The organism is Streptomyces sp. NBC_00490, assembly GCF_036013645.1.
GTDB classification, from domain to species: domain Bacteria; phylum Actinomycetota; class Actinomycetes; order Streptomycetales; family Streptomycetaceae; genus Streptomyces; species Streptomyces canus_F.
Map to the genome: position 1 here is coordinate 1,644,659 of NZ_CP107869.1, position 57,671 is coordinate 1,702,329.

44 protein-coding genes and 1 pseudogene (2 of these 45 running past the window's edge) are annotated in these 57,671 nt (G+C 70.9%); 22 read left to right on the forward strand and 23 right to left on the reverse strand.

What is annotated here, in order from left to right:
• The 5 genes from OG381_RS07450 to OG381_RS07470 all read left to right on the forward strand — a co-directional run.
• A protein-coding gene (locus tag OG381_RS07450) for an LLM class flavin-dependent oxidoreductase (protein WP_327715315.1) crosses the window boundary here: on the forward strand, positions 1 to 304 show its final stretch. 800 nt of this gene lie to the left of the window's left edge; only the last 304 of its 1,104 coding nucleotides appear in the window; its start codon lies off the left edge, out of view; the stop codon is at positions 302 to 304.
• Positions 305 to 314: 10 nt separating this feature from the next.
• Positions 315 to 1,313: an ABC transporter substrate-binding protein gene (locus OG381_RS07455; protein WP_327715316.1), complete on the forward strand. Its 999-nt coding sequence runs from the start codon at positions 315 to 317 to the stop codon at positions 1,311 to 1,313.
• On the forward strand, positions 1,310 to 2,416 hold the full coding sequence (locus OG381_RS07460; RefSeq protein ID WP_327715317.1) for an acyl-CoA dehydrogenase family protein: 1,107 nt from the start codon (positions 1,310 to 1,312) through the stop codon (positions 2,414 to 2,416). The genes OG381_RS07455 and OG381_RS07460 overlap by 4 nt, the downstream gene beginning before the upstream one ends.
• Positions 2,413 to 3,789: an FAD-binding oxidoreductase gene (locus OG381_RS07465; RefSeq protein ID WP_327715318.1), complete on the forward strand. Its 1,377-nt coding sequence runs from the start codon at positions 2,413 to 2,415 to the stop codon at positions 3,787 to 3,789. Before OG381_RS07460 ends, OG381_RS07465 begins: the two co-directional genes overlap by 4 nt.
• 86 nt (positions 3,790 to 3,875) lie before the next feature.
• Positions 3,876 to 4,862, forward strand: coding sequence for an AraC family transcriptional regulator (locus tag OG381_RS07470; protein ID WP_327715319.1), 987 nt, complete (start codon positions 3,876 to 3,878; stop codon positions 4,860 to 4,862).
• Positions 4,863 to 5,028: 166 nt separating this feature from the next.
• Here the strand turns inward: OG381_RS07470 and OG381_RS07475 are convergent, their stop codons facing one another.
• The 9 genes from OG381_RS07475 to gndA form a co-directional block, all read right to left on the reverse strand.
• Positions 5,029 to 5,436, reverse strand: a complete 408-nt coding sequence (locus tag OG381_RS07475) for an SseB family protein (RefSeq protein WP_307034387.1) — start codon at positions 5,434 to 5,436, stop codon at positions 5,029 to 5,031.
• 144 nt (positions 5,437 to 5,580) lie between these two features.
• Complete coding sequence (locus OG381_RS07480; protein WP_327715320.1) at positions 5,581 to 6,243, reverse strand: hypothetical protein; 663 nt, start codon at positions 6,241 to 6,243, stop codon at positions 5,581 to 5,583.
• On the reverse strand, positions 6,240 to 6,797 hold the full coding sequence (locus tag OG381_RS07485) for a cysteine hydrolase family protein (protein ID WP_327715321.1): 558 nt from the start codon (positions 6,795 to 6,797) through the stop codon (positions 6,240 to 6,242). The genes OG381_RS07480 and OG381_RS07485 overlap by 4 nt, the downstream gene beginning before the upstream one ends.
• Positions 6,794 to 8,281, reverse strand: a complete 1,488-nt coding sequence (locus OG381_RS07490) for a purine-cytosine permease family protein (RefSeq protein WP_327715322.1) — start codon at positions 8,279 to 8,281, stop codon at positions 6,794 to 6,796. The genes OG381_RS07485 and OG381_RS07490 overlap by 4 nt, the downstream gene beginning before the upstream one ends.
• Before the next feature lie 79 nt (positions 8,282 to 8,360).
• A complete protein-coding gene (locus OG381_RS07495) occupies positions 8,361 to 8,834 on the reverse strand; it encodes a hypothetical protein (RefSeq protein WP_327715323.1) in 474 nt (157 codons plus the stop codon).
• A gap of 47 nt (positions 8,835 to 8,881) precedes the next feature.
• Entirely contained in the window at positions 8,882 to 9,334 is a 453-nt protein-coding gene (locus tag OG381_RS07500; protein ID WP_327715324.1) for a (2Fe-2S)-binding protein, read from the reverse strand.
• 10 nt (positions 9,335 to 9,344) lie between these two features.
• Positions 9,345 to 11,402 (reverse strand): xanthine dehydrogenase family protein molybdopterin-binding subunit, encoded by a 2,058-nt coding sequence (locus OG381_RS07505; RefSeq protein ID WP_327722410.1) that lies wholly within the window; start codon positions 11,400 to 11,402, stop codon positions 9,345 to 9,347.
• Positions 11,403 to 11,548: 146 nt separating this feature from the next.
• On the reverse strand, positions 11,549 to 12,055 hold the full coding sequence (locus OG381_RS07510; RefSeq protein ID WP_327715325.1) for a MarR family winged helix-turn-helix transcriptional regulator: 507 nt from the start codon (positions 12,053 to 12,055) through the stop codon (positions 11,549 to 11,551).
• Between the two features lie 101 nt (positions 12,056 to 12,156).
• A complete protein-coding gene (gene gndA, locus OG381_RS07515; protein ID WP_327715326.1) occupies positions 12,157 to 13,596 on the reverse strand; it encodes an NADP-dependent phosphogluconate dehydrogenase in 1,440 nt (479 codons plus the stop codon).
• Between the two features lie 234 nt (positions 13,597 to 13,830).
• Here gndA and OG381_RS07520 point away from each other — a divergent pair, with 234 nt between their 5' ends.
• Entirely contained in the window at positions 13,831 to 14,934 is a 1,104-nt protein-coding gene (locus OG381_RS07520; RefSeq protein WP_327715327.1) for a PP2C family protein-serine/threonine phosphatase, read from the forward strand.
• Positions 14,935 to 15,012: 78 nt separating this feature from the next.
• Positions 15,013 to 16,467, forward strand: coding sequence for a glyceraldehyde-3-phosphate dehydrogenase (locus tag OG381_RS07525; RefSeq protein ID WP_327715328.1), 1,455 nt, complete (start codon positions 15,013 to 15,015; stop codon positions 16,465 to 16,467).
• Between the two features lie 37 nt (positions 16,468 to 16,504).
• On the opposite strand, the pseudogene OG381_RS07530 reads toward OG381_RS07525, so the two are convergent.
• A pseudogene (locus OG381_RS07530) lies at positions 16,505 to 16,987 on the reverse strand (hypothetical protein); the annotation flags it as partial.
• A gap of 200 nt (positions 16,988 to 17,187) precedes the next feature.
• On the opposite strand from OG381_RS07530, the gene OG381_RS07535 reads away from it, so the two are divergent.
• Positions 17,188 to 18,567 (forward strand): Tat pathway signal sequence domain protein, encoded by a 1,380-nt coding sequence (locus OG381_RS07535; RefSeq protein ID WP_327715329.1) that lies wholly within the window; start codon positions 17,188 to 17,190, stop codon positions 18,565 to 18,567.
• On the opposite strand, the gene OG381_RS07540 is transcribed toward OG381_RS07535, so the two are convergent.
• Genes OG381_RS07540 through OG381_RS07550 form a run of 3 tightly spaced genes read right to left on the reverse strand, consistent with a single transcriptional unit; the run spans position 18,564 to position 21,408 of the window.
• A complete protein-coding gene (locus OG381_RS07540; RefSeq protein WP_327715330.1) occupies positions 18,564 to 19,163 on the reverse strand; it encodes a TetR/AcrR family transcriptional regulator in 600 nt (199 codons plus the stop codon). The two genes, OG381_RS07535 and OG381_RS07540, sit on opposite strands and share 4 nt — an antisense overlap.
• Positions 19,164 to 19,183: 20 nt before the next feature.
• A complete protein-coding gene (locus tag OG381_RS07545) occupies positions 19,184 to 21,238 on the reverse strand; it encodes a galactose-binding domain-containing protein (RefSeq protein ID WP_327715331.1) in 2,055 nt (684 codons plus the stop codon).
• A complete protein-coding gene (locus OG381_RS07550; protein WP_327715332.1) occupies positions 21,235 to 21,408 on the reverse strand; it encodes a hypothetical protein in 174 nt (57 codons plus the stop codon). The genes OG381_RS07545 and OG381_RS07550 overlap by 4 nt, the downstream gene beginning before the upstream one ends.
• A gap of 91 nt (positions 21,409 to 21,499) precedes the next feature.
• On the opposite strand from OG381_RS07550, the gene OG381_RS07555 reads away from it, so the two are divergent.
• Positions 21,500 to 24,673 carry an RICIN domain-containing protein gene (locus OG381_RS07555; protein ID WP_327715333.1) on the forward strand — a complete coding sequence of 1,058 codons (3,174 nt, stop codon included), beginning with the start codon at positions 21,500 to 21,502 and terminating at the stop codon, positions 24,671 to 24,673.
• On the opposite strand, the gene OG381_RS07560 is transcribed toward OG381_RS07555, so the two are convergent.
• The 4 genes from OG381_RS07560 to OG381_RS07575 are packed head-to-tail and all read right to left on the reverse strand — an operon-like array spanning position 24,662 to position 29,745.
• Complete coding sequence (locus OG381_RS07560) at positions 24,662 to 26,551, reverse strand: glycoside hydrolase family 127 protein (RefSeq protein ID WP_327715334.1); 1,890 nt, start codon at positions 26,549 to 26,551, stop codon at positions 24,662 to 24,664. The genes OG381_RS07555 and OG381_RS07560 overlap by 12 nt on opposite strands.
• Before the next feature lie 39 nt (positions 26,552 to 26,590).
• Positions 26,591 to 27,418: a carbohydrate ABC transporter permease gene (locus tag OG381_RS07565; RefSeq protein WP_327715335.1), complete on the reverse strand. Its 828-nt coding sequence runs from the start codon at positions 27,416 to 27,418 to the stop codon at positions 26,591 to 26,593.
• Between the two features lie 16 nt (positions 27,419 to 27,434).
• A complete protein-coding gene (locus tag OG381_RS07570) occupies positions 27,435 to 28,397 on the reverse strand; it encodes a carbohydrate ABC transporter permease (RefSeq protein WP_327715336.1) in 963 nt (320 codons plus the stop codon).
• 28 nt (positions 28,398 to 28,425) lie between these two features.
• Entirely contained in the window at positions 28,426 to 29,745 is a 1,320-nt protein-coding gene (locus OG381_RS07575) for an ABC transporter substrate-binding protein (protein ID WP_327715337.1), read from the reverse strand.
• Between the two features lie 170 nt (positions 29,746 to 29,915).
• On the opposite strand from OG381_RS07575, the gene OG381_RS07580 reads away from it, so the two are divergent.
• The 6 genes from OG381_RS07580 to OG381_RS07605 all read left to right on the forward strand — a co-directional run bounded on the left by OG381_RS07580 (position 29,916) and on the right by OG381_RS07605 (position 38,475).
• Positions 29,916 to 30,944: a LacI family DNA-binding transcriptional regulator gene (locus tag OG381_RS07580; protein WP_327715338.1), complete on the forward strand. Its 1,029-nt coding sequence runs from the start codon at positions 29,916 to 29,918 to the stop codon at positions 30,942 to 30,944.
• Positions 30,945 to 31,052: 108 nt separating this feature from the next.
• On the forward strand, positions 31,053 to 34,328 hold the full coding sequence (locus OG381_RS07585; RefSeq protein WP_327715339.1) for a discoidin domain-containing protein: 3,276 nt from the start codon (positions 31,053 to 31,055) through the stop codon (positions 34,326 to 34,328).
• Positions 34,325 to 35,818, forward strand: a complete 1,494-nt coding sequence (locus OG381_RS07590; protein WP_327715340.1) for a family 43 glycosylhydrolase — start codon at positions 34,325 to 34,327, stop codon at positions 35,816 to 35,818. Before OG381_RS07585 ends, OG381_RS07590 begins: the two co-directional genes overlap by 4 nt.
• Before the next feature lie 68 nt (positions 35,819 to 35,886).
• Complete coding sequence (locus OG381_RS07595) at positions 35,887 to 36,738, forward strand: SDR family oxidoreductase (RefSeq protein ID WP_327715341.1); 852 nt, start codon at positions 35,887 to 35,889, stop codon at positions 36,736 to 36,738.
• 48 nt (positions 36,739 to 36,786) lie between these two features.
• Positions 36,787 to 37,440 (forward strand): DNA alkylation repair protein, encoded by a 654-nt coding sequence (locus OG381_RS07600; RefSeq protein ID WP_327722411.1) that lies wholly within the window; start codon positions 36,787 to 36,789, stop codon positions 37,438 to 37,440.
• A gap of 174 nt (positions 37,441 to 37,614) precedes the next feature.
• Positions 37,615 to 38,475 (forward strand): SCO2400 family protein, encoded by an 861-nt coding sequence (locus OG381_RS07605; protein WP_327715342.1) that lies wholly within the window; start codon positions 37,615 to 37,617, stop codon positions 38,473 to 38,475.
• A 55-nt stretch (positions 38,476 to 38,530) separates the two neighbouring features.
• On the opposite strand, the gene OG381_RS07610 is transcribed toward OG381_RS07605, so the two are convergent.
• Complete coding sequence (locus OG381_RS07610; RefSeq protein ID WP_327715343.1) at positions 38,531 to 39,523, reverse strand: TrmB family transcriptional regulator; 993 nt, start codon at positions 39,521 to 39,523, stop codon at positions 38,531 to 38,533.
• A 137-nt stretch (positions 39,524 to 39,660) separates the two neighbouring features.
• Positions 39,661 to 43,392: a S8 family peptidase gene (locus OG381_RS07615; RefSeq protein WP_327715344.1), complete on the reverse strand. Its 3,732-nt coding sequence runs from the start codon at positions 43,390 to 43,392 to the stop codon at positions 39,661 to 39,663.
• A gap of 204 nt (positions 43,393 to 43,596) precedes the next feature.
• Between OG381_RS07615 and OG381_RS07620 the strand changes: the two genes are divergently transcribed.
• The 6 genes from OG381_RS07620 to OG381_RS07645 all read left to right on the forward strand — a co-directional run bounded on the left by OG381_RS07620 (position 43,597) and on the right by OG381_RS07645 (position 51,681).
• Complete coding sequence (locus OG381_RS07620; RefSeq protein ID WP_327715345.1) at positions 43,597 to 44,199, forward strand: TetR/AcrR family transcriptional regulator; 603 nt, start codon at positions 43,597 to 43,599, stop codon at positions 44,197 to 44,199.
• 117 nt (positions 44,200 to 44,316) lie between these two features.
• A complete protein-coding gene (locus OG381_RS07625; protein ID WP_327715346.1) occupies positions 44,317 to 45,240 on the forward strand; it encodes a TauD/TfdA dioxygenase family protein in 924 nt (307 codons plus the stop codon).
• Positions 45,241 to 45,291: 51 nt separating this feature from the next.
• Positions 45,292 to 46,647 carry an MFS transporter gene (locus OG381_RS07630; protein WP_327715347.1) on the forward strand — a complete coding sequence of 452 codons (1,356 nt, stop codon included), beginning with the start codon at positions 45,292 to 45,294 and terminating at the stop codon, positions 46,645 to 46,647.
• Positions 46,648 to 46,733: 86 nt separating this feature from the next.
• Positions 46,734 to 48,440: an aldehyde dehydrogenase family protein gene (locus OG381_RS07635; RefSeq protein WP_327715348.1), complete on the forward strand. Its 1,707-nt coding sequence runs from the start codon at positions 46,734 to 46,736 to the stop codon at positions 48,438 to 48,440.
• A 44-nt stretch (positions 48,441 to 48,484) separates the two neighbouring features.
• A complete protein-coding gene (locus OG381_RS07640) occupies positions 48,485 to 50,101 on the forward strand; it encodes a long-chain-fatty-acid--CoA ligase (protein WP_327715349.1) in 1,617 nt (538 codons plus the stop codon).
• A 194-nt stretch (positions 50,102 to 50,295) separates the two neighbouring features.
• Complete coding sequence (locus OG381_RS07645) at positions 50,296 to 51,681, forward strand: MFS transporter (protein WP_327715350.1); 1,386 nt, start codon at positions 50,296 to 50,298, stop codon at positions 51,679 to 51,681.
• Between the two features lie 64 nt (positions 51,682 to 51,745).
• On the opposite strand, the gene OG381_RS07650 is transcribed toward OG381_RS07645, so the two are convergent.
• From OG381_RS07650 to lnt, 4 genes are all read right to left on the reverse strand, one after another.
• Complete coding sequence (locus OG381_RS07650) at positions 51,746 to 53,671, reverse strand: helix-turn-helix domain-containing protein (protein WP_327715351.1); 1,926 nt, start codon at positions 53,669 to 53,671, stop codon at positions 51,746 to 51,748.
• Positions 53,672 to 53,737: 66 nt separating this feature from the next.
• Positions 53,738 to 54,538: a 3-hydroxybutyrate dehydrogenase gene (locus OG381_RS07655; RefSeq protein WP_327715352.1), complete on the reverse strand. Its 801-nt coding sequence runs from the start codon at positions 54,536 to 54,538 to the stop codon at positions 53,738 to 53,740.
• Positions 54,539 to 54,592: 54 nt separating this feature from the next.
• Positions 54,593 to 55,072: an NUDIX hydrolase gene (locus OG381_RS07660; protein WP_327715353.1), complete on the reverse strand. Its 480-nt coding sequence runs from the start codon at positions 55,070 to 55,072 to the stop codon at positions 54,593 to 54,595.
• Between the two features lie 10 nt (positions 55,073 to 55,082).
• Positions 55,083 to 56,693, reverse strand: a complete 1,611-nt coding sequence (gene lnt, locus OG381_RS07665) for an apolipoprotein N-acyltransferase (protein WP_327715354.1) — start codon at positions 56,691 to 56,693, stop codon at positions 55,083 to 55,085.
• A gap of 235 nt (positions 56,694 to 56,928) precedes the next feature.
• Here lnt and OG381_RS07670 point away from each other — a divergent pair, with 235 nt between their 5' ends.
• Positions 56,929 to 57,671, forward strand: the 5' portion of a protein-coding gene (locus tag OG381_RS07670; protein WP_327715355.1) for an O-antigen ligase family protein. 331 nt of this gene lie beyond the right edge of the window; only the first 743 of its 1,074 coding nucleotides appear in the window; its start codon is at positions 56,929 to 56,931; the stop codon falls past the right edge of the window.

The window sequence follows — 57,671 nt, forward strand, 5'->3', positions numbered from 1 at the left end:
CCGCCCGGCCAACGTCGGCTCCCAGCGGCTGCTCGACATCGCCGAGCGCGGCGAGGTCCACGACCGCTGCCTGTGGACCGCGCCCGCCGTCGCCACCAACGCCGCCGGCGCCTCGACCGCGCTGGTCGGCACCCCGGAGACGGTCGCGAAGGCGCTGCTCGACTACGTCGACATCGGCTGCGACCTGCTGTCGGTCCGCGGCTACGACCCGCTCAACGACGCCGTCGACTACGCCCGCCATGTCCTGCCGCTGGTCCGCCAGGAGCTCGCCCACCGCGCCACGACCACCACCCACGCCGCCTGATGGAGAGCCCGTGTTGTTCCGCCGTACCCTGCGCTCGTCCGCCGCCCTGCTCGCCCTCCTGCTCCCGTTCGCCGCGGCCTGCGGAGGCGACGCCGAGGCCGACTCACCCGCCGACGTCACCCTCAGAGTCGGTTCCACCGGCTGGAAGACCGAGGAGGCCGTACTCAAGTACGCCGGCCTCGACGACACCCCCTACCACGTGAAGTGGAGCCTCTTCCAGGGCGGTGACCAACAGCTCCAGGCGATCCGCGCCGGAGCCCTCGACCTCGCCTCCTCCAGCGAGATCCCCCCGGTCTTCGCCGCCGCCGACGGCACCCCCAACTTCAAGGTCGTCGCCGTGCAGCGCGGCGCCACCCTCAACCAGGAGGTCGTCGTCCCCAAGGGTTCGAAGGTGACCGGCATCGCCGGCCTCAAGGGCAAGAAGGTCGGCTACGTCCAGAACACCACCGCCCACTACTTCCTGTACGAGCTGCTGAAGCAGGCGGGCCTGAAGTGGTCCGACATCGACGCCAAGCCCCTGCTCCCCAACGACGGGCTGGCCGCCCTCAACGGCGGCGGCATCGACGCCTTCGCCTCCTACGGCACCTCGGTCATCACCGCCCACCAGCAGGGCGCCACGACCGTCGGCTCGGGCAAGGACATCCTGTCGGGCAACTTCCTCTGGTCGGCCCGCGACAGCGTCCTGAAGAACCCGCAGGAGAAGGCGGCGGCCGCCGATCTGATCGCCCGGATCACCAAGGCGTACGCCTACGTCCGTGACGGGCACCTGGACGGTTTCGCCGAGGTCACCGCCGACGCCACCCACCAGCCGCTCGCCCAGGCGAAAAAGGACCTCGCCGCCGCGCAGGCCCAGCGCCCGACCGAGGCCCGGACCGTCGGCGACGACGCCATCGCCTCGCAGCAGCAGGTGGCCGACGTGTTCACCGAACTCGGAGCGCTGAAGTCGAAGCTGGACGTCAAGTCGTTCTGGAGCACCGCTCTGAACGCCGAACTGAAGAAGGCCCTGTGACCGACCGTATCGCCGAACTCGCCGCCGGGTACGACCGGTCGGGGGCCTTTCCGACCGAGTCCCTGCGGCTCGCGCACGAGGCCGGGCTGCTCACCGCCACCATCGGGGAGCGCTACGGCGGCCGGGGCGCGGGCGTGCGGGAGACCGCGACGATCCTGCACCGGCTCGGGCAGAGCGATCCCTCCGTCGCCCTGATCGCGGCGATGACGCTCACCAACCACGCCCGCCAGGCCGTCCAGCCGCACTGGCCGGAGGAGCTGTACGCGCGCGTGGTCAAGGAGTCGTTCGCACGTCCCGTTCTCGTCAACCACGCGCGCGTGGAGCCCGAGCTGGGCTCCCCCGCGCGGGGCGGACTGCCCGCCACCCGGGCCCGGCGCACCACCGACGGCTGGGCGGTCAGCGGCACCAAGCGGTTCGTGACCGGCGCGGAGGGGCTGGACTGGTTCCTGGTCTGGGCGACGACCGACGAACCCGAGCCGCGCGTGGGCACGTTCCTGGTGCCCGGCGGATCGCCCGGCATCGAGATCGCCGGGAACTGGGACCCGTTGGGGCTGCGGGCCAGCGGCAGTCACGACGTGACGTTCCACGAGGTGGAGATCCCGTACGAGCATGTGATCGGGCTCGGTCCGCACGGCCGGGCCGCCGAGCAGGACAACCGGGCCGGCGCGGCGCTCCATCTCCCGCTGGCCGCGCTCTACTTGGGTGTCGCCCGGGCCGCGCAGGCGTTCTTCCACACGTTCGCCCACACGCGCGTGCCCGCCAACCTCGGTCATCCGGTGGCCCGTACGGAACGCTTCCGGCGGACCGCCGGGGAGATCGAGGTGCTGCTGGCCGCCGCCGAGCAGCTGGTGTTCGACGGTGCCGCCAAGCTCGACGCCGGCGACACGTCGTACACCCCGGAACAGGCCCTCGGCGCGCGCGTGCTGGCCGACCGGCACGGGGTACGGGCTGTCGAGCTGGCGGTGCGGCTGCTCGGGAACCCGGGGCTGGCCCGCGGCAACCCCCTGGAGCGGCACTTCCGCGACATCCAGTGCGCCCCGGTGCACGCGCCCCAGGCGGACATCTCCCTGCTCGCCATCGGAACGAAAGCACTCGACCTGTGACCGCAGCCCCGGAGACCACCGTCTCCGCCCAGCTCCTCGGCCTGCTCGCCCGCGATCTGCCGCCCGACCGGCTCACCACCGACCCGGCCGTGCTCGCCGCGCACGCCACCGACCGCTCCGGTGCGCGGCCGCACGGTGAGCCGCTCGCCGTCGTGCACGCCCGGCGGACGCAGGACGTGACCGTCACGCTCCGGCACGCGCACGCCCTGCGGGTGCCGGTGGTGCCGCGCGGCGCGGGCACCGGCCTGTCGGGCGGGGCGACGGCGGGCGAGGGCTCCCTGGTCCTGGACCTGTCCGGGATGAACCGCATCCTGGAGCTCTCGGCGGACGACCAGCTCGCCGTCGTCGAACCCGGCGTGATCACCGCCGAGCTGGACCGGGCGGCCGGTGCGCACGGACTGCGGTACGCACCCGATCCGGCGAGCGCGGCCCTGTCCACCCTCGGCGGCAACATCGCGACCAACGCGGGCGGACTGCGGTGCGCCAAGTACGGGGTGACCCGCGACAGCGTGCTCGGCCTGGAGGCGGTGCTGGCCGACGGGACGGTGGTGCGCACCGGCCGCCGTACGGTCAAGGGCGTCACCGGCTACGACCTGACCGCGCTGCTCACCGGCTCGGAGGGCACCCTCGCGGTCATCACCTCGGCCACCCTGCGGCTGCGGCCCGTTCCGGTGGCCACCGCCACGCTCGCCGCGTACTTCGCCTCCTTCGAGGCGGCCGCCGAGGCGTCGTACGCCATCGGCCGGGCCGGAGTCGAGCCGGCACTCGCCGAGCTGGTCGACGGGCCTGTGCTGGAGGCCGTCGATCCGGCGCTGCGGGATCGTGGGGCGGCGCTGCTGGTGGTGCAGTGCGACGGCGCGGGTGCCGCGGCCGAGGCGGCGACGGTCGCGCGGCTGCTCGCGCCGCTGGCCGTCACCGTCGAGACGACCGAGGACCCCGCCGAGGCCGAGGTGCTGCTGGCGGCCCGGCGCGGGGCCCTTCCGGCGCTGGAGCGGCTGGGCAGGCCGCTGATCGAGGACATCGCGGTCCCGCGCTCCCGGCTGGCCGAGGCCGTGCGGGAGATCCGGGCGATCTCCGCGCGCCATGACGTGCCGGTGTTCACCATCGCGCACGCGGCGGACGGCAATCTGCATCCGATCATCGTCGTGGACCCGTCCCTGGACCGGCTTCCGGAGGCGGCCTGGGAGGCGGCGGGTGAGATCTTCGCGCTGGCGCTGCGGCTCGGCGGGACGCTGACCGGCGAGCACGGGGTGGGAACACTGAAGCGGCAGTGGGTGGCCGACGAGTTGGGCCCCGCCGCGCACGCACTCCAGCGGCGGCTGAAGGAGGCGTTCGATCCTCGCGGAATTCTCAATCCTGGGAAGAGCCTGTGAGGAACCGGAAGAGACCGGTGCATGACCCCTCCCGCGCATGGCCATGCTGAAAGCGAGCACCCCGTGCAGGAGGGAGAGACCTCGCCGTGGCCGTTCAGCGGGACCGGACCGCAGAATTCAGCAGCTACGCGACACGATCCCTGGAGGCGACGCATGACGCGCTCGCGGCTCACTACTACGACATGCGCCTGAGCCTCGTGGGGCCCGCCGAGGACCTGTCGACCCGCCTGAGCGTGCTCGAACTCGGATCGCTCACCGTGGGCGAGGTCAGTTTCGGCACCGAGATACGCACCGGCTTCGCCGCGTCGGGCGCCTACCACGTGGCCGTGCCGCTGAGCGGCTGTTTCAGCGTCCAGCAGGGGCGCGGGGACGTCGTGTTCGCGACGACGGACAACGCCGTCTTCTTCGATCCCGCCCAGTACGTCCGTATCGACGCCTGGTCGCCCCAGTGCCGGGTCCTCGCCGTGAAGCTGGACAAGCGGGCCCTGCACCAGGCTCTGGAGAGCCTGCTCGACCGGCCGCTGTCCCGCCCGCCGGTCTTCGGACCGTCCGTCGACGTGCTGCGCGGGCCCGGCCGCAGTTGGGCGCAGCTCGCCATGTGGACTCTGCTGGAGAACGACACCTCGCTCGGGCTGCTGCGCCGCCCGCTCATCCGCGGCCGCATCGAGCAGACCCTGCTCGAAGCGCTGCTGCTGGCGACCGACCACAGCTTCCGCCGGGAACTGGAGGCCCCCGCGCCCCCCATGCGGCCCGCCGCGGTCAAGCGGGTCATGGACGTCATCCAGGAGCGGCCCGCCGAGACGTACGACGCCGCCCGGCTGGCCCGGATCGCCCAGGTGAGCCTGCGGACCCTGCAGGAGGCGTTCCGCAGCCACGTCGGCATGTCGCCGATGGCGTACGTGTACGACGTCCGCCTGCAGCGGGCGCACGACCAGCTGCGGGTCTCGGCGCCGGGGTCGACGACCGTGTCCGCGGTGGCGCACCGGTGGGGGTTCGTCCATCTGGGCCGGTTCGCGCGGCGCTACCGCGAGCGGTTCGGCGAGGCACCCTCGCACACGTTGCGCGGCGCGTGACGCCGTCCGCCCCGATCCGCCGCGTTTTGCGGACAGTCGCCGCGTATCGCGGAGCGACGGGGCGGCTGTGCGGTCCTATCGTCGGGGCACGTCGATCGTGGGCGTCAGGGGGAGGAACGGAGTCGGCGCCGCTCCTCCCCTCAGCGCCTGTACGAGCCCGCCCGAGTCAGCCGTAGGACCGGCCCAGCAGCGTCCGCACCCCCTCCGAGGTGAGGGTGAGCGGGTGCTCGGAGGCGGCGTCGATGGTGAGCGTCAGCTCGTCCGTCGGCCACTCCGAGGCAAGCGCGCCCAGCGGCACCAGCCGGTAGCGCGAGACGTAGGGCAGCAGCCCGGCGAGTTCGGACTCCGACGTGAACACGGGCACCACCGGCGCTCCGCCGGGCTGCTCGATCACGGGAAGCGCCACCGCCGTGGGATCGGCGGCGTCCTCGTCGCTGGCGTCGTCGGGCACGGGGACGAGGACATCGCTGCTCGCGAGCCTGTCCAGCGCCACCGTGTCCTCGGTGTTCTCGGCGAGCGCGTCCAGCGCCCGCCGGGCCGGTGTGGTGGAGTTGTCGTTCGCGGGTGTCTGCATGGCGAATCCCCTGGTAGCGGCAGTCTTGCGGTCGGCCCGGGGGCGTACTCGGCCCCTGGGGCGGCCCTGCTCGCGTACCCGATCCGGACGCGGGCATTCCCTTCGCAACCGACCCGGCGGAGGTCCAGTAGGTGGCGGCGGGGATCAGGAGGGCTGGAGTCGGCGTCCCTCGGGAGTGAAGGTGAAGCTGTCGCGGAACGGTCCGTCGCCGAAGCGCACGGCCCACAGCACCGGCTCCGGATACGCCCGGCGGCCCCCCATGGGGGCGTCCTCGTCCGTGCTTCCGTTCCAGAGGTGGAAGAAGACGATCGGCCGGCCGGGGTCCTCGCTGACGTAGCCGAGCGTCTTGCCGTAGCGCGGGTCGTCGTCGCCGAGCAGCACCGAGGGCGCACCGAACTCGGCGAGGACATCCGACCGCATCCGGTCGTCCCCGGCCCACTGGCGGGCCCTGTCCAGAAGGGCCTGGTGCGTGCGGGCGTCGAGGACCCGGTCCGTCTCGAGCCAGCCACGACGGTGGGCGAACTCCGCGTGCACCGAGGCCATGCCCGACGAGTCGTCACCCCGGATCAGTTCGCGATACGCGCCCCTGACCCCGATGGCGGTCCACGCACCTGTCTCCCGCAGCCGTTCCGAAGCCTCGCCCCAGAGGTCGGGCCGCCCTTCCGTGAACAGCAGGTGCCCGTACAGCAGCACCAGCCCCAACTCTCCCCCGTGCCCCTCGGGATACCGCAGGGCGCGGTTCAACTGCCCCACCAGATACGCGTGGATCTCATCGGCGGTCACGGCCGGCCCGGGAGCGGCAGTCATCCCCGTCCCACCACCCCTTCGAGGAGTTCCGCGACCGTGGTCACCCGGATCAGGGGCCGGTACAGGTCCATCACGTACAGCGCCTTGGTGTGCGAGTCGTCGTCGGCGCCCGCGCACGCGTCGGCGACGACCACGACCTCCGTTCCGGCATCGGCGGCGGCGAGTGCCGTGGACAGCACACAGCAGTCGGTGCTGACACCGGCGAGGACCAGACGGCCCTCCGGACCCACGAGGGAGGCGAGTTCGGGGGTCCATTTGCCGAAGGTCGGGGCGTCCAGAACGTGGTGCGCCCGGTCGGCGAACTCGTCCGTCAGCCGCCACAGCGCGGCGTCCGGGGGTCGCAGGGCGAAGGGCCACCGCTCGTAATAGGCGCGCCAGGCGCCGGTGGGTCCGTGCGGGGCCAGGAAGCGGGTGAAGGTGACGCGGTCCTCGAAGGCCGGCAGCAGACGTCGTACGCCTTCCGCGGCCTGCGCGAATCGCGGCGTGGCCCAGGGGCTGTCCGGGTCGGCGAAGACGTGCTGCATGTCGATGACGGTGAGACGGCCGGTTGTCATACGGCGGGAACCTCCGGGCTCGGCTCCCGCGCCTCCTGCTCCCTGACGTGGCCGCGGCGCAGGGCGAGGGTGCCGAGGAAGCCGAGTGCGAGAGCCACGAGGACGCCGAGGTTGGCGTAGGCCCAGGAACCGGACTTGCCGCCGAGGCCGAGCGGGTCGAGGAGGTAGCCCTGCCACTCCAGCCAGCTCGCGGCCGAGTTGGTGACCAGGCCCCAGCCGAGCGCGGTGGCGGCGAGGGTGAGGAGCAGCGGGGTGAGGGCGAGGTCGCCGTAGCGGCCGTGCGGGCGGTAGAGGTCGCCCTCGTCGTAGTCGCAGCGCCGCAGCAGCAGGTCGGCGAGCATGATGCCGCACCAGGCGGCGATCGGGACGCCGAGGGTGGTGAGGAAGCCCATGAACTGGCCGAGGAAGTCGTCGGCGAAGAAGACGATGTAGACGGCGCCCGCGATCATGAGGACGCCGTCGACGAGTGCGGCCAGATAGCGGGGGATCCTGACGCCCGCCGACAGCAGGGCGAGTCCGGAGGAGTAGATGTCGAGGACCGCGCCGCCGACCAGGCCGAGTACGGCGACGACGGCGAACGGGACGAGGAACCAGGTGGGCAGGATGGTGGTCAGCGCGCCGATGGGATCGGCGGCGACGGCCTCGTTGAGGGTGCTGGAGGACCCGGCGAGCAGCAGCCCGAAGACCAGCAGCAGGAGCGGGGCCACGGAGGCGCCGAATGTGGTCCAGCCGATCACACCGCGGCTCGACGAGGTGCGGGGCAGATAGCGGGAGTAGTCGGCGGCGGCGTTGACCCAGCCGAGGCCGAAGCCGGTCATCATGAAGACGAGCGCGCCGATGAACTCCTGTGCGGAGCCCGCCGGTACGGCGCTGACGGTGCTCCAGTGGATGTGGTCCGCGACCAGGGCGATGTAGACGATCGTGAGCACGCCCGTGATCACGGTGATCGCGGTCTGGAGCCGCATGATCAGGTCGAAGCCCATCACTCCGCCGACGACGGTGAGCCCGGCGACCACGATCAGCGCGACCACCTGTGTCCCGGTGCCACCGCCCCAGCCGAGCCGGCCGAAGACGGTCGCGGTGGCCATGGTGGCGAGGGCGCACAGCACGGTCTCCCAGCCGACGGTGAGCACCCAGGAGATCACCGAGGGGAGTCGGTTGCCGCGCACCCCGTAGGCGGCCCGGCTGAGGACCATCGTCGGTGCCGAGCCGCGTTTGCCGGCGACGGCGACGAAGCCGCACAGCAGGAAGGAGAAGACGATGCCGATGACCCCGGCGACCAGCGCCTGCCAGAAGGAGATGCCGAAGCCGAGCACGAAGGCGCCGTAACTCAGCCCCAGTACGGAGACGTTGGCGCCGAACCAGGGCCAGAACAGGGTCCGCGGGGTGCCCTTGCGTTCGGCGTCGCCGATCACGTCGAGGCCGTGTGTCTCCACCTGGAGCTGTGCGGCTCTGTTGTCGAGGGAGTCCTGGGCGTCCGTCATCGTCGTCCTCCCTGTCCGTACATGTCGGGGTGACGCTAAGTGGGTGGCACCGGGGCGTCAAGCACCCCGGTGCCCCGCGTCACCTCGCCCAGAAGGGCAGCGGCGGGCAGGTGTTGGCGCAGGTGTAGCCGCCGGGCATCAGCAGGCCCGCGTCGTCCTCGTTGTTCTCGCCGCCCGCGAACCAGACCTCGGGCACCCAGCCCCAGCGGCCGCTGTCCGCCAGGGTGCTGCCCCACCAGTGGTTCTCGGCGGCTCCGTCGCGGAAGGTGTCGCCGCGCATCTCGGTGACGAACCAGTTGGCGGCGCCGCCCTGTTCGAGGTGGCCGACGACGGCGGCGCCGGGCGAACGGCTCGCGTACACCGGCACATGGCCGCGGGTGAGGTTGCAGAACCTGACCTGTGTGCGGGGCCAGAGGCGGCCGCTCAGGGGGTCGGTCAGGTCCCTGGTGGTGGGGCTGTGGCAGGGGACGTTGTCGGTGGCGTGGGCGGCGGGGGCGACGAGGCCCGCGAGTCCGGCGAACACCAGGGCGGCCGTGGTGAGTCCGCGCTTCATGTGGATCATGCAACCGGAACGACCGCGTCCTGGTGTTGGTCACGAGGTCAGGCGTCGGCCGCCTTCTTGATCGCCTCACGGATGCGGGAGTACGTGCCGCAGCGGCAGACGTTCTCGATGCGGTCGATGTCGGCGTCGGTGGGCTGGGACGTCTTCTTCAGCAGAGCGGCGGCGGCCATGATCTGGCCGGGCTGGCAGAAGCCGCACTGGGAGACGTCGCACTCCAGCCAGGCCTGCTGGACGGGGTGCAGGGTGTCGCCGTCCGCGAGGCCCTCGATGGTGGTGACGTGCCGCTGCGCGCAGTCCGCGACGGGCACGACACAGGGCTGTATCTCCTCGCCGTCGAGGTGGCTGGTGCAGGCGCGGCAGACACCGACGCCACATCCGTACTTGGGGCCGGTGACGTGCAGCAGGTCGCGCAGTACCCACAGCAGGGGCATGTCGGCGGGGGCCTCGACGGTGACGGGCTCGCCGTTGAGGACGAAGGAGTGGGACGGCATCTGCACCTTCTCAGAAGTCGATCGGGAAGCGTCGGGGCTTGGTACCGGTCGCGCGGGCGTACGCGTTCGCGACGGCGCCGGCCGCCGCCGGGACGCCGAGTTCGCCCGCGCCGCCCGGCTCTCCGCCGGTGGGCAGGATGTGCGCCTCGAAGTGGAGCGGGGCGTGCCGCTGGCGGGCGTAGCGGAAGTCGGCGTAGCTGTCCTCGCGGACGGCGCCCTTGTCGATGTGGAGGCCGGCCCGCAGGACCGTGGAGATGCCGTCGATCGCCGTGCCCATGAGCTGGGCCTCCAGGCCGCGCGGGTTGACGGCCGTGCCGACATCGGCGGCCATGACCACCTTGGTCACCCGGGGGTTCTCGGGATCGGCGGCGTCGATCTCGACCAGGCAGGCCACACAGGAGCCGTACTCCTCGTGGACGGCCACCCCCTGGGCCTGCCCTTCGGGCATGGCGCGGCCCCAGTGTCCGGCGGTCGCGGCCTTGTCGAGCACGGCCTTGACGGCCTTGCTCCTGAGTGTCGTACGACGGAAGGCGACGGGGTCCTTGGCCAGGGCCCGGGCGATCTCGTCGACGACGATCTCCTCGGCGGTCCGCACGGTCCCGGAGTCGACGGAACGCCAGGCGCCGAGGGGTATCGCGGCCAGCTCGACCGAGCCCGAATCCCCGGACAGCTTGCCGAAGTTGTAGAGGCCGCTGTCGCTGGGCAGCGGGGCGGCCGCGCGGAAGGAAGCGGTGGTGATCCCGCTGTACGACTCGCTCACCGAGGCCGTCGCGTGGGCGAAGGCGACGACTCGGCCCTGAGCGTGGCTGGCCCGGATCCGGTGCTGGGAGGCCGGGCGCATCCGGCCGTGCCGGATGTCGTCGGCGCGGCTCCACATCAGCTTCACGGGGCGGCCCGCCGCCTTGGAGATGAGGGCCGCCTCGATCGCCGCGTCGTGGTTCAGCCGGCGTCCGAACGAGCCCCCGCCCCGCACCACATGGACCTTGACGGCGGATGCGGGCAGCCCGACCGCCTGGGCGATGCTGTCGCGCGCGTCCATGGGTGACTGGGAGGAGAACCAGATCTCGGCGCGGTGGGCCCGTACGTCGGCGACGGCGGTCAGCACCTCCATCGGGGCGTGGCCGACGAACGCGAACTCGAACCGGGCCTCGATCTGCGTCGATCCGCGCGGCGGACGGCCGAGCGCGGGGACGGCGGCCTTGAGGCGGGTGCGGATCTGGGCGTCGGACACCCCCGCGAGCGGCCCCGCCTTCCAGGTGATCTTCAGGGCATCCCGGGCCGTGAAGGCGTGGTGGAAGGAGTCCGCGACGACGGCGACTCCCCCGGCGACTCTGACGATGTCGAGGACTCCGGGCAGGGCACGGGCCGCGCGGTCGTCGACCGAGGCGATCTTCCCGCCGAGGGTGGGCGGCCGGGCCACCACGGTCGGCTTGGCCCCGGCGGCCGTCAGATCCCCGGTGTACTTCGCCCGGCCGGTGACGATGTCCCGTGCGTCGATCCGCGTGGTCGGCTTCCCGATCACGCGGTGCCGGGACGCCGGTTTGGGCTTGGTGGACACGCGCGGCCGGCGTATCCGTGCGGCGGTCTCGGTCAGCGATCCGAAGGTGGCCTCGCGTCCGTCCGGGGCGACGACCATGGTGTCCCGGGTCCGCAGCACCCGCGCGGGCAGGCGCCAGCGCTGGGCGGCCGCGGTGATCAGGCGGGCGCGTGCCGTGGCGGCGAGGTTGCGGGCGGGGTCGTAGAGCGAACTCACCGAGCTGGAGCCGCCGGTGAACTGGTTGCCCCGGCTGCGGGCGTCCGCGAGCGGGATGTCGACGTCGACGAGGCGGGCGTCCAGCTCCTCGGCGATCATCATGGCGACCGCGGTGGTGACACCCTGGCCGACCTCGACGCGCGGCAGCCGAACGACGACCCTGTTCTCCCGGGTGACCTCCAGGACGAGCATCTCGTCGTCGGTGCCGGTCACGACGGTGTCCGAGCGCGGGCGCGTGGCTCCTTCCGCCTGCGAGGCGTCACAGCCGAGGGGGGCGGCGACGGTGAGGGTGGACGCGGCGAGTGTGTAGACCATGAATCTGCGGCGGGACAGCTCTGCCAACGCGCACTCCTCAGTGGACGGCCTGTGTGCCTGGTAGGAGGGCGCGGAGAGGGGTGAGGTTGCGTGTGCCCGGCGGTCGGTGCCGGGCAAGTGGGCGGGGCGGCCCGTGGCTCGAGCGCCTACCGGCGGCGCCAGGGCAGCACCGTCGGGTCCGTCTCCGCGGCCTCCGCCCGGTGCAGCGCGTCGCTCACCGCTTCCCCGATCTCCGCGAGCTGACGCACCTGCTCAGGGGTGAGCGCGTCGAAGACGGCCCGGCGTACGGCCTCCACATGGCCGGGCGCGATCTCCTCCAGCAGGGCCAGTCCCGCGTCCGTCAGCACCGCGAGCTGTCCGCGTCCGTCGGCCGGATCCTCGCGCCGGTCCACGAGACCGGCCTCGCGCAGCCGGTTCACGGCATGGGTGAGCCGGCTGCGGGTGATCTTGAGGCGCTGGGCGAGTTCGGACATGCCGAGGACGTGGTCGGGCGCGGACGAGAGGTGGGCCAGCAGGCTGTAGTCGGCGTGCGTCATGCCGGCGTCCCGCCGCAGCTGGCGGTTCAGATGGTCGTTGAGCAGCGTGGAGAAGTCGATGTAGGCCAGCCAGGCCCGTTGTTCCTCGGCGTTGAGCCAACGTGGCGTCGTGGACATGGCCACACTTTACCCGGCTTTCGTTTGAACTTTAAAACGAAACGCGGGTACCGTCACGGCTGTGTGAGTCCCCCGGCCTGGATACGGCCGGGGGTTCTCCGTCACTCCGACGTCTCGGGCCTCCCCGCCGCCGCCCAGTGGGTGTGGAAGGTGCCGGGCCGGTCGGTGCGCCGGTAGGTGTGGGCGCCGAAGTAGTCGCGCTGGCCCTGGAGCAGCGCGGCGGGGAGACGGTCGGCACGCAGGGTGTCGTAGTGGGCGAGGGCGGCGGAGATCGCGGGCACGGGAATGCCGCGGCGGGCGGCGGAGGCCACCGTCTCGCGCCACGGCACCTGCGCGTCGGTGATCTCCATGGCGAACTCCATCTCGCCGAGCAGGCTCACCAGATCCTGGTCGGCGGCGTAGGCGGCGCGGATACGGTCGAGGAAGGAGGCGCGGATGATGCAGCCGCCGCGCCAGATCCGGGCGACCGAGCCGAGGTCGATCTTCCAGCCGTACTCGCCGGCCGCGTCCTGGATCATCGTCCAGCCCTGGTCGTAGGCGACGACCTTCGAGGCGTACAGCGCCTGCTCCACCTGTGAGGTGAAGCGCTCGGCCTCGGTGCGGCTGAGCGGGGGTGTGGTGCCGCCGGGCAGGCCCCGGTAGGCGGCGCGCAGTTCGCTCTGGCCGGAGGCGGCGCGGGCGAAGGTGGCCTGGGCGACGGCGGTGACCGGGGAGGCGAGGTCGAGGGCGGTCTGCACGGTCCAGCGGCCGGTGCCCTTCTGTCCGGCGGCGTCGGCGACGATGTCGACGAACGGCGCGCCGGTGGCGGGGTCGGTGTGGGCGAGGACCTCGGCGGTGATCTCGATGAGGTAGGAGCCGAGCCGGCCCTCGTTCCACCGGCGGAAGACACCCGCGATCTCGGCCGGGGTGTATCCGGCGACCTGGCGCAGCAGGTCGTACGCCTCGGCGATGAGCTGCATGTCGGCGTACTCGATGCCGTTGTGGACCATCTTCACGAAGTGCCCGGCGCCGTCGGTGCCGATATGGGCGGCGCACGGCTCGCCGTCGACCTTGGCGCTGATGGTCTCGAACAGCGGCCCGAGCAGGCTGTACGACTCCTCCGACCCGCCCACCATGATCGACGGACCGTGCAGCGCGCCCTCCTCGCCGCCGGAGATGCCGGTGCCGACGAAGTGGATGCCGCGTGCGCGCAGGGCGGCCTCGCGGCGCCGGGTGTCGGCGAAGTGGGCGTTGCCGCCGTCGACGATCATGTCGCCGGGCTCCAGGAGCGGGGCGAACTCCTCGACGACCGCGTCGGTGGCGGCGCCCGCCTGCACCATGATGATCAGCCGGCGCGGACGTTCGAGGGCGGCGACGAACTCCTCGGGCGACTCGGCCGGGACGAACGCGCCCTCGTGGCCGAACTCCTCGACGAGCGCGCGGGTGCGGCCCGCGGACCGGTTGTGGACGGCGACGGAGACCCCGTGGCGGGCGAAGTTCCGCGCCAGGTTGCGGCCCATCACGCCCAGTCCGGTGACGCCGATGGCTGCGCTTGCGTTCATGAGGTCCGTCCCTTGGATCGATGGCGTGGTCCCGGAGCACGCGGCCCCTTGCCCGCAGATACGCGGGAAAGGCCCGGTCTTCTCGATCCGGCGCGAGAGGCATCCGCCGCCGTGGACGGAAACGTAAGTTCCTGCTCACTTTGGAGCGTGTTGCGATCACTTCGCATGGGCCCGGCGGCGGGGGCGGAATAGTGGCTCCGTCCGTGGCCTGAAGGTCTTGATGGGGAGACGCGCATGACAACCACCCGCTCCGTGGGACGCCGGCCGCCGTCCCGCCGTACGGCGTTGTCACTGTTGCCGTCGCTGGGTGCCTGTCTGCTGGTCACGGCGGCGGACCTGCTGTTCGACACGGTCCACCATCTCGTCGCCCTGCTGCTGGTCGGACCGTTCCTGGCCAGTACGCGGCTCGGCACCCGCCCCACCGCTGTGGTCTGCGGCGTCGCTCTGCTCCTCGGCCTGATGCTCGGCGCGACGGAGGGCGGTCTCCTCGTTCCCGACTTCGCCGTACGGTGGGCCGGACTGCTCCTGGGCTGCGTACTCGCCGTGCAGGGCGCCCGGCGGCACACCGTTCTGCGCAGGACGCTGGACCGCTCCCGGGAGGTGGCCCGTGCCACCCAGGGCGCCCTTCTCCGTCCCGTCTCCGCGACCCTCGCCGGCACCCTGGTGTGCACCCGCTACCACTCCGCCACCCGCGAGTCCGACCTCAGCGGCGATGTGTACGACGTCGCCGTGACGCCGCACGGACTGCGTCTCCTGGTCGGCGACGTCCGCGGCCACGACCTGGACTCCCTGCGGCTCGCGGCGGCCACCCTCGCCGCCTTCCGCGACCTCGCCCCCCTCGCTCCGCATCTCCCCCGCCTCGCCGCCGACCTGGACGCGCGGCTCGCCCCCGAGCTCGGACCCGAGGACTTCGTCACCGTCGTGCTCGCCGAGTTCGCGCCCGGCGAGCTCCGGCTCGTCAACTGCGGCCACCCGGCCCCGCTACGGGTCGGAGCCGGGCTCGACCTGCTGGAACCCGTTGAGTCGGCGCCCCCGCTCGGTCTGGGTCCGAGGCCGTCCCAGTACCGTCACCGCCTGGACCACGGCGACCGGATCCTCTTCTACACCGACGGTCTCACCGAGGCCCGTGACCGCGACGGCACACCCTTCCGCCTGCTCGACGAGGCGGCCGGCGCCCTGCGTGACCCGCTCCCCGAGCGGGCCCTCGACGCCCTCCACGCCCGGCTGACCGCCCACGTCGGACGGCCCCCCGCCGACGATCTGACCCTGGTCCTGTGCCGGCCGGAACTCGCCGGGGCACCCCTGCCGGTCACCGACGGCCTGCTGCGCAACTCCTGACCCTGACCCCGTTCGAGGGGTCAAACGACCATGGGGTTAGCATATGAGCGCCACCTAGCTCGATCGAGAGATAGATCTGTGACTGTCAATGAGGACTCGTTCACCAATTGGAAGACCCGTGAGGAGATCGCGGAGTCGATGATCCCGATCATCGGGAAGCTGCACCGCGAGCGGGACGTCACCGTCCTGCTGCACAGCCGCTCCCTGGTGAACAAGTCGGTGGTCAGCATCCTCAAGACCCACCGCTTCGCCCGGCAGATCGCCGGCGAGGAGCTGTCGGTCGTCGAGACGCTGCCCTTCCTCCAGGCACTCACCACCCTCGACCTGGGCCCGTCCCAGATCGACATCGGCATGCTCGCCGCGACCTACCGCGCCGACGACCGCGGACTGTCGGTCGAGGCGTTCACCGCCGAGTCCGTCGCCGGTGCCACCGGCGCCAACAAGATCGAGCGCCGCGAGGGCCGTGACGTCGTCCTGTACGGCTTCGGCCGCATCGGCCGGCTCGTCGCCCGCCTCCTGATCGAGAAGTCCGGCTCCGGCAACGGACTGCGGCTGCGCGCCATCGTCGTCCGCGGCGGCGGCGGTCGGGCCTCCGAGGATCTCGTCAAGCGCGCCTCGCTGCTGCGCCGCGACTCGATCCACGGCCAGTTCCAGGGCACGATCACCGTCGACGAGGCCACCGACACGATCACCGCCAACGGCAACGCGATCAAGGTCATCTACGCGAACGACCCGTCCGAGGTCGACTACACGGCGCACGGCATCAAGAACGCCATCCTCATCGACAACACCGGCAAGTGGCGCGACCGCGAGGGCCTGTCCCAGCACCTGCGCCCCGGCATCGACAAGGTCGTCCTGACCGCGCCGGGCAAGGGCGACGTCCCGAACATCGTGCACGGCGTCAACCACGACAGCGTGAAGCCGGACGAGCAGATCCTGTCCTGCGCCTCCTGCACCACCAACGCGATCGTGCCGCCGCTGAAGGCCATGAACGACGAGTTCGGTGTGCTGCGCGGCCACGTGGAGACGGTGCACTCGTTCACCAACGACCAGAACCTGCTGGACAATTACCACAAGGCCGACCGTCGCGGCCGCTCGGCGCCGCTCAACATGGTGATCACCGAGACGGGTGCCGCCTCGGCCGTCGCCAAGGCGCTGCCCGACCTGAAGGCACCGATCAGCGGCAGCTCGATCCGGGTGCCCGTGCCGGACGTGTCGATCGCGATCCTCAGCCTGCGCCTGGGCCGTGAGACCAACCGCGAGGAAGTCCTCGAGTACCTCCGGGACGTCTCCCTCAACTCGCCGCTGAAGCGCCAGATCGACTTCACCACGGCCCCCGACGCCGTCTCCATGGACTTCGTCGGCTCGCGCCACGCCTCGATCGTCGACGCCGGCGCCACCAAGGTCGACGGCGACAACGCGATCCTCTACCTCTGGTACGACAACGAGTTCGGCTACTCCTGCCAGGTCATCCGGGTCGTCCAGCACGTCTCCGGGGTGGAGTACCCGACCTTCCCGGCAACGGCGGTCTGATCCCGGCACCCCCGTCGGCGACGCCCTCGCGGCGGGCACGGGCGGCCCCCTCGGGCCACACCACGTCGACGGGGACGCCCGCCGCCCGGGCCTCGAGCACCGTGTCGGCAGTGCCGCCTCCTCTGCCAGTGGGCGCGGTGCCGTCCCATACGGCCACGAGCCGGTCGGCGCGCTCGACGAGAACACTGTTCGCCGCCTCGTAGGCCTGCCGGCCGGCGGTCTCGATCGGCAGAACGACCACGTCCTCGGCGGCCTCGACCAGGCGGTCGAACACGGGGGCGTGGTCGGGCCGCACCCGGGCGCGGCGATAGTCCCGCGAGGGGATGACGACAGCCAGCCGTCCACCGACGGCGAGCACGGCCTCCGCGAACACACAGTCGGCGCCCCTGGCGAGACAGGAAACGCCGACCAGTTCGCCGTCGTCGGCGTAGGTCCGCAGAAGCTCCTCCAGGACCGCGCGCACCAGGACGGCCGTCTCCGCCGTGAGGTCGATGTGCCCGGTCACCGCGATGGTCGTCATGGAGCGCCCCTTTCAGCGGCCGGTGGGCTCCTGGAGCGTATAGCCGTGCCGGGGCCCTGGGTGCCGGGTGTCCGCGGAACTGACGCCCCAACTGCTCCACCCCTCCCAGCCGTTGACCCGGACCTGAGGCGACAGCAGAATGAGCGCGCACTCCTGAGAGCGCTCTCAAACGTGCTCGCCGCTTCGATTCGAGGAGACCCATGACCGGCAGCCAAGGCCGCCCCGCGTTCGATCGCCGCGCCCTCATCGGAACCGGGCTCGGTGCCGCGGTCCTCCTCGCCGCCGGTTCGGGCACCGCCCGCGCGGCAGACCGGGCTCAGGCCTCCGCCCGGAGCCGGGCCCAGGCCTTCCTCGCCGCCGCCATGGACGCCTACCCGGACCACGGCACGATCCGCCTCGCCCAGAGCTACACCGACCAGGCCGGCCTGTTCAGCACGGCGTTCACCTACGACAACGCCCTCGCGATCCTGGCAAACCTGGCCTGCGACACCAAGGCCGGCAGATCCCGCGCGGCAGCACTCGGCGACGCTCTTCTCTACGCCCAGGCCAACGACCCGGACCACGACGACGGCCGGCTCCGTCAGGCCTACAACGTGGGCCCGTACACCTTCTACGACGGCACTCCCCAGCCCGACGGGTTCGTGCGGGCGGACGGAAAGGCCAACGTGGGTTGGCAGTTCGGCTTCACCGGTACGGCGGTGGGCGACATGGCCTGGGCCGGCATCGCCCTCGCCACGCTGGCCCGGCGGACCGGGGAGCGCCGCTTCCTCGCCGGTGCCGTGCGGATCGGCGAGTGGATCGACCGCACCGGGCGCACCGACGAACCCCTCGGCGGTTTCAAGTTCGGGGTCGACGGGGCGAACAAGAAGCTCCCGTTCACCTCGACCGAGCACAACACCGACCTGATCGGCCTGTTCGGCCGACTCGCCCGGCTCAGCGGGGACCGGGTGTGGCGGGAACGGCGTGCGGTCGCCGGGGCGTTCGTCAAGAAGATGTGGGAGCCGGACGGGGGGTTCTTCTACACCGGCACCAACGACGGCGTGACGATCAACAAGTCGCCGATCCCCGAGGACACCCAGACCTGGACGCACCTCGCGCTCAACTCCCCGGTGTACGGCCGCTCGTTGGACTGGGCCGCCACCGAACTGGCCGTGCTGGACACGCCCGAGCGCCCCAACAGCACGGTCCCCGCGGGCCAGTCGTACGAGGGCGTCACCTTCAGCTCGGCGAGTCTGCTGGCCAACGAGGGCGCCCCGATCGCCGACGGCCAGCCCAGGCCGGACCGCAACGGAGTGTGGTTCGAGGGCACGGCCCATCTGGCGCTCGCTCTGCGCCACCGCCAGGACGCCGGTGACGAGAAGCGCGCCCGGCGCCTGATCGCCTCCATCGAACGGGCCCAGGACCTGCTGGGCGCGGGCCAGACCTTCGGCGGCAGGGCCGTGGCCGCCAGGTCCGGGGTGGTGTCGGCGAGCAGCCCGCTCGACACCGGTTTCGGGTTCGGCTACTACCCGTACCTGCACACCGGCGCCACCGCCTGGTACCTGCTGGCCGCCGCGAGGTCCAACCCGCTCACGGCCTAGTCCTGCGCCGTCACCAGCCCCGCGATGTGGGCGGTGACGGTGTCGAGGATGTCGGTCCAGGCACCCTCGTCGCCGAGTACCAGGTAGTTGAGGGTGAGCCCGTCGGTCATGGCGGCCAGATAGCGGGCCAGCGCGGAGACGGGCACCCGGAGCCGGACGTCGCTGTCCTGGCACAGTTGCTCGATGAGCTCGGTGTAGAGCTCGCCGTACAGTTCGTACTGCCGCCGCGCCAGCTGCTCGAACCCCGGCTCGCGCAGGGCGTACTGGGTGAGTTCGTAGGTCAGCATGTGCTCGTCGGGGTGGGCGCGCACATGGTCCCAGTACGCCTGGAAACCGGCCCGGACGGTCTCCTCGAGGGTCTCCCGGGGCTTGAGCGCCTCCTTCACGATGATCACGTAGTGGTCGGTGATGGTGGTGATGACGGACTCGATCAGTTCCTGCTTGGAGTCGAAGCAGTAGTGGAAGACGCTCAGGGAGACGCCCGCCTCGGCGGCGATGGACCGGGTCGTGGTCTTGGCCACGCCGTCCCGGGCCATCGCCCTGATCGCCGCTTCCGTCAGCTGCCGACGCCGTTCGGTCGACGGCATCCGTGCCATGTGCGGCTCCCCCGTGCTCGTCAGGCGCTGTTCACGCCGACCTCGTGGAGCGAGTATCCCCAGTCGGTGCCCCGGTCGAGGCCGTGGACACGAACATAACGGGCCGGTGTGCCGGTGAACTTGGCCGTGTCCAGACCGCCGTCGCCGGAGGTGGTGGACCAGGCGGTCTGCCAGTTGGTGCCGTCCGTGGAGAGTTCGATGCGATACGACTTCCCGTACGCGCGCTCCCAGTCGAGCGTCACGCGCGAGACCAGGTTGGTGGAGCCGAGGTCGACCTGCCACCACTGGTCGTCGCTCCAGTCACTGGCCCAGCGGCTGTCGCCGTCGCCGTCCACGGCCCGCCCCGGCTGGTAGCTGGTGAACGGGTTGGACTCGGACGAACTCGCGGTCGCGGTACGGCCCTTGGCCAGGTTGACGCCGGCCTGGTGCTGCTCGGAGGCACCCCAGGTGTCGAGGTAGGACTCGGCACCGCGGAACAGGTCGTCGACGACGTCCTGGCCGCCGACGTGCCGGATGTCCTCGATCCAGTCCGGGATCAGGCCGACGTTGGCGCCGCCGTCCGTGTTGAAGTCGAAGGTGCGTGAGCCGACGGTCTGCTTGTCGATGACGGAGCCGCCGTCGACGCTCTTGAAGGGGTACGTCACCTTGTTCGTGGCGCCTGCGCCACGCGGGGCGGGATGGTCGCCGATGCCGTTGAAGTCGGTGCCGTAGCCGTAGCCGACGTTGTACTTGGCGCGCAGCGCGTCGGTCCGCTTCGCCTCGGTGCTGAAGCCCTCGGAGCCGTGCATGTACTGGGCGACGAAACCGCCGAGGGAGTAGACCCGCTCGGTCCAGTTGAGGTCCATCCAGCTGTGCGAGGAGAGCACGCCGGGGTAGGAGGCGGCCTCGAACATGTCGAGGACCTGGCCGGTCGCCTTGACGCTCATGTGGTCGATCTCGAGCATCATCTTGCGTTTCATCATGCCCTGGACGGCGTACTCGCCGAGGTCGGTGAGCCCGCGGACGTTGCACTGGGCGTTCTCGTCGTACTCCGGCACTTCGGTGCCCGCCGGCAGGTCCGCCTCCGCGTCGGACGCGGCCGTTCCGATGGGGTTGTCGTGCTGGGGGCCCGTGCACTTCTCGGTCTTCCAGAAGGTGCCGGTCGACAGGAACTGGCCCACGTTGATGGCCGTTCCGAGGCCGCCCTCGTCGAAGCGGACACCGCACAGGGCGTTGTCGAGCTTGTGGCACAGGAACATGCTGCGCACACCGAGGTCGTAGAGCTCGTCGAGCCCCTTGTCGATGTCCGCCTTGCTGCACTGCGCGATGTCGAGGATCTGCTTGCAGCCGAACGGCTCGGAGGTCTCCACGCCCAGAACCACGGCGAGTTTGCCCTGCTGGATGACCTTGCGGGCCTGCGCGGTGTCGGTGACGATCCGGAACCAGCCCTTGCCCGCGCCGCCGTACATCGCGTCGACGTAGTCCTGGAGCTGGTAGGTCAGCTTGGCCTGCAGTCTGATCGAGGTCATCTCGTCACAACTGCGGTCCTTGAACGGGTAGACGGAGCAGATCACGCCGTTGGTGACGAGGTCGTTGACCAGCACCCGCTGCCCGCCGCGCCAGGCGCGCTCGATCCAGGCGTAGTAGTTGGCCTGATGGGTCATCGAGTCGTACGCCGGCCAGTCCTTGAAGGTCGGCCAGCCGACCGGGTCGTGCTTGCCGTCGCCGCCGTGGGTGATGTAGTCGAAGATCGCGAGGGTGCCGTCCGGGTAGTGCTCGGGGCAGTCCTTGAGCGCGTCGGCGACACCCGCGGTGGAGAACACCTTGCCGCAGATCAGCCGGCCGCCGAAGGCCTCGTTGGAGAACAGGTGGTTGTGCGCGTCGACGAACCCGCGTACCTCACCTGCGGAGTTGGTGCCGGTGAACGGCTCGCCGGTGACGTTGACCTGTGAGTCCGGCGTGGGTCGCGCGGTCGGGTTCCACCAGTCGCTCGCGGCCGCCGAACTCGGCGTGGGGCCGAGGGCGATGGCCAGGACGAAGAGGAGCAGCGACACGACGGTCACGTCTTTGCGCCTGCGATACGAACATCGAGTCATGGTCGATACCACGCCCCTCGGTCGGCGCCCCATGAGTTTGTCATGACCGGCGCAATCTGTTCGACGAGAATGGCTACTGGCGAGTTGCGAGTCAATAGTCCGGGACGCTTGACCTGATGAGTGCCCGGCGTGCGCGATGTCTTGACGTGTTCATTTTCGTCGATGAGCATGCCTTGAGCCTGATCGCTTCTGGTTGATTCTGTTCCTCTTCGTGCTCGCGCCTTCGTGCTTGTGCCTCTCCGCGCTCCGGAAGGGAGCTCCGTGTCCAGCCGACGCCGCATCGTCCGGGTCTTGACGCCGGCCATCCCCCTCACGCTCGCCGCAGGACTCGTCACCGCCACCCCCGCCCCCGCCCCGGCCGCGGACACGGCGGCACCCCTCAGCTCGGTGACGGTACGGGTCGATCCGTCGTACCAGCAGCAGGAGTTCGAGGGCTGGGGGACGAGTCTCGTCTGGTTCGCCAATGCCACGGGCGGCTATCCGGAGCCGATCCGACGACAGCTCGTCGACATGCTGTTCGGCGAGGACGGGCTGGCCCTGAACATCGCGCGCTACAACATCGGTGGCGGCAACGCCCCGGACGTCCGCAAGGACTACATGAAGGCCGGCGCGACCATGGACGGCTTCTGGAAGGCGCCCGAGGGCACCACCCGGACGGACACGGACTGGTGGGACCCGGACAACGCCAACCACTGGGACTGGAACGCCGACGCGAACCAGCGGTGGTGGGTGGACCAGGTCAAGGACAAGGTCACCAAGTGGGAGGCGTTCAGCAACTCGCCGCCCTGGTTCCAGACGGTCAGCGGGTACGTCTCCGGCGGCTTCGACGCCGGCGCCGACCAGATCCGCGCCGACCGCGTCGACGACTTCGCCGCCTACCTCGTCCGCGTGAGCGAGGAGATGGAGAAGCGGCACGGCATCACCTTCGACACCATCGACCCGCTCAACGAACCCAACACCTCCTACTGGGGAACCCAGTTGGGCGCCGACGGGCAGCCCACGGGCGGCCGGCAGGAAGGCGCGCACGCCGGGCCCGCCCTCCAGCAGAAGGTGGTCCTCGCCCTGGACAAGGCCCTGGAGGGCGCGACGACCAAGGCCGAGGTCTCCGCGATGGACGAGACCAACCCCGGCATCTTCACGACGAACTGGAACGCCTACACCGCCGAGGCCCGGGCCGCCGTCGACCAGCTCAACGTGCACACCTACGGCACCGGCCAGCGCACCAGCGCCCGCGACATCGCCAAGGGCGCGGACAAGAAGCTGTGGATGAGCGAGGTCGAGGGCACCTGGGGCACCGGCACCGATTTCACCAGCATGGAGCCGGGCCTCGGCATCGCCACCCGCATGGTCGACGACATGCGTGAACTGGAGCCCTCCGCTTGGGTGTTCTGGCAGCCCGTCGAGGACTCCGTCCCGCAGGCCGCCGCCGGCAAGAACTGGGGCAGCATCCACGTCCCGTTCAACTGCACCGCCGAGGACACCCTGGAGAGCTGCCCGATCCGGGCCAACTCGAAGTTCCACACCATCCGGAACTTCACCCACTACATCCGCCCTGGCGACCGCTTCGTGAAGGTCGACGACACCTCCAGCGTCGCCGCCGTCGGCAAGTCCGGCCGCTCCGCGACCGTGGTGCACGTCAACGGCGGCACCACCGCCCGATCCGTCACCCTCGACCTGTCCCGCTTCGGCAAGGTCACCCCAGGTGCCACCGTCACCCCCGTGGTGACCAGCACGGACGGCGCCCTCGTCCGGGGCACCCCGGTCCGCCTCACCGACCGGTCGGCCACCCTCACCGTCCCCGCGAAGTCCGTCACCAGCTTCCTCGTCAAGGGCGTCAGCGGCGTCGCGAAGGACGCCGCGCTCGTCCAGCCCGGCCATGTCTACCGGCTCAAGGGCACGCAGAGCGGCAAGTCGCTCACCCCGTCGGACGACGGCACCGGTGTCGTCATCCGCACGAACGACGCGAGCAGCGCCCGACAGCTGTGGTCTGTACGCCAGTTGACGCCCGGCACCGACCATCGCGAGCGCTACGCCCTCACCAGCGCCACCAGCGGCAAGCAGCTCGCCGTACGCGAGAACCAGGCCGTTCTGGAGGATCCGTCGGACAGCGCCGCCGCGCAGTGGATCCTGTCGACGACCGGCGACGACACGTGGACCTTCGTCAACGCCGCCACGGGCCGGCTGCTGGACGTCGGCGGGCAGTCGTCGGCGGACGGCGCCAAGGTGTCGACGTACACCCCGACCTCGACGGCGAACCAGCGCTGGACGGTGAGCGACGAGACCGTACTGCGCACCGAGAAGGCCGAGGTGTTCACCGTGCCCGGTCGGACACCGGCGCTTCCGGAGACGGTGACGCCGGTCTACCGGGACGGTGCCCGTGGCGCGCTGCCGGTCGTCTGGGACCCGCCGTCGGACGACGCGTGGGCCGATCCGGGCACGGTGAGGGTCAAGGGCACCGCGACCGATCCGCTCGGCCGGAGGATCCGCGCCAAGGCGGTCGTCACCGTCGACACCGTCGCCTCGACGGGTCCCGGCCGCGCCAAGACCTACGTCGGCGGCAGCCCCGCCCTGCCGGACACGGTCGTCGGCGTCGGCGCGCACGGTGGCCGCACCGACCTTCCGGTGACCTGGGACACGGCCCCCGAGGGCGCGTACGCCGAGACCGGCGTGGTGACCCTGCACGGTGCCGCACGGGTGGTGGACGGCAGCACGGTCGACGCGTCTGTCCGCGTACAGGTCACCGAGCCGACGCAGACCGACATCGCCTCGGACGCCGGCGTCGCGGTCGCGGCCACGTACACCGAGAGCGGCTACTCCGCCGAGCGCCTGCGCAACGGCGACACCTCCGACAAGGGCTGGTCCAACTGGCGGTCCGGCACCAAGAACCCGTCCGACACGATCACCTTCACCCTCCCGACGGCACGCGACCTCGACCGGGTCGTGGCGCACTTCTACCGGGACGGCGGCAACGCCTCCTTCCCGGCGAGCCTCAAGGCGCAGGTGCGCGGCGCGGCGGACGGCGCCTGGGTCGACGCGAGCGAGGAGATCACGGTCGGGACCGAGGGCACGCCCGTGGTCGACGTACCGATCGAGGCGGGCCCGGCGACCGCGGTGCGCCTCGTCATGACCGCCCGGTCCGGCGGCTACATCACGATGAGCGAGGTCGAGGTGTACGCCAAGGCTCCCGGCGAATCCTCGGACGCGGTCGCCGCGTCTATCGAGGTGGCCGGCGTGCCGGTCGCGGACTTCGCCCCCGGCACGACCGACTACCGGGTCCGGACCGCCGATCCGCACCACGCGGTGGTCACGGCGACGGCCCGCGACCCCTACGCGACGGTCGACGTCGAGCGGAGCCGTGGGCGTGCCGTGGTCACCGTGACCAGTGAGGACGGGTCACGGACGACGACGTACCGCCTCACGCTCCTACGGCGCTGAGTCCACGGTCGGCAGCCACACGCGCATCGTCGAGGGTCCCCGGTTCGCCCAGGAGTGGTAGGGGACCAGGACGATGTCCGTGCGGTCGCCGGCCGTCGGCGGGGCGTCGTACGGCGGGTACGGCCACGGCCGGTCCTCCGGGGCGCTGATCTCGCCCGCGACCACGACGGATCCGTCCGCCCTCCCCTCCGGCCGGGCGGACGGATCCACGCGGACCGCGTCGACCTCGTGGCCGTGCGGGAGGTCCACGGACTCGGCGCAGTACACCAGCGGTCCGCGCTGGACGGCGGCGGTGCCGCGTATCGCGTCGACGCGTGGGTCGGCCCCGAGCCAGCGGGGTCGTACGGGCAGTTCGAGGACCGTCTCGTCGCCGGGGCGGAAGACGCGGGTGACCTCGGCCGTGCCCGGGGTCACCTCACGGCGGCCTCCATCCGGGTCGACGAGCCATGCGGTGGCGCCCGCCGCCCATGCGGGGACGCGCAGCGACAGCGTCCACGGGTGGTCCGGCGACCGGGCGACGCGTACGGTCACGCGTCCGTCCGAGGGGTAGTCGGTACGGATCCGCAGCGCGATGCCGCCCGTGGTGATCTCGGCGTCGGCGTACTGGTGGAGCTGGAGGCCGTGGTCGTCGGTCGTCGCCAGGTACCCGGGCAGCAGGGCCAGGGTCCGTGCCACGTTGGTCGGGCAGCAGGACACCGCGAACCAGGGCGCGCGCAGGCTCGACTCGGCGCGCGGCATCTGGGCGTCGACCGCGGGCACGGTGCCGCGGCGGCGCCGGTGCAGGGTGTTGGAGTAGAAGAAGGACCGCCCGTCCTCGGCCGGGGAGGTCGCGATCACGTTGAACAGGGTCCGCTCGGCCAGGTCGGCGAAGCGGGGTTCGCCGGTGGCGAGGAGGAGGCGCCAGCTGAGCATGACGGAGGCGACGCCGGCGCAGGTCTCGGAGTAGGCGCGGTCGGGCGGGAGGACGAAGTCGTCGCCGAAGGACTCGTCGCGGTGGTGCGAGCCCATGCCGCCGGTGAGATAGGTGCGTCGGGCGACCGTGGTCTCCCACTGCCGTACGACGGCGGCGAGCAGGTCCTCGTCCCCGGTCTCCACGGCCACGTCGACGGCACCGGCGGCGAGGTAGAGGGCGCGGACGGCGTGGCCGCGCAGGACGGTCGCCTTCCGTACGGGCAGGTCGTCCTGGTGGTAGGCGCGGCCGAACTCGCCGTCACCGAGGGTTCCTCGACCCCTGCGGTCGATGAACAGCGCGGCCTGGTCGAGGTAGCGCTGTTCGCCGGTGAGCCGGGCCAGCTCGACCAGGGCCGTCTCGATCTCCGGATGTCCGCAGACACCCTGGTTGCCTCTGGTGTCGAAGAGGGCGCACACATGGTCGGCGGCGCGGCGGGCGATCTTCGTCAGCTCGCCCTCGCCGCGCGCCCGGGCCTGGGCCACGCCCGCCTGGATCAAGTGCCCGTAGCAGTACAGCTCGTGGCCCCATGCGAGGTCGCTGTAGCGAGGCTGCTGGCCGGGCCGTCCGAACGCGGTGTTGAGATAGCCGTCCGGTTCCTGGGCGGCGGCGATGGCCTCGGTGAGAGCAGGGTCGACGTCGTAGCCGGTCTCCCAGGACATGGCCTCCAGGAGCTTGTAGACGTCCGAGTCGGCGAACTCCCGTCCACGGCGGTCGTGTTGAATGCGGCCCTCGACCGCGGCGCGGAAGTTGCCGGTCCAGCCGACGCGTTCCATCCAGTCGCGGCAGTGGTCGAGGCTGACGGTCGCGTTGACGTGCCGGCGTGCGGCCCAGAAACCGCCGGTGATCCTGACCTCGTCGAGTCCTAGCGGGCGTAACCGTCCCCGGGTGGGTGCCACGGGCAGGACAGTGGACAGCTCCTTGTTCATGCCTTCGTTTCGTCCTTTCAGCCCTTGAGGACGCCGGACTCAGCCCTTGAGGGCGCCCGACATGAAGCCCCGCACGTAATGGCGTTGCAGCAGCAGGAACACGAGGAGACAGGGCACGGCGAGGACCACGACCCCCGCCTCGGTGGCGCCGTAGTCGACCGCGCCCATGCTCTGCTGCCGCAGATTGGCCACGGCCAGCGGCAGGGGCGCCTTCTCGCTGTCGGAGATGAGGATCAGGGGGGCGATGAAGTCGTTCCAGGCGGCGAGGAAGGCGAACAGCCCCACGGTGATCAGCCCCGGCCGGACCGCCGGGAGCAGGACCCGGCGCAGTGCGCCCGCCGTGCCGCAGCCGTCGACGAGGGCCGACTCCTCCAGCTCGCGGGGTACCGCCTCGAAGGAGATCCGCATCATGAAGGTGGCGAACGGCAGCTGGAACATGGCCAGTACCAGGCTCAGCCCGATCAGCGAGTTCTGCAGATGCAGCCTGCCGAGCAGCACGTAGAGCGGGATGAGGAGGGTGGCGTACGGGACCATGAGGATGGCCAGGGTCAGCAGGAACAGCAGGTTCTTGCCCGGGAACCGGAAGCGGGCGAAGGCGTAGCCGCCGAGCAGGGACACCCCGAGGGTCAGGGTCACGGTGAGCGCCGAGACGAGGGTGCTGTTGAGGAGGTACTGCCACAGGCCGGCGTCGTAGTCGAGCAGGGTGCGGTAGTTGCCGAGGCCGTAGCCGGAGTCCTGTGCGGTGCCGGGCTGTTCACTGACCGAGGCCCAGCCGTTCCACATCAGGGGGAACAGGAAGATGACGGCCAGCCCTCCGGCGACGACGTAGTACGGCGTCCTGCCGAGGACTTGGGATCGGTCGAGCATGGCGCATGCCCCCTTTCTACGACTCGTCGGCGCGGTGCAGGCCGCGGAACTGCAGGACGTTGAGCAGCACCAGTGCTCCCAGCACGATGATCGACAGCGCCGCCGCGGTGCCGAGGTCGAGCCGCTGGAACGCCTCGCGGTAGATCAACTGCACGATGGTGACGGTGCTGTTGTCCGGGCCGCCCTTGGTGAGGACGAAGAACTGGTCGAAGGCGAGCAGCGATCCGGTGACACAGAGGAGGAGGGACAGGGCGAGCGACGGGCGCAGCAGCGGCAGGGTGATGCGGCGGAAGATCTGGCCGCGGCCGGCGCCGTCCATGCGGGCCGCCTCGTACAGCTCGTGGGGGATGCGTTGCAGACCCACGAGCAGGATCAGCATGTAGAACCCGGCGAACTTCCAGACCACCAGGAACACCGTCGACAGCAGGGCGTTGGTCGAGGTGCCGAGGAAGGACACCGGTTCGTCGACCAGGCCGAGGTGTTCGAGGGTGTTGCTGATCGGCCCGGTGGTCGGGCTGTACAGGCCCCAGAACAGCAGGGAGGCGGAGGCCAGTCCGAGGGCGCCCGGCAGGAAGTAGACGGTGCGGAAGAAGCCGGCGCCGGGGCGGGACTCCTGGACCAGCAGGGCCAGCAGGAGCGCGAGTCCGAGGAGGACGACCGTGACGATCACCGTGTAGAGAAGGGTGAAGCGGACGGCGGGCCAGAACAGGGGGCTGTCGGTGATGTCGGTGTAGTTCTCGGGGGCGTTGCCGCCCTGGTCGCCCGCGAGGAGCGGCCAGTCGTTCAGGGACATCCGGCCGACCAGGAGCAGGGGCCACACGAAGAAGACGGCGACGAACACGGCTGTGGGTGCCGCGTATCCGAGTCCCTGGGCCGTGCGGGAGCGCCACAGGGACGTGGCTGTACGGGGTCGGCGGGCCGGACGCGGCGGCCGCACCCAGGGATCGACCGGCGCTCGGTCGGGCGCCTTCACCTGCATGGCTCTCCTGTCGGTCGGCTCGGTGGGCTCAGTCCGCCAGCGAGGCGCTCACCTCGTCGTTGTCCTTGTCGACGGAGTCCCCGTCGCCGAAGACGGCGTTGCGCATCATGGTCAGCCAGGGCCCGTTGGGGTCGTTGAAGGTCTGGCCGAACTTCAGCGCGTACGGGGTGTGGCCGTCCGCCACGAGCTCGTTGATGGTGACCAGGCGCGGGTCCGCGTCCGAGTACTTGTTGGACGCGAGGTCGGTGCGCGCCACCACGTCCTTGTGCGCGGCGACCACGTCGACCTGTGCCTTGTCGCCCACGGACCAGGCGAGGAAGTTCCAGGCCTGGTCGGCGGACTTGCTGGTGGCGGAGATGCCGATGGCGTCACCGCCGACGAAGGTGGCCCTGCCGCCGTCGGGACCGGGGATGGGCGCGACCCCGAGGTCGAGGTTCTTCGGCATCAGACCGAGGGTGGTCGACGGCATCGGCATCACGCCGATCCGTCCCTTCGGGAACAGCCCGGTCCAGGTGGCGCCCGTCTCGTCGCGGGCGCCGGGGGCCACGATGTCGTCGTCGACCCAGCCGCGGTAGGTGTCGTAGACCTTCTTCGCGGTGGCGGAGTCGAGCGTCGCCGCGGTGCCGTCCGCGTTCATCACCTCGTCCCCGGCGGCCCAGATGGACGGCCACCAGGTGAAGACCCCGCAGCCGCCGCAATTGCCGCCGAAGAACGTGCCGTTGACGCCACCACCGAGCTTGTCGACGGCGCGGGCCTGCTCGTCCCACTCCGCCAGGGTGGTGGGCGGCTTGTCGGGGTCGAGCTTCGCCTTGCGGTAGAGGTCCTTGTTGTAGAAGAGGACCGACAGGTCGAGGGTGTGCGGCACGACGTACTTCTTGTCCTCGTACGTCCCGGCCTTGATGTGCGACTGGGCCAGGTCGTCGGCGAAGGGCAGGGCGTCGATGCGGTCGGTGATGTCGGCGAAGAGCCGGCTGCTGGTGTAGTTGGGCACGAACACGACGTCCGAGGCGAACAGGTCCGGCAGGTCGCGGGAGCCGGCGGCGGCACCGACCTTGGCCTGGTAGTCGTCGGTGGGGATGACGGTGAGTTTGATCCGGTTCTTGTGGCCGGCGTTGTACGCCTTGACGAGGGCCTCGCTCTGCGGCCGGGTCGCCGCTCGTGTCCACATCGTCAGCTCGGCGCCGTCGTCGATTCCGGTGGCGTTCGCCGCGTCCCCTCCCCCGCCGCCTTGGTCGTCCGGATCGCCGTCGCCCGACCCGCAGGCCGTGGCCAGTCCCAGGCTGGTGAGAAGGACCACAGCCGTGACGAGGCGGCGGACACGTCCGTGCGATCCGGTGGGGCTCCCCATGACGATCTCCCTCCGTGACGAACACCGGGAAGAAACGGGCCGAAAAGGCTTTCGTCAAGCTAGAGCCGAGCTGAGGGCCCGTCAATCCCTCGCGTACGAACGCAGTTTCAGGTGCATGCCGAAAGTTCTCGCGTACGGTTTACGGACGTGATGCGAGACAGGAGACACGCATGACACCAGCCCCCGGCCCCGCTCGTTCGCACACCGCCACCCTCAGCGACGTCGCCCGGCTGGCGGGGGTGTCGGTCGCCACCGCCTCGAAGGCACTCAACGGGCGCAGCCAGGTGCGCGCCGAGACCCGGCAGCGGGTGATCGAGGCCGCCGAGCGCCTGTCGTTCCGCCCCAACCAGCTGGCCCGCGGTCTGCTCGCCGGGCGGACCGGGACGGTGGGTCTGCTCACCAGTGATCTGGAGGGCCGGTTCAGCATCCCGATACTGATGGGCGCCGAGGACGCCTTCGGGGCGGGCGAGGTGGCGGTGTTCCTGTGCGACGCCCGGGGGGACGCGATCCGTGAGCAGCACCATGTCCGCGCGCTGCTCGGGCGTCGGGTGGACGGCCTCATCGTGGTGGGCAGCCGGACCGATCCCCGGCCCTCACTCGGCCGTGACCTGGCCGTTCCCGTGGTCTACGCGTATGCGCCGTCGGACGATCCGGCGGACCTGTCCATCGTCCCGGACAACGTGGACGCGGGCCGGATCGCGGTGCAGCACCTGCTGGCCTGCGGTCGCACCAGGATCGCCCATATCACCGGGGATCCCGGCTACGCCGCCGCGCACGACCGGGCCGCGGGCGCGCGGGCCGCGCTCGCCGACGCCGGGGTCGTCCCGGTCGGCGAGCCGCGGTTCGGTGCCTGGTCGGAGGGGTGGGGGCGGGCGGCCACGGCGCTGCTGCTGGACCGGCATCCGGATGTGGACGCCGTGCTGTGCGGCAGCGATCAGATCGCGCGGGGCGTCATGGACGTGCTGCGCGAGCGCGGCCACCGGGTGCCGGACGACGTGGCGGTCATGGGCTTCGACAACTGGCAGGTCCTGACGTCCGGTTCGCGCCCGCTGCTCACCAGCGTCGACATGAACCTGGAGCAGGTCGGCCGGGCGGCGGCGCAGGCGCTGTTCGGCGCGATCGGCGGTGCGACGGACTCCGGCGTCGAGGCGCTCCCCTGCCGGGTGGTGATCCGAGGCTCCACAGCCCCACTGTCCTGAACCGCGCGGTCCGCCAACACGGGCCTCTCCGAGCTCCCTTGACACTCCATCAGCTCGCTCCTACGTTGCGAAAACCTTTTAGGTCTTTTCCGCCAAGAGGAGCATCCGATGCGAAGACGAACCGAGCCCGTCTTACAGCGCCTCCTGATCGTCCTGGCGCTCCTCGTCTGTTCCGTCCTCACCGCCACCCCCGCTCGTGCCGCCCAGACCATCGGTTTCCCCACCTTCAGCGGCCCCGCGATCCCGGCCCCGCCCGTCGCCCACACGCCCGGCGACATGATGAAGGCGATCTACGACGCCGAGAGTTCGGGCACCGACTTCTGGATGGACCGCCTGCTGGCCCGCTCCGGCGACGACCCGTCCGGCCCCTGGCTGATGAGCCGGGGGCGTGCCCTGTTCATGAAGACCCACAACCCCGCGATCCTCGGCTTCGGCGGCAACGTGGCGTACTGGGAGAGCGTCAACGACCAGAACGCCTACAGCGTCGCGATCAGCCCAGGCACCTTCACCGAACAGGTCTCCCAGCGCCGGCAGGCGCCGAGCCACTGGAGGAGCGTGCACTCCAGCGGGTCGATCGCGGTCACCCAGACGAAGTTCATCACCGACAACAACGTGGCCGTGACGAACCTGTCGATCAAGAACAACGGCAGCGGCTCCACCACCCTCCAACTGCGGGCGACGTCGCCGTACGCCACCACGGGCAGCGGCAGCGAGCTGACCGGGCAGGTCAACGCGTACAACAACCTGACCACGCTGCGCCCCCGGCTCACCGGCGACGGTTTCAGCGTCTCCGGTGGCGGCCTCAACCGCTCGGTGACCATCGCGGCCGGAGCCACGGCGACCGCGAAGGTCGTGATGGGCTTCGTCACCGACGAGATCCCGGCCTCGCTCACGGAGTACACCGCCTACGCCGGATACTCCAACGCCACCGCCTTCGCGACCCATGTCCGGACCTACAACCAGTGGTGGGCGCAGAACGTGCCCTACATCGACGTGCCCGAACCGGCGATCAAGAAGAACATCTACTACCGCTGGTGGCTGATGCGCTTCAACCACCTCGACGCCGACGTCCCGGGGCAGACCTTCCAGTTCCCGACCTCCACGGAGGGCGTCCTCGGCTACAACAACGCGATCGCGCTGACCCAGCCGATGCACATCGACGACCTCAAGTACCTGCGGGACCCGTCCTACGCGTACGGGGACTGGCTGAGCGTCGGCCAGACCTCCAAGGGCGGCCGGTTCCTCGACAACCCGGGCGATCCGGAGAACTGGTCCAACAGCTACACCCAGTACATCGCCGAGGCGGCCTGGAAGAGCTACCAGATCCACGGCGGCCAGCCCGGCATCGCCGCCAACCTGGCGCACTACGCCGAGGGCGACGTCAAAGGCCAACTCGCCTACTACGACCACGACAACAACAAGCTGATCGAGTACGACTGGGGCGCCCTGACCGGCAACGACGCCGACGCCGTCTCCTTCCACTGGAAGCCCGGAAACATGGACCGCGCCGAGTCCGCCTACCAGTACAGCGGCGCACTCGCCGCCGCCCAGGCCTACGAGGCGGTCGGCAACACGGCGAAGGCCACCGAGATGCGGACGCTCGCGACCCAGATCAAGGACGCGATCGTCAATGTGCTGTGGAACCCCAACCGGCAGCTGTTCGAGCACCGGTTGAAGTCGACGAACGAGTGGGTGCCCTGGAAGGAGATCAACAACTACTACCCGTTCTCGGTCGGCGCGGTGCCCAACACGGCCGCGTACAAGCAGGCGTTGCGCCTGTACGACGACCCGGCCCAGTACCCGATCTTCCCGTTCTACACGGCCAACCAGGTCGACAAGCAGGCCGCGGCCGACGCCGGGAACCCGGGCTCCAACAACTTCTCCACCATCAACTCCACCGTCCAGTTCCGGCTCTACTCCTCGGTCCTGCGCAACTACCCCAACTCCTGGATGAACGCGACCGACTACAAGAAGCTCCTCTACTGGAACACCTGGGCGCAGTACATCGGCGGCAACACCCAGTGGCCCGACGCCAACGAGTTCTGGGCCGACTGGAACGGCAGCTCCATCACCTACCGCTCCTGGATCCACCACAACACCCTCGGCAGCGGCAACTGGACCGTGATCGAGGACGTCGCCGGGCTGCGGCCCCGCAACGACGCCAAGGTCGAGCTCTCGCCCATCGACATCGGGTGGAGCCACTTCACCGTCAACAACCTCCGCTACCGGGGCGCCGATCTGTCGATCGTCTGGGACGACCCGGCCGACGGCGTGGTCCGCTACCCGGGCATCCCGGAGGGCTACTCGATCTACGTCAACGGCAGCCGGGCCGCGACGGTGAGCACCCTGGTGCCGTTCACCTGGGACCCGGCCACGGGCGACGTGACCACGAACGGCACGGTCACCCACCACACGGCCGTCTCCGGTCTCAAGGCACCCCAGCAGGTCGTGCAGAGCAGCCCCCGGATGGTCGACATGCTCGCCAAGGCCGGCGTCGATCTCACCGCCGACCTGACCGACCTGGCCTCCGGCGCGACCGTGTCCGCCTCCCACACCGGGTCCGGCAGCACCGTGTCCGGCGCGGTCGACGGCTACCCCACCAACGAACCCTTCTGGGGCGCCGGCTCCTCGCCCAACAGCCAGGACTGGTACGAGCTGAACTTCGGCACCGCCCGCACACTCGACGAGGTGCGGTTGCACTTCAAGGACAGCCGCCCGGCGAGCACCACCTACCGGGCGCCGTCGGCGTACACCATCCAGTACCACAACGGCAGTTCATGGGTGAACGTGCCGAGCCAGACCAGGAGTCCGGCCGCCCCGCGCGCCAACTACAACCTGGTGACGTTCCCCGCGGTCAGCACCCAGCGCGTCCGGGTCCTGGCCACCAACGCCTCCGGCGCCAAGACGGGCCTCACCGAGGTGAAGGTGTTCCACCGCGGCGGGGCCCAACCACCGGCGAACCAGGCCGGATCCGCCACCGCGACCGCGTCGTACACCTCCCCCTGGGAGGCCGTCACCGCGGTCAACGACGGGATCGACCCACCGTCCTCCAACGACACGGTCAACCCGCGCTGGGGAACCTGGCCGGAGACCGGGCAGCAGTGGGCCGAACTGACCTGGCCGGCCGCGAAGACCCTCAACAAGGCCGACGTCTACTTCTTCGACGACGACCAGGGCATCGACATGCCGTCCGCATGGAAGCTCCAGTACTGGAACGGCAGCGCCTACGTCGACGTCCCCGGCGCGAGCGCGTACCCGCTGGCCAGGAACCAATACAACACCGTCACGTTCACCGCCACGAGCACCACGCGACTACGGGTGCTGCTCACGAGCAACGGCACCGATTCCGTCGGCCTCCTCGAAGCAAAGGTGTACGGCCCGTGACCCGTTCCCGATGTCTGTCCGCGCTCCTCGCCGCGCTCACCATGGCGGCCGCCTTCCTCGTGGCACCGCCCGCCTCCGCTGCCGTCGCCTTCACCTCGACGGCGGTGAACCGGGACGGCGGCAACTGCCTTGACCTGCCGGGCAGTTCGACCACCGCCGGAGCTCAACTGCGCGCCTTCGCCTGCGACGCGGCCGCGAACCAGAACCTCGGCCTCACCCCTGTGTCCGGTTCGGCCGACGTCTACACGATCACCACCCGGTCCGGTCAGTGCGTCGACGTGTACGGCGCGTCGACGGCGGACAACGCGGCGATCATCCAGTGGCCCTGCCACAGCGGCACGAACCAGCAGTGGCGGCTCGTCCCGGTGACGGTCGCCGGGACCGACAAGACGTTCAACCTGGTCTCCGTCGGCTCCGGCAAGTGCGTCGCCCCGAGCGGCGGATCGTCCGCCTCGAACACCAACCTGGTGCAGCTGCCGTGTTCCACCGCGAACGGCAGGGTGTGGCGGCTGCCCGGCTTCACCGGCGGCGGCACGACCCCGGGCACCTTCACCAACCCGCTCTCCCAGCACGGACCCGACCCCTGGCTGACGTACTACGACGGGTACTACTACCTCGCCACGACCACCTGGAACTCGACGGTCACCATGCGCAGGGCCGACACGCTCGCCGGTCTCGCCACCGCCACCGACCAGGTGATCTTCAACCTGACCCGGCCCAACGGGGCGGGCACGATGTGGGCGCCGGAGTTCCATCTCCTCGACGGGCCGGGCGGCAAGCGCTGGTACTTCTACTACACGGCCGGACGCGAGCCGTACGACCTGGGCACCCAGCGCATCCACGTCCTGGAGAGCGCCGGCCTCGACCCGATGGGGCCGTACAGCTTCAAGGCCGACCTGCTCGACCCGACCCAGGACAACACCTGGGAGCTGGACCCCGGAATCCTGCAACTCAACGGACGGCTCTATCTGTTGGGCACCTTCTACAACGGTTCGCAGCCGATGTTCATCCGGCCGCTGTCGAACCCGTGGACCGCGAGCGGCACCCGCCGGATCCTGGCCACCCCGACCTACGGCTGGGAGACGGTGGGCGGCGCCGTCAACGAGGGCGCGGAGGTCCTCCAGCGGAACGGGAAGACGTTCATCGTCTACTCCGCCAGTCACTGCTCCACACCCGACTACAAGCTGGGCATGCTCACCTACAACGGCGGTGACCCGCTGAACTCCGCCTCCTGGACCAAGTCCCCCAACCCGGTCTTCCAGCGGTCCGACGCCAACGGCGTGTACGGCCCCGGTCACAACGGCTTCTTCACGTCGCCCGACGGCACCGAGGACTGGATCGTGTACCACGCCAACAACTCCACGAGCGGCGGCTGCGACATGAACCGGACCACCCGGGCGCAGAAGTTCACCTGGAACACGGACGGCACTCCGAATTTCGGCACCCCGGTGGCGCTGGGCGTGCCGTTGACCGCGCCGTCCGGGGAGTAGGTTGTCGGCGGGCTCGCTCCGGTACCGGAGCGAGCCCGCACCGACCGTGTAAGGAAGTGATCTGGACCATGCCCGAGCCGACACTGGTCGTCACCGGGGCCACGGGACGCCTCGGCGGGCGCGTCGCCCGCCGCCTGGCCGAGCGGGACGTCCCGCAGCGGCTGCTGGTGCGCAGCCCCGAGCGGGCGCCGCGACTCCCCGGGGCGACACCTGTCCGCGCGAGCTACGACGACCACGGGGCCCTCGTACGCGGCCTGGTCGGCGCGGAGACCGTGCTCATGGTGTCCGCCTCCGAGAGCGCCGACCGGCTCACCCAGCACCGGACCTTCGTGGACGCCGCCGTCGAGGCCGGCGTACGGCACCTGGTGTACATCTCCTTCTTCGGCGCGGCACCCGACGCCGTGTTCACCCTGGCCCGCGACCACTTCCACACCGAGGAGCACATCCGCGCCACCGGGCTGGCGTACACGTTCCTGCGGGACAACATCTACGCCGACTTCGTGCCCGACCTGGCCGGTGCGGACGGAGTCATCCGCGGCCCGGCCGGGCAGGGGCGGGCCGCGTTCGTCTCCCAGGACGACATCGCCGACGCGGCCACCGCGATCCTGAACCGGCCGGACGAGCACGCCGGTGCGGTCTACGACCTGACCGGACCGGAGGCCCTGTCACTGGCCGAGGCCGCGGCCGTGCTGTCCGAGGTTCAGGGCCGCAGGGTCACCTACCACCCGGAGACGGTCGAGGAGGCGTACGCCTCCCGGGCCTCCTACGGTGCCCCGCAGTGGGAGCTCGACGCCTGGGTGTCCACGTACACGGCCATCGCGGCGGGTCAGCTCGAGGCCGTCAGCGATGCCGTTCCCCGTCTCACCGGACGTCCCGCCACGAGCGTCGCCGACGTCGTACGCGGCATGCCGCCCCGCTGACAAGGTGAACAGGAGGCTGAGGTGACCGGGACGACGGTGGCCGAGGTGATGGCCGAGCTGGCCGGGCTCGAGGACCCGAAGGCACGCGAGGTCAACGAGAGACACGGTGACGATCACGGGGTGAACCTCGGCAAGCTGCGCGCGCTCGCGAAGCGGCTCAAGACACAGCAGGAACTCGCGCACCGGCTCTGGGAGACCGACGACACCGCGGCAAAGCTGCTGGCGACCCTGATCTGCCGCCCGAAGGCGTTCGAGCGCGACGAGCTGGACGCCATGCTGCGCACGGCACGCACACCCAAGGTGCACGACTGGCTCGTGAACTACGTGGTGAGGAAGAGCCCGCACTGCGAAGAGCTGCGTCAGGCCTGGTTCGCCGATCCGGACCCCGTCGTCGCGAGCGCCGGCTGGGCACTGACCACCGAACGCATCACGAAGAAGCCCGAGGGCCTCGATCTCGCGGGCCTGCTCGACGTCATCGAGGCCGACATGAAGGACGCCCCGGACCGCCTGCAGTGGGCGATGAACCACTGCCTCGCCCAGATCGGCATCGACCACCCCGAGCACCGCACCCGCGCCATCGACATCGGCGAGCGCCTCCAGGTCCTCAAGGACTACCCGACCTCCCCCGGCTGCACCTCCCCCTTCGCTCCCGTCTGGATCTCCGAGATGGTGCGCCGCCGGCACGACAAGCCGGGTGTCTGAAGCGGCTCGATCGGAAAACAGGTCAAACGCCCCGCAAACAAGGGAAACGACACCCGGATGTGTCGTTGTGCGGTCACGCCCTGGGCACATCTGCGCAGGGATGTCACACAGGCTGCACACACCCCTTCGAAAGCGTCGCTACCTTTGCTCGCGACTCGCTCCCCCGTGCGAAAAGTGAACACAGGAAGACCGCAGATGGACTACTGCTCCACATGCCGTCGGCATCTCAACGGCGCCCTGGTGTGCCCCGGGTGCGGCGCCTACGCCCCGGACATCGCGCCCCTCGCCGTCGGAACGACCGCACCGGCCCCCGACCCGGTCGCGGCACCGTGGCAATCCCCGGGCCACCTGTGGCACGACCAGGGTTCCGGTGCCGAGGAGAGCGGCGAGGCACCGCAGGAGCACCCGTACGACGGCCCGGACGCTCCGCCCCTCGCGCCGACGGGCCGGGCGGCACGGCGGCGCCAGCGGGAACGCTGGAAGAAGACCCAGCGCAGGGCCCTGGTGGCCACGGCGGTCGCCCTGGTCGGCGGCGGTCTGACCGTCACCTCGATGAACCGGCAGTCCACGGACCGCACGCAGGCGGCCTCCGCACCGGACAGCCAGGCCATGGGCATCGCGGAGGAGCAGGCCACGGCGCCGGTTCCGGCCTCGGCGACACCGGCCGACACGAACCGATCCAAGGGCGGCTCGTCCACGAAGCGCTCGTCCACCGCGAACGCGCCCCATGAGCAGACGGCCACCACGCCCCGGGCCACGCCCACGACCGAAGCGGTCCAGCAGGACGGCGTCACGGATCCGCTGACCACAGCGGCGTCCTCCGCCGGATCACAAACCGGCTCCACGGTGTCCGACACCACGGACTCGGTCCCCCGGACGTCGGCCTCGCCCACTCCCACCGACAACGCCGACAGCACCGACACCACCGACACGTCGAGCACGGACACATCGGCGGCGACTCCCCCGCCCGCCGAGTCCTCGTCGCCGTCCTCGCCCTCGGGGCTCTGCCTGCTCGGGCTGGTCTGCATCAGCTGATCCCGCGCCGGCTACGGGTCGGCCGTGCGTCCCGAACGAAGCCGTCCCGTCACGTTCACAGGTGTTCCGTCCATCGGTTTCGCACGGCGTGGGCACCGAGCTGCATCCGGGTCTGGACTCCGGCTATGTCCATGAGACGGCGCAGGCGCCGGTGCAACGTGCGCGGTGACAGACCGAGTTGGGTCGCCACCGTTTGGTCCGTGAGGCCGGCCAGGAGGAGTCCGACAATCCTTTGGTCGAGTTCGGTCGGGCCGTGCGGAGCGGCCTCGACGGCGACGTCGGATTCGTCTCCCGTGCCCGACAACTCGAGCGGCCGAGCCGTGCGCCACACCGTCTCGAACAGCGCGTCCAGCGCGTCCAGGAGGCCGCTGCGGTGCAGCAGCACGGCGCCGGGTTCTCCCGCCGGTGTGATCGCAAGTGGGACGAGGCCGAGGTCGGCGTCGGCCAGCACGAGTTTCATCGGCAGATGGTCCGCGACCCGCAACTGCACCCCGTTGCGCAGGGAATCGATCGCGTCCTGCACGATGCCCGGCTCTGCCAGCACAGCGCGGTCCAGTACGGCTCGGAAGAGCACTCCACGCTCGAGGGCCATGGGCTCGGCGGTGTTCTCGTCGGGAGAGAGGGCGACGAAGGGTGCGGTGATGAACGAGCGGACCTGTGTCCGCGCCGCCTGCTGTACCTGGAGGAATCGATGGCGGATGGCATCGACTCCCGTGACCACCTCGATCAGATCGCTGATGCTGCTGCCGGTCATCGCCGCCCGATGTTCCTCGGCGAAGGCCACCAGCGCGTGCTCGGCCATGCGCAGCCCGTCGCGGCGCTGACTGATGAGGGCACCGAGCGCCATGGCCGGAGGCGCGGCGGTGAACCGGTCATCCGCCGACCTGGTCGCCAGTCCCCACTCGGTCAGTCGGGACAACGCCTTGTCGACGTGGGCCCGGGACAGCACGAGCAGGTCGCCGAGAAGGATCGCGGTGGAGTTCGGCCGTCCGAGCAGGGCCCGGTACACGCGTTCGTCGTCGGGTTCGAGGCCCAGAACATCCAGCATCGGCGATCGACTCTCTTCCCCTTGCCGCAGCGGGGAGAGTATGCGCCACGGCGGCAGACCTTGAACAGGTCCTGCCAGGAGCAGGTGCGAGGTGAAGGGCCCCGGGAAGTCGGCTCCCCGGGGCCCGCCGCTGGGGCTCATCGCAGGCCGTACGCCCGGATGATCTCGTTCTTGACGCTGTAGCCGCTGTCGGTCTCGGCACGCGCGCGGACCGAAACGAAGCCGCCGGGCTTCTTCGGCGACCTGAACTCACCCGTCCAGTAGCCGTCGGCGCCCTTGGCCAGGGTCACCTTCTGCCACGTGTCGCCGTCGTCGTACGAGACGTCCAGCTTCACCGCGGTGATGGTGCCCGGCACGGTGCCGGAGTCCATCGACACCGGCTTGAGGCCGATCCGCTGGATCGCGTTCGCCTTGACATCGCCGTGCAGGTCCGACTCCAGCTTGTAGTCCAGGTTCAGCACCGAGAACCGTTCGAAGAAGTCCGATTCGACGGTGTCGGACCTGAACGTCCACTCGGTGTGGGTACGCGTCGACAGCCGGAAGAGGTCACCGGGCCGTTCCGCGTCGAGGACCGCACGGTAGGGCAGGTTGCCCGCCGGTACCTCCACCCACTGCATGTCTCCGCTGACCGGGTTGTCGTGGATCAGCCTGTCCCCTTGGAAGACCTGCAGACGGGACGGCGTCTCACCCCACGGCAGGTAGCCGCCCAGGCGCATGTTGTCGCTGGCGGACGCCCATGCCTGCACGTTCCAGGTCATGTAGTTCTGCCAGCGGGAGTTGTACACCCCGAAGGACTCACCCTGGCCGGGGCGGGTCGCCGGGGCGAACCAGTCGTGACGTGTGGTGCTGCCCTTGGCGTAGGTGTTGTCGCCGGACACCATCACCCACGGCAGGTCCCCGTCGACGCCCTGCGCGTGGAACTCCCGCCAGACCTGCCCCGGGGTCACCCATTCGGTGCGGGTGCCCGGGTGCCACTCGGCTTCGGGGAGGTTGAAGGACGGGTCGAGGGTGAAGTCGGACCGGTAGCCTTCCGCGAGCCCGCCGTCCGTGGCCGAGTAGTAGCGGGCGTCTATCCGGGCGAGGTCGGCCCTGGCCGGCTTGTAGAGCAGGGCCCGGTCCGGTACCCGGCCGGGGTAGTCCCGGGTGAGGTCGTAGACGAACGGTGTGAACTCGGTCTGCTTCACGGTCAGTTTGATTCCGGCTCTGGCCTGCGCGATGAGGTTCTTGCCCGCGTCGCGGTGCACGGTGGCGACCGGGATGCTCGACTCGCCGACGTACTCGTGCAGGGCGCCGACACCGTCGTTGACCACGATCAGCGCCTTCGCACCGGCCGCGACCGCGGCTTCGGCGCGCTCCTGCGGCGAGACCTCGTCACTGCGCCTGATCACGACGACTTTGCCCTTGGCGCTGGTCCTGGTGTAGTCGGCCGCCGCGCCGGTGCCCGCGTAGACGGCGTCCAGCCTGTCTGTGGCGGTGCCGAGGGCGCTGCCCGCCTGCACCAGCGTGTCGAAGCGAAGCCGTCCGTTCGAGGTGCTCAGGCCGAGCATCGGCTCGCCCTTGCGCCAGCGGGTGATCAGCGTGAACTCGCCCCGCCTCATCCGCTCCGTCGGCGTGACGTAGATGTCGTCGTAGGTCGGCGGCACCAGATACCCGCCGCGGAAGTCCGTGAACGGGTCGTGGCCGTCGTAGTGGACGTTGAAGTCGACCTTGCGCTGGCGGTCCTCGGTGCGCTGCGGTGCCTCGGTCTGCAGCAGACGTGCCTTGCTCGCGTCCAGGACCACGTCCGCGGAGCCGTCCTCGAGTACGGTCTCCGGGTCGACCAGTACGGCCGTACCCGAGCGGTCCGGCTTCTCGCCGGGTACGTCGAGGTACGCCGCGACGGTGTACAGGCCGGGTGCCATGCGCATGGTGGCTGAGCCGTCGACGTCGAGCGTCCACGGCCAGAAGTCGCCGGCCAGGTTGATCGTGACCTGGCCGGAGGCGGGCTTGCCGTCCCGGCCGATCAGCTTGATGTTCAGGTCGTAGCGCTCCTCCTCCTTCAGCAGCGCCACGGACGTGCGGGACACCGGCTGCCCGGTGGCCGTGTCGGTGGCGGTCACGTAGCCGACGTGCCGGCCGGCCGAGGCGCTCTGCGGGTCGCCGGTCACCGGGACGGTCGCCTGGCCGCCTGCCGGGACGGTCACCGTGGGGGTGCCCAGGGTGAACGGGCCGTCGTCGTCGGTCAGCGCCAGGTTCAGCGTGACGTCGGTGGAACCGGTGTTGGTGAAGGTCAGGTCCTTCATGACGGGAATGTCGCTCGGCTTGTGCGGCCAGGTGTAGTTGCCGAAGAACAGCGATCCGGTGCCGCGGACCGTGGCGCGCACGGCGGCGGCCACGTCGAGACGGCCGGTGCCGACCTCGTACGGCGAGTACCCGCTGTCCAGGCCCTTCGCGGTGCTCATCAGGTGTTCCTTGAGCTGGACGCCGGTCCAGTCCTGGTGCCGCTGGGCCAGGATCGCCGCCGCGCCGGCCACGTGCGGGGTGGCCATCGACGTGCCGCTGAGGGTCCGGTAGGGGCCCTCACCACCGTCGGTCATGTCCCCCGAGCGGGCCGCGGTGATGTCCACGCCGGGCGCCGCGATGTCCGGCTTCATGCCGCCGGACAGGGCCAGTGGCCCGGTGCTGGAGAAGCTCGCGAGCCGGTCCTGCTTGTCCGTGGCGGCCACGGTCAGCGCCGAGGCGGCCGCACCGGGGGCGGAGATGCTCTCCGGGCCCGCGTTGCCGGCGGCGATGACGAACAGTGTGCCGTACCGCTCGGACAGCGCGTCGACCGTCAGCGACATCGGGTCGCTGCCGTCCGTCGGGTAGGAGTCACCGAGGCTCATGTTGACGACGTCCGCGCCGGACTCGGCGGCCCACTGCATGCCGGCCATGACCCAGGAGTCCTGGCCGTAGCCCTGCTCGCCGCCGAGCACCTTCCCGACGACCAGGTCGGCGCCGGGGGCGACGCCCCTGTGGTCGCCCCCGGAGGCGGCACCCGAGCCGACGATCGTGCCGGCCACATGTGTGCCGTGCCCGTTGACGTCGGTGACGCTCTCGCCGGGCACGAAGCTGACCGTCTCGTCGATCAGGCCGGCGAGGTCGGGGTGGTTGAGGTCGATGCCGGTGTCGAGCACGGCGACCTTGACGCCCTTGCCGGTGTACCCGGCGGCCCAGGCCTCGGGCGCACCGATCAGCGGCACGCTCTCCTTCAGGTCGGCCTTCACGCGGCCGTCGAGCCACAGCTTCGCCACCCCCGCGCCCAACGCCGTGCCGTCCTTCGGTGCGACACCGTTCCAGAACGTGCGGGCCTTGCGCTTGTCGGTGCTGAGCGCGGCACCGCCGATGCCCTTGAGCTTGCGGGTCAGCTTGCTGCCACGGGGTGCCGTCGGCTCCGGGGTGGCGCGGGACTTGGGCCGGGCGTACGTCGCGATCAGCGGCACGGCTGCCGTGGTCGCGTCGTCGTAGCCCATCTCGATCAGGTCGGTGACGTTGAAGAGCCGCCGGTCCAGCTTGTCCGCGCCCAGCAGCGGCTCCGCTTCGTCCGGTATGACGAACAGATCTCCCTGGATCTGCCGGAACTTCACGCCGCCGACGGCGCTGTCCGGCCGGTCGACATCGGCACTCTGTGTGCCGTCGGCCGCCGTGGTGACCGTGACGACATCGCCGGTGACCAGGGTGACCCTGTGGGTCGCCGAGGGCTTGGCGGGAACGGTGGGCTCGCTCGGTGCGGCCTGTGCGGACACCTGCGAGACGACAAGACCCGCCGCGAGCAGGGGCACCGCGGTGGCTGCCGAGATCAGCTGCCGGCGTCTGCGCCGGAAGGCCGAAGCATGAGAGGGGGTGTGCATGACATGGGTCTATCGGCCGGTGAACGCCCCGGTGAAGGCCTCATGACGGCAAGTCCTCGCCATGGCAGAGGCTTGCCATCCGTGGACCGCGCGATTGCGGAACCCGAGTGTGCGGCGGACAGGCCCCGGCGGGGCCCTGCCACGGGCACCTCTGATCCGGCCCCGACCTCCCTGTGCCGCAGGCCGCGACCGTAAGCTCGGATCATGGTGGGTAGGCAGTCGGACGGGGCCGCGCGAGGACCGGGGCGCCCGCGGGAGGAGCGGGTCACCGGAGCCGTCCTCAGCGCGGTCGTGGAGTTGGTCCACGAGCAGGGGATCGGGGCGGTCACGATGGACGCCGTCGCGGCACGGGCCGGAGTGAGCAAGCCCGCCATCTACCGGCGGTGGCCCACGAAGCAGGATCTGATCATCGCCGCTGCGGAAACCCGTATCGGCATCCTGTCGGTGCCCGATCTCGGTGGCTTCCGGGCGGAGCTCCGATTTGTGCTCACCGCCCGCCTGGAGGCCTACCGGCTGCCGGGTACGGACCGGCTGATCGCCGGTCTCATCGGGGCCGCGGCCGAGACGGGGGCGGTGCGGGGGCAGTACGCGGAGTACACCGAGCGGATCACGAGCGAGACGAGGCGCATCCTCGAACGCGGCATCGCCCGGGGTGATGTGCATCCGGACACCGATGTCCGGGCCGCCTCGACGCTGGTGGCCGCACCGCTGATCTTCCGGCTGATCGGCGAGCAGGAGATGCCCGACGCGCGCTTCGTGGACACCTTGGTCGACCTCGTGGCCCGCGCGGTCGGCCCCATCGGCTGACGACGTCTTCGGCGGCGCTCTTCCGGCTCCACATTTTTGCTCTGCGGACCTCTTGCGTCGCCGCACTCTAATTACGATACTCCGGGTAACGATTTTCGCCCTCGTTCCGGAGGACTCATGGACAGCGCCGTCACGACCCCCGCTCCCGCGCTCGACAAACCGCTGATGCACTACGGGAAGCGGACGCTCGACCGCATCGCCCCCGACGCGGCCCAGCCCGACTACCGGCTGCTGGACGTCTGCCCCCTGACCCCGCACATCGGTGCCGAGATCGAGGGTGTCGACCTCTCGCGCCCGATCGGCGAGCAGCTCGCGGACGAGATCAGGCAGTGCCTGCTGGAGTGGAAGGTGATCTTCTTCCGCGACCAGCACGCCTTCGACCCGGAGGCCCAGCTCGCGTTCTCCGGCCTGTGGGGCCAGCCGGAGCCGAACCCCTTCTTCCCCAAGGGCGGCACCGTCGGGGTCTCCCGGCTGGCCAAGGACGCCATGGTCGCCGGCACCGAGAACATCTGGCACAGCGACCACTCGTTCATGGCCGCGCCGGCCCTCGGCTCCGTCCTGCGTGCCGTCGAAGTCCCGTCCGCCGGCGGCGACACCATGTGGGCGGACATGGCCGCCGCCTACGACAACCTCACCGACGCCATGAAGGCCCGCATCGAGGGGCTCACCGCCGTGCACGACTGGGTGCCGAGCTGGGGTTCGCTGATGACCGGGAGTCAGCTCGCGGCGCACCGCGAGAACTTGCCGGCCGTCGAGCACCCCGTGGTCGTCCGGCACCCGCGCACCGGCCGCAAGCTGCTCTACGTCAACGAGCCCTTCACCACCCGGATCGTCGGCCTGACGGATCCGGAGAGCCGTGAGCTGCTCGACGAGCTCGTCCTGCAGGCCCGTATCCCGGAGTACCAGGTCCGCTTCCGCTGGCAGCCCGGCTCCGTCGCGGTGTGGGACAACATCGCCACCCAGCACTACGCGATCAGCGACTACTTCCCCCAGCGCCGTGTCATGGAGCGCGTCGCCATCGCCGGCGTCCCGCTCTCCTGAACCGGCACCCCGGCCCTCCTCCCCTCCCCCTCCAGTCTCCGCGGAGCCCTTGTGACCGACACCGACGTCGCACCCGCTGTGCCCGCCGGCCCCCCGAGGGCGCCGAGCAGAACGAGACGCCGCGCATGGATCGTCACCGCGCTGCTCGTCGTTTTCATGATGATCAATTTCGCCGACAAGTCGGTGCTCGGTCTGGCCGCGGAGGAGATCCGACAGGACCTCGGCCTGTCCGCATCGGCCTTCGGACTCGCCAGCAGCGCGTTCTTCCTGCTGTTCTCGATCTCCGGCGCCGCGGTGGGGCTGCTCGCCGACCGCGTACGGCCGAAGTGGCTGCTGCTGATCATGGCCGTTCTGTGGTCCGTCTCCCAGGCGCCACTGGCGGTCGGAGGAGGGCTCGCGGTACTCATCGCCTCCCGCGTTCTCCTCGGTGCCGCCGAGGGGCCCGCCTATCCGGTCGCCCAGCAGACGACCCTGTCCTGGTTCCCCAACCACCGGCGCAACCTGCCCGGGGCGCTGATCGTCCTGGGAATCACGCTGGGGGTCCTGGTCGCCGCTCCCGTCCTGGCGTGGTTGATCAACCACCACGGCTGGCGCTCGGCCGTGGCCGCGGTGGCGCTGGCCGGCGTGGTGTGGACGCTGCTGTGGATTCCGTTCGGCGGAGAGGGACCGTACGCGGCACTGTCGGACAGCGGCTCTCCGGCCGAGGTGATCCGCGACGGCGGGCCGGAACGGGGCAACGGGACCGGGGCCGGAAGCCCGGGTCAGGCACAACCCAAGATGCCGTACCGCCGAATCCTTGCGACCCGTACCTGGGTCGGTGTCACGATCGGGTACTTCAGCACCTACTGGGTGATCGCCTTCGCCCTGGTATGGCTCCCTTCCTACCTGCGTGACGGGCTGGGCTACTCCGCGGCCGTGTCCACACGGTTGCTGATGCTGTTCTGGGGTCTGAGCGGAATCCTGGTGCTCGGGCAGGCGGGTCTGACCGGATGGATGCTGCGCCGCGGAATCGCGAGTCGGTGGGCCCGCGGTGGGACAGGCGGCGCCCTGCTGCTCCTCGCCGGTGTCTCCTGTCTGGTTCTGCCCATCGCCCCGGCCGGAGCCGTCACGGTCGTGCTGCTGGTCGGCGCGTTCAGTCTCGCCGGAGCGATGGGCAGCATCGCCGCCACCACGATCATGGAGCTGACTCCCGCCGATCGCCGCGGCGGTGCCCTGGGCGCCGTGAACGCCGTGGTGACCACCGCCGGCCTGATCGCCCCGACGCTGATCGGCAGCCTCGTCGACACCCACGGAGCGGGGGGCTACCGGTACGCGGTCCTGATCACCGGCGCCCTGCTCCTGGTGGGCGGAACCGCCGCCGTCACGCTGATCGACCCCGACCGCGACGTCCGCCTGCTCGCCGTGTGACACCACCGGCCCGCGCCATGCGCACCCGGGCGGGCAGCCCCCGCCCGCTCCGCCTGCCTCCTCACGACCTTCCGCAAGGGACGACGTTGAACAACAGCGCCCTCGACACCTCCATCCTCGATCGCACCGTGGCCGACGTACGCGCCAACGCCGCGTCCTGGTCCACCACACCGCTCACCGAACGCATCGCCCTACTGGAGCGGTTGCAGCCGCGCGTCGTCGCGCGTGCGGAAGAGATGGCCGGCGCCGAAGCCCGGGCGAAGGGATACGAACCGAACTCCTCCTGGGCGGCGGAGGACTGGACGGGCGGCCCCTGGGCCCTGGTCCAGAACACCGCGGCCCTGCTGCACGTCCTACGACGGATCGCGGCGGGGAAGGAACCGCTGGACGCCGGGGCCGTCCACGAGGAGCACGGCCGCACCCGCGTGGACGTCTTCCCCGCCACGCGCTGGGACACCTTGCTGCTCAACGGGTTCCGGGCGCAGGTGTGGATGCGCCCCGGCGTCACGGCGGAGCAGGCTCGGGCGGGCGCCGCGGGCGAGTACCGGGGCAGGCAGACGGCCCCGGCTGTCGCCCTGGTGCTCGGCGCGGGCAACGTCGCCGCCATCACCGCGCTCGACATCCTGCACAAGCTCTACGCCGAGGGCCAGGTCGTCATCGCCAAGATGAACCCGGTCAACGCCTGTCTGCGCCCCCACTTCGAGTACGTCTTCGCCGAGTTCGTCGAACGCGGCTGGGTGCGCTTCGTCGACGGCGGCGCCGCCGAGGGCGCCCATCTCACCCGCCACGACGGCATCGACACCATCCACGTCACCGGCAGCGACCGCACCCACGACGCCATCGTCTGGGGCACCGGCGAGGACGCCGTACAGCGCCGCCGCGACGATCTCCCGTTGCTCACCAAGCCGTTCGCCAGCGAACTCGGCGGCGTCAGCCCGTGCATCGTGACCCCGGGCCCTTGGAGCGCCGCCGACTTCCGCTTCCAGGCCGAGCACATCGTCACCAGCAAGATGAACAACTCCGGCCACAACTGCATCGCCACCCAGATCCTCGTCCTGCCACGCGACTGGCACGGCACCGAGCGGCTGCTCGTCGAGATCCGTCGGGTACTGCGCGAACTGCCTCCGCGTACCGACTACTACCCGGGCGCCGCGGACCGTCTGGCCGCGGTACGCGAGGCCCACCCGGAGGCGGAGACGTACGGCGACGGCTGCCGGCTCCTCGTCCCCGACATCACCGACCACCACGACGTCCTCCTCACCGACGAGGTCTTCGGCAGCGCCCTGGGCGTCGTACGCCTGCCCGGCACTACCCCGGCCGCATTCCTGCGGCACGCCGTCGACTTCGCCAACGACACCCTGCCAGGCACCCTCGGCGCCACCCTGCTCGTCCACCCGAAGACCGAGAAGGCCGACCCGGAGGCGGTGCGCACCGCCATCGCCGAGATGCGCTACGGCACGCTGGGCGTCAACTGCTGGTCGGGCGTCGGCTTCCTGCTCGGGTTCACGCCGTGGGGTGCCTTCCCCGGCCACACCCCACGGGACATCGGCAGCGGCATCGGCTTCGTGCACAACGCGTTCATGCTCGAGGGCATCGAGAAGACCGTGCTGCGCGCCCCGTTCACACCGGCTCCCCGCGGCCTGATCACGGGCGACCCTTCGCTGTCTCCACGCCCCCCGTACTTCGTCACGCACCGCACGGCGCTGGCCACGGTGCGGCGCCTCACCCGCTTCACGACGTCGCCGCGCCTGAGGAAACTGCCCGCACTCTTCGCTGCCGCGCTGCGGGGCTGATCCCGGATCCACCGCGCCCGCCGAAACACCTACAGGAGATCCTCGTGCTCAACCTCGCCTCCGTCCTGGAGCACAGCGCCCGCGCCGTGCCCCACCGCACCGCGATCGTCCTGGGCGTCCAGCGGCTCACCTACGCGGAACTCGACGCCGCCGCCTGCCGCGTGGCCAGCCTCCTGCACTCGCGCGGTGTCGGACCGGGCGACAAGGTGGCCCTGTCCTGCCCCAACCTGCCGTGGTACCCCATCGTCTACTACGGCATCCTCAAAGCCGGCGCGGTGGTGGTCCCGCTCAACGTGCTGCTGAAAAGCCGTGAGATCGCCTACCACCTGGCCGATGCCGAGGTGAAGGCGTACTTCTGCTTCGAGGGCAGCGCCGAACTCCCCCTCGGTCAGGAGGGCTGGACCGGCTTCGGTAAGGCGCCGGACTGCGAACACTTCTTCGTGATGACGGCCGCTCCCTCCGTCATCTCCCCGATCGAGGGCGCCGAGACCCTGACGGCGGCACTGGCGGGACAGAGCGCGGAGTTCGAGACGGTGGCCACGGAGCCCGGTGACACGGCGGTCATCCTCTACACGTCCGGCACCACCGGCCGGCCCAAGGGCGCCGAGCTCACCCACTCCAACGTGATGCTCAACGTGCTGACGTGCCACAAGCTGTTCGGCGAAGTGGAACACGACATTCATCTGATCGCACTCCCGCTGTTCCACTCCTTCGGCCAGGTCGTGCAGATGAACGCGGGACTGGCATCGGGGGCCACGCTGGTCCTGCTGCCACGCTTCGACGCCAAGTCGGCTCTGGCTCTCATGCAACGCCATGCCGTCACCTTCTTCGCGGGTGTCCCCACCATGTTCTGGGCGCTGCTCGAAGCGGACACCTCCGACGTGGAGCTGCCCCGGATCGCCGAGAACCTGCGCATGGCGGGCTCCGGCGGCTCCGCCCTCCCGGTGGAGATCCACCGGCGCTTCACCGAACGGTTCGGCGTCACCATCCTCGAGGGATACGGTCTCTCGGAGACGAGCCCGGTCGCGACCTTCTCACCACGGGGCGAGCGGGTACGCCCCGGCTCCATCGGACGCCCCGTCTGGGGCGTGGAGGTGGACCTGGTCGCCGAGGACTGGACACCGGTCGAGGGCGCCGACGCGATCGGGGAGATCGCCATCCGCGGACACAACGTGATGAAGGGCTACTTCAACCGGCCCGAAGCGACCGCCGAGGTGCTGCGCGACGGCTGGTTCCGCACCGGTGACCTGGCCCGTCGTGACGCCGACGGCTGGTTCTACATCGTCGACCGCGCCAAGGACATGATCATCCGCGGTGGCTTCAACGTGTACCCGCGGGAGGTCGAAGAGGTGCTGCTCACCCACCCCGCCGTGAGCATGGCGGCCGTGATCGGCCTGCCGGACGACCGCCACGGTGAGGAGATCAAGGCCTGTGTGGTCCTCGCCCCGGGAGCGACCGTCACCGAGGAGGAGCTGACCGCCTGGTGCAGGGAGGCGATGGCGGGCTACAAGTACCCCCGCCTGGTGGAGTTCTTCGGCGTCCTCCCCACCAACGCCACGGGCAAGATCCTCAAGCGCGAGCTCCGGGAGGCGGGAAGGTCGGTGGCCCGCGACGCCGACCTCGCGGGCAAGCGGACGGCGGACCTCTCGCGGACCGACTGACGCGGCTGGGACCGAGAGCGTTTTCGCCGAACGGCATACGGCGCTCACGCTTGGCCCCGGCCCTGCCTACATGGTGGACACGCGCACTCCCACGCTCGGAACTGTGTTGTCCCACCACATACGCCTCTCACCTGCGTGTTTCTACGGTGTGGCGACAAACAAACGTCCCCGTCACACGCCAGGAAGTGGTACCGATGTCATCCCCCGCGACCGCTCCCCCAACTCCCTCCAGCCTCAAGCGCATAGTCGCCGCCAGCCTCATCGGCACGACCATCGAGTGGTACGACTTCTTTCTCTACGGATCCGCCGCGGCCCTCGTCTTCAACAAGCTGTTCTTCCCGGGCTCCGACCCGCTCGTCGGCACCCTGCTGTCGTTCCTGACGTACGCCGTCGGATTCGCCGCCCGTCCGCTCGGTGCCCTCGTCTTCGGGCACTACGGCGACCGGCTGGGACGCAAGAAGCTGCTGGTGCTGAGCCTGCTGCTGATGGGCGGGGCGACCTTCGCGATCGGGCTGCTGCCCACGCACGCGACCATCGGCTCGGCGGCACCCGTGCTGCTGACCGTGCTGCGCCTGGTCCAGGGCTTCGCGCTCGGCGGCGAGTGGGGCGGGGCCGTGCTGCTGGTGTCCGAGCACGGGGACGCCCGGCGGCGCGGGTTCTGGGCCTCCTGGCCGCAGACCGGCGCCCCCGCGGGGCAGTTGCTGGCCACCGGTGTGCTGTCCCTGCTCACCGCCCTCCTCTCGGACAGCGCCTTCACCAGCTGGGGCTGGCGGATCCCGTTCCTGCTCTCCGGCGTCCTCGTGATGGTCGGTTTGTGGATTCGTCTGTCTGTCGACGAATCACCGGTCTTCAAGCAGGCCCTGGCCCACGCCGAGGCCCGCAAGGCCGAGCAGGGGGCCGCCGCGGAGAAGCTCCCGATCGTCTCCGTACTGCGCCACCACTGGCGCGACGTGCTCATCGCGATGGGCGCGCGCATGGCCGAGAACATCAGCTACTACGTGATCACCGCGTTCATCCTCGTCTACGCCACCACCGCGGCCGACGTCTCCAAGCAGACCGCGTTGAACGCCGTACTGATCGCCTCCGCCGTGCACTTCGCGGTGATCCCGATGTGGGGCGCCCTGTCGGACCGGATCGGGCGACGGCCGGTGTACCTGCTGGGCGCGGCCGGGATCGGGCTGTGGATGTTCCCGTTCTTCTCCCTCATCGACACCGGCAGCTTCGGCAACCTGATCCTCGCCATCACCGTGGGTCTGGTGCTGCACGGGGCGATGTACGCGCCCCAGGCCGCCTTCTTCTCCGAGATGTTCGCGACCCGGATGCGCTACTCCGGCGCCTCCATCGGTGCCCAGTTCGCCTCGGTCGCCGCCGGAGCGCCCGCGCCGCTGATCGCCACCGCGCTCCTGGACGACTACGGCAGCTCCACCCCGATCGCCCTGTACGTCATCGCCGCGGCCGTCCTGACCCTCATCGCGGTGGGGGTGGCCAAGGAGACCCGCAACCGGGATCTCGCCGACGTCGACGCCCCCGCGGACACGGAGCCGGTGAAGGCCGCGACCGCGGACGCCCGCTCCGTCTGATCTCCCCCGACCGGCCCCCGTGCGCTCGCGCGTGCGGGGGCCGTTCCCGTGCCGACGCGCGCGCTCAGTGCTGTGAGGGTGCGGACAACCGGTGCAGGCGCAGGGCGAGCTGGATCTCCAAGGCGCGTGCGGGGCTCTGCCAGTCGTCGCCGAGGAGGCGGCCGACGCGCTCCAGACGTTGGGCGACCGTGTTCACGTGGACGTGCAGTTCGTCCTTGGTGCGGGCCGGGCTCATGCCGCAGGCGAAGTACGCGTCGAGAGTGCGCAGGAGATCGGTGCCGCGTCGTTCGTCGTAGGTGACGACCTGGCCGATGGTGCGGTCGACGAAGCCCGTGATGTCCCGGTCGCCCGCCAGGAGCAGACCGAGGAACCCGAAGTCCTCGGCCGCCGCCCCGTCGCCGGAACGGCCCAGGAGCCGCAGGGCGTCGAGGCAGCGGCGGCCCTCCTCGTAGGCGGCGGCCACGCTGTCCGGGCGGGTGGCCAGGTCCTCGACCGGGCCCGACGCGCCGACGGTGACGGCCTCGTGAACGGCCGTGCCGAGGTGGCCCGCGGTACGGCGGGCCAGGGCGGTCGCGGTGTCGCCGGGTCTCAGGGGCAGCAGCAGGACGGTGCCACCGTCGCGGGCGGCGGCCAGTCCGTGCCGGGTCGCCGCGAGGTGGGAGGCGGCGGACCACAGGCGTCGGCGGGCGTCCGCCTCCTGCTCGGCGTCGGCCGCGGTGCCGTCGAGCCGGGCGGCGAGGACGACATGGGTGGCGTCGAGGTCGGCGTGCAGCCGGGAGGCCCGTTCGCGCAGCAGGCGCGGGTCGCGGTCGCGGGCGTCGAGGAGGTCGTCCAACAGTTCGCCGCGGACACGCTGTTCGGCCTCGGCCGCCGAGCGTCTCGCGAGCAGCAGCAGCGAGGTGACCATCGCGGCGCGCTCCAGGGTGCGCTGGTCGACGGGGTCGAGTCCGGGGTGGCCGTGCAGCACGAGGGCGCCGAGCAGTTCGCCGCCGGCGGCGACGGCCGCGATCCAGTCGTCGCCGTGCCGTACGGCGTGCCCTTCGGCCCGGGAGGTTTCCAGTGCCTGGGCGGGCGTGGCGGCGGCCTCGGTGAACTCGACCTTGCCGTCGAGGACTTCGGCGACCGCGGCCGCCACGTCGTGCACCCCGCCACCGCGCAGCACGAGTTCGGCGAGCCGGTCGTGGACGTCGGAGGCGCGCTCGATGACGCCGCTGCGGTCGCGGATGATCTCGTTGGCCCGCTCCAGACCGGCGAGGGCCGAGCGGGTCTCGGTGAGCAGGTTCGCGGTGTCGATGGCGGCGGCGGCCAGGGCGGCGAAGGAGCCGAGCAGGGCGATCTGCTCCCGCTCGAAGACCCGGGCGCGCCGGTCGGCGGCGAACAGCACCCCGATGACGTGGTGGCCCAGCATCAGCGGCACGCCGAGGATGGCGACCAGGCCCTCGTCCCGTACGCCGCCGTCGATGGTGCGTGTGTGCTGGAAGCGCTCGTCCTTGAAGTAGTCGTCGGTGACATAGGGCCGGGCGGTCTGGGCGACGAGGCCGCCGAGCCCCTCGCCCATGCCGAGCCGCAGCTGCTGGAAGCGGGCGGCGACCGAGCCCTCGGTCACGCGCATGTAGGTGTCGCCGCGGACCGGGTCGTTCAGGCTGAGATAGGCGACGTCCGTGCCGAGCAGGGAGCGGGCGCGCTGCACGATCGCCTGGAGCACGGCGTCCAGGTCGCGCAGTCCCGCCAGGTCGTGCGCGGTCTCGAAGAGGGCGGAGAGCTCGGCCTCGCGCCTGCGCCGTCCCTCCAGCTCCGAGCGCACGCGCAGCGCCACCAGCTTGGCCTGCTCCAGGGCGGCGATCCGCTCGGCCGGCCGGCCCTCGGCGCGGGCGACCAGCACCGGCTGCTCGTAGGCGTCGGCGGACGCGCCCCTGGCCAGCAGCTCGAGGAACGGTGCCTCGGCGCTGCCGGCGGGGCGCTCGGCGGACTGCACGTGATCGCGGGACATGCTCACAGGATTCCTCATCGCACCGTCACCTCGTCAGCCCTGTGGACAACCCCGCCGGGGCGCGGCTCAGTGCGCCGTCCAGCCCCCGTCCATGACCAGGGACGTGCCGGTCACGAAGGACGCCTGCGGGCCGCACAGATACGCCACGGCCTCGGCGACGTCCTCGGGCTCGATGAGCCGCTTGACCGCGCTGTCCTGCAGCAGCACCTCGGCGAGGACGCGCTCCTCGGGGATGCCGTGCGCCTGTGCCTGGTCGGCGAGCTGCTTCTCGACCAGGGGGGTGCGCACATAGGCGGGGTTCACACAGTTCGAGGTGACACCGTGGGGCGCGCCCTCCAGGGCGGCCGTCTTGGAGAGCCCTTCCAGGCCGTGCTTGGCGGCCACGTACGCCGACTTGAACGCCGAGGCCCGCAGCCCGTGGACCGAGGACACGTTGACGATCCGGCCCCACCCCTGCCCGTACATGTGGGGCAGGGCGCCGCGGATGAGCCGGAACGGCGCCTCCAGCATCACCGTGAGCACGGTGTGGAAGACGTCGGGCGGGAACTCCTCGATGGGGCGCACGAGCTGCAGTCCGGCGTTGTTGACCAGTACGTCGGTGCCCGCCGCGGCGAGCTCGGCGGCGTCCAGGTCGGTCAGGTCGAGAACGTGCGGTTCGATGGCGCCCGCCAGGTTCCGGGCCCCGTCGGCGAGCTCCTCCAGCCCCCGCGCCTCCCGGTCGACCGCTCTGACCTTCGCCCCGGCGGCCGCGAGCCGCAGCGCACAGGCGCGGCCGATGCCACCGGCGGCGCCGGTGACGAGGGCGGTGCGGCCGCCGAGGTCGAGGGAGGAGGCGTGGGGGGCCGGGAGGGCGCTGGGCGGGGTCATGGCTCGACCCTAAGCAGCGCCCTTCACTGTCCCCATGTGGTCAGCACCCATACTTCACTCGGAAATCATGGGCTCGAACCATGTGGGTTCATCGGACAGTGCTTGCTTGATCCGGAACAGCTGGCGTTCGCCCATCGGGGGCAGCGCGTCCACCTCGAACCAGCCGACCGCGAGGGACTCGTCGTCGTTCACCCGTGCCTCGCCCCCGACGGCCCGGCAGCGGAAGGTGATGTCCATGAACTGGCACGTGTCGCCGTTGGGGTAGACGACCTCTCTCCCCGACCGGACGAGGACGACCCGCTCGACGACGCAGTGCACGCCCGCCTCTTCGTGGACCTCCCGGACGGCGGCGGCCGCGGGCTGCTCCCCGGGGTCGGGGATGCCCGAGATCACCGTCCACTCGTGGTTGTCCGCGCGCTGGCCCAGCAGGACCCGCCCCTCGTCGTCGAAGACGACGGCGCTGACGCCGGGCAGCCACAACAGCTGATGCCCGGCGGAGGCCCGGATCTCACGGATGAAGTCAGGAGTAGCCATGCCCCCGACCCTAACCGGCGGATCCCGCCCGCCTGTTGCGCACTCCCGCGCCGATCGCCCAGCCCAGGCCACCCGCCGCGACCAGCACCAGCAGCATCTCCGGCAGGATGCCCAGCTTGGTTGCCGGAGTCTCGGAGGAGCGCAGCGGCACCTTCTGGACGAGGGAGTCGGCGACGAACATGCCGGTCTTCTGGGTGATCCGCCCGTCCGGCATGATGATCGCGCTGACACCGCTGGTCACCGGCACCGTGACGGTCCGGCTGTGCTCCACGGCGCGCACCCGGGACATGGCGAGCTGCTGGTAGGTCATCTCGCTGCGGTCGAAGGTCGCGTTGTTGCTCGGCACGGAGATCAGCTGGGCGCCGTCGGTGACCTCGGAGCGCACGGCCCAGTCGAAGGCCGCCTCGTAGCAGGTGACGAGCCCGACCTTGGCGCCCGCCATGGTGAACACACCCGGTTCGGTGCCGCGGCTGAAGTCCTGGCGGACCATGGACGTCCAGTCGCTGTTGATCGCCCCGATGAGCGAGCGCAGCGGGAGGTACTCGCCGAACGGCTGGATCTGGCGCTTGTCGTAGGTGTCGGTCGGTCCCTTGACCGGGTCCCACAGGATCTGCTCGTTGTAGAGCTTGCCGTCCCGCTCGACGACTCCGCCGACCGAGATCGGCGCGCCGATGGCCTTGGCGGCGGCGTCGATGACGGCGCGCGCGTCCTCGTTGGCGAACGGGTCGATGTCGGAGGAGTTCTCCGGCCACAGCACGATGTCGGGCCTGGGCGTCTTGCCGGCCTTGACCTGGGCGGCCAGCCGCTCGGTCTCCCGTGCGTGGTAGTCGAGGACGGCCCGTCGCTGGGCGTTGAAGTCGAGGCCCGCGCGGGGCACGTTGCCCTGGATGGCCGCGACGGTGACGGTGCCGTTCTCGGCCTTGTCGCTGACCAGCGGGCGGGCGGCGACGGCCCCCACCACGGGAACGGCCACGCTCAGCAGGGCGACCACGGCGGCCGACCGGCGTACCTCTCGGGAGCGGCGCTTCTCCACCCCCAGCCGGACGGCCTCGTACAGCCCGAAGCCGCACAGGACGACCGCGAAGCCGAGCACAGGGGTCCCGCCCACCGCGGCGAGCGGAAGGAAGACGCCGTCGGCCTGACCGAACGCGATCTTGCCCCAGGGGAAGCCGCTGAACGGCGCACGCGCGCGTGCCGCCTCTCCGGCGACCCACAGGGCGGCCGCCCACAGCGGAGAGCCGGGCAGCTTGGACACGGTCGCGACACCCGCGCCGACCAGCGCGACGAAGACCGCCTCGATCACCACGAGCGCCAGCCACGGGCCGGGCCCGACCTCCACGCCGGTCCACACCAGCAGCGGCAGCAGGAAGCCCAGGCCGAAGAGGTAGCCGAGGCCCAGACCCGCCTTCCAGCTGCGGCCACGCAGTACCCAGCCGAAGACGGCGAACGCCGGGAGGGCGAGCCACCACAGGGGGCGCGGCGGGAAGCTGACGTAGAGCAGCACTCCGGAGAGTGCGGCGGCGAGAGCCGGGACGAAGCGCGCGAGGCGGGCCGTGCGCGAGGCGGGCGCGGCCGAATGCTGCTGGTCCGACTCGTCCACGGATGTTGCGGTGACGGTCACTCCCGGAGTGTACGGCGGTCGGCCTCGGCGCCGACAGCGCGGTCCGTGCGGTGGCACAGGGCTCCGGGGAACCCTTCTGACGCATCCTTCCTGCGCAACTCGTCCACAAACCGTCCATCAGCCGTTACCGTGTGCCGGAGCCTTTGTCGTACCGCCGGTCAGGCGGCCGTGCGACCGGGGCCCGGCACAGGTCGCGGGGGCGGCCGGTTCGGGGGGTCGGGTGGGGTCCACGGGGATGACGTCTGCGGCCGGTCCGGCAGCGGACGGCGACAGACGAAACGTTTCGGACGCGACGGGCGTGGTGGTGCTCGGGGCCTGCGCCACCTGGTCCCTGATCACGGCGGCCGTGCACGACGGCCGTCCCGAGGGCGTGCTGCTCGCCGTCCTCGCCGTGGCCGCCGGTTATGCGGCGGGACGGATCTGCGGAGCGATCCTGCAGGTCGCGGCGCTCTGTGCGGCGGCGGCCGCCGGGGTGGGCCTCACCGCCGCGGCCCCCCATCTCTCCGCCGGGCCCGAGATCGCCGCACCGCTGGGCCACGCGGGCTCCACCGCCGCCGTGCTGACCCTGTCCACGGGTGCCGTGTGCTGTGCCGCGTGGGCCGTGCGGGCGCCGACCTGGCGGCTCGTGCTGCGGGCGTCGGCCTTCGGGATCGTGGTGACCGCCGCCGTCCTGGGTTCGGGGAGCGGATGCGTCGCCTGTGCCGCGGTGCTGCTGTGCTCGCTCGCCGCGAGCCGTATGCGCGACCACCGCGGCGCCGGTTTCGCCGGGCTCGTCCTGACGGCGGCCCTGGTGACCGGGCTGGCCTGGGCGGTCGCCGGCAGGGCGGTACCGGAGGGACTCGCCGTGTCGCTGGAAGGCCAGCTGACCCGGCATCGCATCGGGCTGTGGCAGGACGCGCTGCACATGGCGCACAGCGACCCCGCCCTGGGCGTCGGCCCCGGACGCTTCGGCGAGCTCAGCACGACGGCGGCCCAGAC

What these genes read in the sequence shown, in the direction of transcription:
- OG381_RS07490 (WP_327715322.1), bottom strand. Translation starts at nt 8,281, where the DNA reads ATGACGGACGCCCAGGACTCCCTCGACAACAGAGCCGCACAGCTCCAG.
- OG381_RS07655 (WP_327715352.1), bottom strand. Translation starts at nt 54,538, where the DNA reads ATGACCCCGCCCAGCGCCCTCCCGGCCCCCCACGCCTCCTCCCTCGAC.
- OG381_RS07600 (WP_327722411.1), top strand. Translation starts at nt 36,787, where the DNA reads ATGGCCGAGCTGGCCGGGCTCGAGGACCCGAAGGCACGCGAGGTCAAC.
- OG381_RS07540 (WP_327715330.1), bottom strand. Translation starts at nt 19,163, where the DNA reads ATGGCACGGATGCCGTCGACCGAACGGCGTCGGCAGCTGACGGAAGCG.
- OG381_RS07510 (WP_327715325.1), bottom strand. Translation starts at nt 12,055, where the DNA reads ATGTCCACGACGCCACGTTGGCTCAACGCCGAGGAACAACGGGCCTGG.
- OG381_RS07480 (WP_327715320.1), bottom strand. Translation starts at nt 6,243, where the DNA reads ATGACTGCCGCTCCCGGGCCGGCCGTGACCGCCGATGAGATCCACGCG.
- OG381_RS07650 (WP_327715351.1), bottom strand. Translation starts at nt 53,671, where the DNA reads ATGTCCCGCGATCACGTGCAGTCCGCCGAGCGCCCCGCCGGCAGCGCC.
- OG381_RS07500 (WP_327715324.1), bottom strand. Translation starts at nt 9,334, where the DNA reads ATGCCGTCCCACTCCTTCGTCCTCAACGGCGAGCCCGTCACCGTCGAG.
- OG381_RS07565 (WP_327715335.1), bottom strand. Translation starts at nt 27,418, where the DNA reads ATGCTCGACCGATCCCAAGTCCTCGGCAGGACGCCGTACTACGTCGTC.
- OG381_RS07595 (WP_327715341.1), top strand. Translation starts at nt 35,887, where the DNA reads ATGCCCGAGCCGACACTGGTCGTCACCGGGGCCACGGGACGCCTCGGC.
- OG381_RS07520 (WP_327715327.1), top strand. Translation starts at nt 13,831, where the DNA reads ATGACAACCACCCGCTCCGTGGGACGCCGGCCGCCGTCCCGCCGTACG.
- OG381_RS07625 (WP_327715346.1), top strand. Translation starts at nt 44,317, where the DNA reads ATGGACAGCGCCGTCACGACCCCCGCTCCCGCGCTCGACAAACCGCTG.
- OG381_RS07645 (WP_327715350.1), top strand. Translation starts at nt 50,296, where the DNA reads ATGTCATCCCCCGCGACCGCTCCCCCAACTCCCTCCAGCCTCAAGCGC.
- OG381_RS07570 (WP_327715336.1), bottom strand. Translation starts at nt 28,397, where the DNA reads ATGCAGGTGAAGGCGCCCGACCGAGCGCCGGTCGATCCCTGGGTGCGG.
- OG381_RS07550 (WP_327715332.1), bottom strand. Translation starts at nt 21,408, where the DNA reads ATGCTCATCGACGAAAATGAACACGTCAAGACATCGCGCACGCCGGGC.
- OG381_RS07580 (WP_327715338.1), top strand. Translation starts at nt 29,916, where the DNA reads ATGACACCAGCCCCCGGCCCCGCTCGTTCGCACACCGCCACCCTCAGC.
- OG381_RS07610 (WP_327715343.1), bottom strand. Translation starts at nt 39,523, where the DNA reads ATGCTGGATGTTCTGGGCCTCGAACCCGACGACGAACGCGTGTACCGG.
- OG381_RS07615 (WP_327715344.1), bottom strand. Translation starts at nt 43,392, where the DNA reads ATGCACACCCCCTCTCATGCTTCGGCCTTCCGGCGCAGACGCCGGCAG.
- OG381_RS07495 (WP_327715323.1), bottom strand. Translation starts at nt 8,834, where the DNA reads ATGAAGCGCGGACTCACCACGGCCGCCCTGGTGTTCGCCGGACTCGCG.
- OG381_RS07545 (WP_327715331.1), bottom strand. Translation starts at nt 21,238, where the DNA reads ATGACTCGATGTTCGTATCGCAGGCGCAAAGACGTGACCGTCGTGTCG.
- OG381_RS07585 (WP_327715339.1), top strand. Translation starts at nt 31,053, where the DNA reads ATGCGAAGACGAACCGAGCCCGTCTTACAGCGCCTCCTGATCGTCCTG.
- OG381_RS07660 (WP_327715353.1), bottom strand. Translation starts at nt 55,072, where the DNA reads ATGGCTACTCCTGACTTCATCCGTGAGATCCGGGCCTCCGCCGGGCAT.
- OG381_RS07560 (WP_327715334.1), bottom strand. Translation starts at nt 26,551, where the DNA reads ATGAACAAGGAGCTGTCCACTGTCCTGCCCGTGGCACCCACCCGGGGA.
- OG381_RS07485 (WP_327715321.1), bottom strand. Translation starts at nt 6,797, where the DNA reads ATGACAACCGGCCGTCTCACCGTCATCGACATGCAGCACGTCTTCGCC.
- OG381_RS07475 (WP_307034387.1), bottom strand. Translation starts at nt 5,436, where the DNA reads ATGCAGACACCCGCGAACGACAACTCCACCACACCGGCCCGGCGGGCG.
- OG381_RS07505 (WP_327722410.1), bottom strand. Translation starts at nt 11,402, where the DNA reads ATGGTCTACACACTCGCCGCGTCCACCCTCACCGTCGCCGCCCCCCTC.
- OG381_RS07575 (WP_327715337.1), bottom strand. Translation starts at nt 29,745, where the DNA reads ATGGGGAGCCCCACCGGATCGCACGGACGTGTCCGCCGCCTCGTCACG.
- OG381_RS07535 (WP_327715329.1), top strand. Translation starts at nt 17,188, where the DNA reads ATGACCGGCAGCCAAGGCCGCCCCGCGTTCGATCGCCGCGCCCTCATC.
- OG381_RS07620 (WP_327715345.1), top strand. Translation starts at nt 43,597, where the DNA reads ATGGTGGGTAGGCAGTCGGACGGGGCCGCGCGAGGACCGGGGCGCCCG.
- gndA (WP_327715326.1), bottom strand. Translation starts at nt 13,596, where the DNA reads ATGAACGCAAGCGCAGCCATCGGCGTCACCGGACTGGGCGTGATGGGC.